The 49,229-nt window shown below is 64.2% G+C and carries 47 protein-coding genes, 2 tRNA genes and 1 pseudogene; 21 read left to right on the top strand and 29 right to left on the bottom strand.

The features are described 5' to 3' along the window. Window positions 1-201, top strand: a pseudogene (locus XM53_RS23355) (gamma-glutamyl kinase); the annotation flags it as partial. Window positions 202-360: 159 nt separating this feature from the next. Here XM53_RS23355 and XM53_RS00235 read toward each other — a convergent pair. The 3 genes from XM53_RS00235 to guaB all read right to left on the bottom strand — a co-directional run bounded on the left by XM53_RS00235 (window position 361) and on the right by guaB (window position 5,444). Further along, on the bottom strand, window positions 361-2,667 hold the full coding sequence (locus tag XM53_RS00235) for a hybrid sensor histidine kinase/response regulator (protein ID WP_057789171.1): 2,307 nt from the start codon (window positions 2,665-2,667) through the stop codon (window positions 361-363). A 119-nt stretch (window positions 2,668-2,786) separates the two neighbouring features. After that, a complete protein-coding gene (locus tag XM53_RS00230) occupies window positions 2,787-3,950 on the bottom strand; it encodes an RsmB/NOP family class I SAM-dependent RNA methyltransferase (RefSeq protein ID WP_057789170.1) in 1,164 nt (387 codons plus the stop codon). 45 nt (window positions 3,951-3,995) lie between these two features. Next, on the bottom strand, window positions 3,996-5,444 hold the full coding sequence (guaB, locus tag XM53_RS00225; RefSeq protein ID WP_057789169.1) for an IMP dehydrogenase: 1,449 nt from the start codon (window positions 5,442-5,444) through the stop codon (window positions 3,996-3,998). Between the two features lie 240 nt (window positions 5,445-5,684). Between guaB and speB the strand changes: the two genes are divergently transcribed. Together speB and XM53_RS00215 are read left to right on the top strand one after the other, a co-directional pair. Beyond that, the gene (speB, locus tag XM53_RS00220; protein ID WP_057789168.1) at window positions 5,685-6,638 is read left to right on the top strand and encodes an agmatinase; all 954 of its coding nucleotides are present in this window, start codon (window positions 5,685-5,687) and stop codon (window positions 6,636-6,638) included. Window positions 6,639-6,882: 244 nt separating this feature from the next. Then, window positions 6,883-8,253, top strand: a complete 1,371-nt coding sequence (locus XM53_RS00215) for an ammonium transporter family protein (protein ID WP_057789167.1) — start codon at window positions 6,883-6,885, stop codon at window positions 8,251-8,253. Window positions 8,254-8,530: 277 nt separating this feature from the next. Here the strand turns inward: XM53_RS00215 and XM53_RS00210 are convergent, their stop codons facing one another. From XM53_RS00210 to rpmH, 4 genes are read right to left on the bottom strand one after another with little or no spacing between them, the layout of a single operon-like run. Next, window positions 8,531-9,409 carry a sulfotransferase domain-containing protein gene (locus tag XM53_RS00210; RefSeq protein WP_057789166.1) on the bottom strand — a complete coding sequence of 293 codons (879 nt, stop codon included), beginning with the start codon at window positions 9,407-9,409 and terminating at the stop codon, window positions 8,531-8,533. Then, complete coding sequence (gene yidD / locus XM53_RS00205; protein ID WP_057789165.1) at window positions 9,396-9,644, bottom strand: membrane protein insertion efficiency factor YidD; 249 nt, start codon at window positions 9,642-9,644, stop codon at window positions 9,396-9,398. The genes XM53_RS00210 and yidD overlap by 14 nt, the downstream gene beginning before the upstream one ends. Continuing rightward, window positions 9,641-10,033, bottom strand: a complete 393-nt coding sequence (rnpA, locus tag XM53_RS00200) for a ribonuclease P protein component (protein WP_057789164.1) — start codon at window positions 10,031-10,033, stop codon at window positions 9,641-9,643. The genes yidD and rnpA overlap by 4 nt, the downstream gene beginning before the upstream one ends. A 24-nt stretch (window positions 10,034-10,057) precedes the next feature. Beyond that, the gene (rpmH, locus tag XM53_RS00195) at window positions 10,058-10,192 is read right to left on the bottom strand and encodes a 50S ribosomal protein L34 (protein ID WP_005980833.1); all 135 of its coding nucleotides are present in this window, start codon (window positions 10,190-10,192) and stop codon (window positions 10,058-10,060) included. Between the two features lie 286 nt (window positions 10,193-10,478). Between rpmH and XM53_RS00190 the strand changes: the two genes are divergently transcribed. From XM53_RS00190 to XM53_RS00155, 8 genes are all read left to right on the top strand, one after another. After that, window positions 10,479-11,210 (top strand): TVP38/TMEM64 family protein, encoded by a 732-nt coding sequence (locus XM53_RS00190; protein WP_057789163.1) that lies wholly within the window; start codon window positions 10,479-10,481, stop codon window positions 11,208-11,210. A gap of 3 nt (window positions 11,211-11,213) precedes the next feature. Beyond that, window positions 11,214-12,632 carry a dihydrolipoyl dehydrogenase family protein gene (locus XM53_RS00185; RefSeq protein ID WP_057789162.1) on the top strand — a complete coding sequence of 473 codons (1,419 nt, stop codon included), beginning with the start codon at window positions 11,214-11,216 and terminating at the stop codon, window positions 12,630-12,632. Between the two features lie 25 nt (window positions 12,633-12,657). Then, on the top strand, window positions 12,658-14,052 hold the full coding sequence (locus XM53_RS00180) for a sensor histidine kinase (RefSeq protein WP_057789161.1): 1,395 nt from the start codon (window positions 12,658-12,660) through the stop codon (window positions 14,050-14,052). Window positions 14,053-14,125: 73 nt separating this feature from the next. Then, window positions 14,126-14,202 (top strand) — tRNA-Arg (locus XM53_RS00175). A 146-nt stretch (window positions 14,203-14,348) separates the two neighbouring features. Continuing rightward, window positions 14,349-14,807 carry a (2Fe-2S)-binding protein gene (locus tag XM53_RS00170; RefSeq protein WP_057789160.1) on the top strand — a complete coding sequence of 153 codons (459 nt, stop codon included), beginning with the start codon at window positions 14,349-14,351 and terminating at the stop codon, window positions 14,805-14,807. 1 nt (window position 14,808) lies between these two features. Continuing rightward, the gene (locus XM53_RS00165) at window positions 14,809-17,052 is read left to right on the top strand and encodes a xanthine dehydrogenase family protein molybdopterin-binding subunit (protein WP_057789159.1); all 2,244 of its coding nucleotides are present in this window, start codon (window positions 14,809-14,811) and stop codon (window positions 17,050-17,052) included. Window positions 17,053-17,115: 63 nt separating this feature from the next. Next, window positions 17,116-18,168, top strand: a complete 1,053-nt coding sequence (locus XM53_RS00160) for an AbrB family transcriptional regulator (protein WP_057789158.1) — start codon at window positions 17,116-17,118, stop codon at window positions 18,166-18,168. 58 nt (window positions 18,169-18,226) lie between these two features. After that, entirely contained in the window at window positions 18,227-18,982 is a 756-nt protein-coding gene (locus tag XM53_RS00155) for an SDR family NAD(P)-dependent oxidoreductase (RefSeq protein ID WP_057789157.1), read from the top strand. A 4-nt stretch (window positions 18,983-18,986) separates the two neighbouring features. Here the strand turns inward: XM53_RS00155 and XM53_RS00150 are convergent, their stop codons facing one another. Genes XM53_RS00150 through XM53_RS00140 form a run of 3 tightly spaced genes read right to left on the bottom strand, consistent with a single transcriptional unit; the run spans window position 18,987 to window position 22,394 of the window. Then, window positions 18,987-20,465: a carboxypeptidase M32 gene (locus tag XM53_RS00150; protein ID WP_057789156.1), complete on the bottom strand. Its 1,479-nt coding sequence runs from the start codon at window positions 20,463-20,465 to the stop codon at window positions 18,987-18,989. Beyond that, complete coding sequence (gene ctaA, locus XM53_RS00145) at window positions 20,462-21,601, bottom strand: heme A synthase (RefSeq protein ID WP_057789155.1); 1,140 nt, start codon at window positions 21,599-21,601, stop codon at window positions 20,462-20,464. The genes XM53_RS00150 and ctaA overlap by 4 nt, the downstream gene beginning before the upstream one ends. Window positions 21,602-21,650: 49 nt before the next feature. Beyond that, entirely contained in the window at window positions 21,651-22,394 is a 744-nt protein-coding gene (locus XM53_RS00140; RefSeq protein WP_057789154.1) for an RNA methyltransferase, read from the bottom strand. A gap of 127 nt (window positions 22,395-22,521) precedes the next feature. Here XM53_RS00140 and XM53_RS00135 point away from each other — a divergent pair, with 127 nt between their 5' ends. Further along, a complete protein-coding gene (locus XM53_RS00135; RefSeq protein WP_057789153.1) occupies window positions 22,522-23,142 on the top strand; it encodes a thiamine phosphate synthase in 621 nt (206 codons plus the stop codon). 20 nt (window positions 23,143-23,162) lie between these two features. On the opposite strand, the gene XM53_RS00130 is transcribed toward XM53_RS00135, so the two are convergent. The 3 genes from XM53_RS00130 to XM53_RS00120 form a co-directional block, all read right to left on the bottom strand. Further along, window positions 23,163-23,996 (bottom strand): lysophospholipid acyltransferase family protein, encoded by an 834-nt coding sequence (locus tag XM53_RS00130; RefSeq protein ID WP_057789152.1) that lies wholly within the window; start codon window positions 23,994-23,996, stop codon window positions 23,163-23,165. Next, entirely contained in the window at window positions 23,993-24,760 is a 768-nt protein-coding gene (locus XM53_RS00125; protein WP_057789151.1) for a GNAT family N-acetyltransferase, read from the bottom strand. The genes XM53_RS00130 and XM53_RS00125 overlap by 4 nt, the downstream gene beginning before the upstream one ends. 148 nt (window positions 24,761-24,908) lie before the next feature. Further along, on the bottom strand, window positions 24,909-25,091 hold the full coding sequence (locus XM53_RS00120; protein ID WP_057789150.1) for a DUF3553 domain-containing protein: 183 nt from the start codon (window positions 25,089-25,091) through the stop codon (window positions 24,909-24,911). Window positions 25,092-25,119: 28 nt separating this feature from the next. On the opposite strand from XM53_RS00120, the gene XM53_RS00115 reads away from it, so the two are divergent. After that, window positions 25,120-25,728 carry a histidine phosphotransferase family protein gene (locus XM53_RS00115; RefSeq protein ID WP_057789149.1) on the top strand — a complete coding sequence of 203 codons (609 nt, stop codon included), beginning with the start codon at window positions 25,120-25,122 and terminating at the stop codon, window positions 25,726-25,728. Here the strand turns inward: XM53_RS00115 and XM53_RS00110 are convergent. The 10 genes from XM53_RS00110 to XM53_RS00065 form a co-directional block, all read right to left on the bottom strand. After that, window positions 25,715-26,980 carry a glutamate-5-semialdehyde dehydrogenase gene (locus tag XM53_RS00110; protein WP_057789148.1) on the bottom strand — a complete coding sequence of 422 codons (1,266 nt, stop codon included), beginning with the start codon at window positions 26,978-26,980 and terminating at the stop codon, window positions 25,715-25,717. The two genes, XM53_RS00115 and XM53_RS00110, sit on opposite strands and share 14 nt — an antisense overlap. A gap of 40 nt (window positions 26,981-27,020) precedes the next feature. Continuing rightward, the gene (gene proB, locus XM53_RS00105; RefSeq protein WP_057789147.1) at window positions 27,021-28,127 is read right to left on the bottom strand and encodes a glutamate 5-kinase; all 1,107 of its coding nucleotides are present in this window, start codon (window positions 28,125-28,127) and stop codon (window positions 27,021-27,023) included. After that, the gene (obgE, locus tag XM53_RS00100) at window positions 28,115-29,152 is read right to left on the bottom strand and encodes a GTPase ObgE (protein WP_057789146.1); all 1,038 of its coding nucleotides are present in this window, start codon (window positions 29,150-29,152) and stop codon (window positions 28,115-28,117) included. The genes proB and obgE overlap by 13 nt, the downstream gene beginning before the upstream one ends. 50 nt (window positions 29,153-29,202) lie before the next feature. Further along, window positions 29,203-29,706, bottom strand: coding sequence for a GNAT family N-acetyltransferase (locus tag XM53_RS00095; RefSeq protein WP_057789145.1), 504 nt, complete (start codon window positions 29,704-29,706; stop codon window positions 29,203-29,205). Continuing rightward, window positions 29,699-30,244 carry a GNAT family N-acetyltransferase gene (locus tag XM53_RS00090; protein WP_057789144.1) on the bottom strand — a complete coding sequence of 182 codons (546 nt, stop codon included), beginning with the start codon at window positions 30,242-30,244 and terminating at the stop codon, window positions 29,699-29,701. The genes XM53_RS00095 and XM53_RS00090 overlap by 8 nt, the downstream gene beginning before the upstream one ends. Then, window positions 30,241-30,846 (bottom strand): LysE family translocator, encoded by a 606-nt coding sequence (locus XM53_RS00085; protein ID WP_057789143.1) that lies wholly within the window; start codon window positions 30,844-30,846, stop codon window positions 30,241-30,243. The genes XM53_RS00090 and XM53_RS00085 overlap by 4 nt, the downstream gene beginning before the upstream one ends. 75 nt (window positions 30,847-30,921) lie before the next feature. Continuing rightward, window positions 30,922-31,191: a 50S ribosomal protein L27 gene (rpmA, locus tag XM53_RS00080; RefSeq protein ID WP_057789142.1), complete on the bottom strand. Its 270-nt coding sequence runs from the start codon at window positions 31,189-31,191 to the stop codon at window positions 30,922-30,924. A gap of 11 nt (window positions 31,192-31,202) precedes the next feature. Further along, window positions 31,203-31,940, bottom strand: coding sequence for a 50S ribosomal protein L21 (locus XM53_RS00075; RefSeq protein ID WP_057789141.1), 738 nt, complete (start codon window positions 31,938-31,940; stop codon window positions 31,203-31,205). Window positions 31,941-32,161: 221 nt separating this feature from the next. Beyond that, window positions 32,162-32,992: a DUF2059 domain-containing protein gene (locus tag XM53_RS00070; RefSeq protein ID WP_057789140.1), complete on the bottom strand. Its 831-nt coding sequence runs from the start codon at window positions 32,990-32,992 to the stop codon at window positions 32,162-32,164. 6 nt (window positions 32,993-32,998) lie between these two features. Then, window positions 32,999-33,841, bottom strand: coding sequence for a DUF2059 domain-containing protein (locus XM53_RS00065; RefSeq protein WP_236544386.1), 843 nt, complete (start codon window positions 33,839-33,841; stop codon window positions 32,999-33,001). A gap of 115 nt (window positions 33,842-33,956) precedes the next feature. Here XM53_RS00065 and XM53_RS00060 point away from each other — a divergent pair. Further along, a tRNA-Ser gene (locus XM53_RS00060) sits at window positions 33,957-34,046 on the top strand. A 56-nt stretch (window positions 34,047-34,102) separates the two neighbouring features. Here the strand turns inward: XM53_RS00060 and XM53_RS00055 are convergent. After that, window positions 34,103-35,086, bottom strand: coding sequence for a LysR family transcriptional regulator (locus XM53_RS00055; RefSeq protein WP_236544385.1), 984 nt, complete (start codon window positions 35,084-35,086; stop codon window positions 34,103-34,105). A 115-nt stretch (window positions 35,087-35,201) separates the two neighbouring features. Here XM53_RS00055 and XM53_RS00050 point away from each other — a divergent pair, with 115 nt between their 5' ends. The 3 genes from XM53_RS00050 (at window position 35,202) to XM53_RS00040 (ending at window position 39,786) form a co-directional block, all read left to right on the top strand. Further along, window positions 35,202-36,212, top strand: coding sequence for a TAXI family TRAP transporter solute-binding subunit (locus tag XM53_RS00050; RefSeq protein ID WP_057789139.1), 1,011 nt, complete (start codon window positions 35,202-35,204; stop codon window positions 36,210-36,212). A gap of 99 nt (window positions 36,213-36,311) precedes the next feature. Beyond that, window positions 36,312-38,525: a TRAP transporter permease gene (locus XM53_RS00045; protein ID WP_057789138.1), complete on the top strand. Its 2,214-nt coding sequence runs from the start codon at window positions 36,312-36,314 to the stop codon at window positions 38,523-38,525. A gap of 4 nt (window positions 38,526-38,529) precedes the next feature. Then, window positions 38,530-39,786 (top strand): NAD(P)/FAD-dependent oxidoreductase, encoded by a 1,257-nt coding sequence (locus XM53_RS00040; protein WP_057789137.1) that lies wholly within the window; start codon window positions 38,530-38,532, stop codon window positions 39,784-39,786. Here XM53_RS00040 and XM53_RS23995 read toward each other — a convergent pair whose 3' ends face one another. Both XM53_RS23995 and XM53_RS00030 read right to left on the bottom strand, forming a co-directional pair. After that, complete coding sequence (locus XM53_RS23995; protein ID WP_057789136.1) at window positions 39,787-40,014, bottom strand: proline racemase family protein; 228 nt, start codon at window positions 40,012-40,014, stop codon at window positions 39,787-39,789. It abuts the gene before it with no gap. A gap of 242 nt (window positions 40,015-40,256) precedes the next feature. Next, window positions 40,257-42,296, bottom strand: coding sequence for an NADH:flavin oxidoreductase (locus tag XM53_RS00030; RefSeq protein WP_057789135.1), 2,040 nt, complete (start codon window positions 42,294-42,296; stop codon window positions 40,257-40,259). 428 nt (window positions 42,297-42,724) lie between these two features. On the opposite strand from XM53_RS00030, the gene XM53_RS00025 reads away from it, so the two are divergent. Next, window positions 42,725-43,087 carry a cupin domain-containing protein gene (locus XM53_RS00025; RefSeq protein ID WP_082630646.1) on the top strand — a complete coding sequence of 121 codons (363 nt, stop codon included), beginning with the start codon at window positions 42,725-42,727 and terminating at the stop codon, window positions 43,085-43,087. A 14-nt stretch (window positions 43,088-43,101) separates the two neighbouring features. On the opposite strand, the gene XM53_RS00020 is transcribed toward XM53_RS00025, so the two are convergent. Together XM53_RS00020 and XM53_RS00015 are read right to left on the bottom strand one after the other, a co-directional pair. Next, entirely contained in the window at window positions 43,102-46,191 is a 3,090-nt protein-coding gene (locus XM53_RS00020) for an efflux RND transporter permease subunit (protein WP_057789134.1), read from the bottom strand. Beyond that, window positions 46,188-47,279, bottom strand: coding sequence for an efflux RND transporter periplasmic adaptor subunit (locus tag XM53_RS00015; RefSeq protein ID WP_057789133.1), 1,092 nt, complete (start codon window positions 47,277-47,279; stop codon window positions 46,188-46,190). The genes XM53_RS00020 and XM53_RS00015 overlap by 4 nt, the downstream gene beginning before the upstream one ends. A gap of 309 nt (window positions 47,280-47,588) precedes the next feature. Here XM53_RS00015 and XM53_RS00010 point away from each other — a divergent pair, with 309 nt between their 5' ends. From XM53_RS00010 to XM53_RS22900, 3 genes are all read left to right on the top strand, one after another. Beyond that, entirely contained in the window at window positions 47,589-48,194 is a 606-nt protein-coding gene (locus tag XM53_RS00010) for a response regulator transcription factor (RefSeq protein WP_057789132.1), read from the top strand. A 101-nt stretch (window positions 48,195-48,295) separates the two neighbouring features. Beyond that, entirely contained in the window at window positions 48,296-48,658 is a 363-nt protein-coding gene (locus XM53_RS00005; protein ID WP_057789131.1) for a hypothetical protein, read from the top strand. Next, on the top strand, window positions 48,655-48,915 hold the full coding sequence (locus tag XM53_RS22900; protein WP_144435395.1) for a hypothetical protein: 261 nt from the start codon (window positions 48,655-48,657) through the stop codon (window positions 48,913-48,915). Before XM53_RS00005 ends, XM53_RS22900 begins: the two co-directional genes overlap by 4 nt. Window positions 48,916-48,924: 9 nt before the next feature. Here XM53_RS22900 and XM53_RS23660 read toward each other — a convergent pair. Continuing rightward, window positions 48,925-49,229: hypothetical protein (locus XM53_RS23660; protein WP_236544384.1), on the bottom strand; the 305-nt coding region annotated here is incomplete at its 5' end.

The raw sequence follows: 49,229 nt of genomic DNA, 5'->3' as shown, positions 1-49,229 counted from the left end.
CGGTTCCTGTCCAACCGCCTCGAGATCGAGATCGAGACCCGTCGCATGAACAGCTCACCCGCCATGGCCCTGGCGCTCGATCCAGATGTCGAACAGCGCTATCGCCGCAAATTCGCCGTAGAGTACCAGCTGTACGACGGAATCGCAGAAGATGGCGCCTTCACGCCCTTGCCCAATGGCGTTCTGCCGCCGCATCACTGATATCAAACGCGCGCCTTGCGGCTCTGCCCGATGTGGGCGGACACTCCATAAAAACAGTTGCGATCTCGAACTTCCGCCTCGTGGACCGCTTGCAGTCTGCGGCGCGACACATGGAGGAAAAGGTTCGGCGTCACCGGTCGGTCGGACACCCGCCGACCGCTAGCCGTCGCGGCTCAGTTGGTTCTGCACAGTCTCGGTCAGCTCGGTCAGCGAAAACGGCTTTGGCAGGAATGTCGAGTTGGGGATGCGCGACTGGATTTCACCGAACGCTTCCTCGGCATACCCCGACATGAAGACCACCTGGGTCTTCGGGCGTTTTTCCAGCGCCTGCAAGACCCAAGCCGGGCCGTCGATACCCGGCATCACCACGTCCGACACGAAAACATCCACTTCCAGCGTCGCGTCTTCCAGCAATTCCAGCGCCGCCTCGGCCGAATCGGCTTCCAGTACGGTCATGCCGCGCAGTTGCAGGGCCCGGCTGGCAAAGGCCCGGACCGGCGCCTCGTCCTCGACCAAAAGCACGACGCCATCGGTCTTGGACGCAAATTGCGCCGGGGGGGCGGTTTCGGCCTCCTGCGGTCCGGCGCTTTCATAGGCGGGCAGAAGGACCTGAAAGACCGTGCCCTCGCCCGGCTGGCTGTCGGCGAAGATGAAGCCACCGGTTTGCTTGACGATGCCATACGCCGTCGAAAGCCCAAGCCCTGTGCCTTCGCCCGTGCGCTTGGTGGTGAAAAACGGCTCGAAGACCTTCTGGATCTTGTCCGGGGCAATGCCCGCCCCTTCGTCGCTCACGCTGACCCGGACATAGCGCCCCGGCGCCACCACGGCGCGGTCGCGGCGCAGGGGCTCGTCGAAGGTGACGTTCTCGGTGGCGATGCGGATGTCGCCGCCTTCGGGCATCGCGTCGCGGGCGTTCACCACAAGGTTCATCAGCACCTGTTCCAGCTGCCGCTTGTCGGCGCGGATCGACCACAGCGTCGGGTCGTGGCTGAGCGACAGGATCACCCGCTCGCCCACCAGCCGGTTGAGCAGATGCGTGAGATCCGACAACATGTCGCGCAGGTCCATCACCTCGGGGCGCAGGGTCTGCTTGCGCGAATAGGCCAGAAGCTGACCGACCAGCGCCGCGGCCCGGTTGGCGTTCTGGTTGATCTGAATAAGGTCGCCATAATCCGGGTCGCCCTGGTCGTGGCGCAGCAGCAAAAGGTCGCAGTGCCCCGCGATGGCCGTCAGCAGGTTGTTGAAATCATGCGCCACGCCACCGGCAAGCTGTCTGATCGCCTGCATCTTCTGGCTTTGCACGAATTGCCCTTCCAGGGTTTTCAGTTTGGTCGCGTCGTTCAGCACGGCGATCAGCACCGTCTCGCCCGCCTCCGTCGCGCGGTTCAGCGTGACCTGAACGAAGGTCTCGCGGTCGTCGCGCCGGACACGCAGAAATTCCGACTGCACCCCGCCGCGCCCCTTGGCCGCGTCCTCCAGCCAATCCGGGATCGACCGGCCCAGCCCCTCCATCAACTCCGAAAGCGTCTTGCCGCAGCACCCCTCCACGCCCAGAAGGTCGCGCGCCGGACGGTTCGAAATCTGCACCTCGCCGGTGCGCGCCAGTTTCAGCAGCGGCACCGGCAATTCGTCGAAGAACGCCCAGCCGTCGGGCTGACGCTCGGTGGGGGCCACGCCGGGCAGCAGGAACACCTCGCGCCGGCCGGCAACGCCTTCAAGCTCGACCACGAGACAGGGCTTCAGCCCCTCGGACGTGGTGATGTCGTTGATCTGGCCCGAGCGCAGCGGCAGCCTGGGAAAGATCCGGTCCAGCGAGCGCACCCGTTCGCCCACCAGCTGCCGCGCGGCGGTGTTCATGAACAGGACGGCCCCGCCCCGTCCCACGGTCAGCATCGGCAGCGGCACCGGATCGGCCTCGCGCAAGGGGCGGTCGGCGGATTTCTCGATCCGCCAAACATACCGGTCGGCGGCGGCGCGATGCACGCTTATGCGCAGGTGGCCTGCACGGGTGACCACGTCTTCATGTGCCGATCCGCGCACCTGTGCCCGGCTTTCCAGGCGATAGAGGATCGGCCCCGGGTTGGCGACCGCGTGTTTCAGCGCGCCGGCCAGGGTCGTCGCCTCGTCGGCGGAAAAGGCGGTCATCGCGGCGCGGTTGGCAAACTGGATATCGCCGTTGCGCCCGGTCAGGATGGCGGGCGTCGCATCCTCTGCCAGGAAATCCGAGGCGGCATCGACCAGCGCCTTGCGAAACCGCGCCTCGGCCGCGTTCACGATGCCGATCCACAGCGCCGACATCACCAGGATGGCCGCGGTAAAGACGCTGGCGATCTGCAATGTCGGGTCAGGCAGGAACACCGCCGCGGCACCGAACACGAGGCCGGCCGCCAGCACCGCCCCGGCGCGTGGCTTGATCCGGGCCGCGGCATCACGCAACGGCAAAACGGTTCCGGTAGTGAATGCCAACCGGCAGCTCCCAACGATAAGGTCCTGACCGACGGTCTAGACGGCAGGGCTTAAAGTTAGATTAACGCTGAAACGGCGAACACGTCTAGGTTGCTTTCGGTGTGACGGAGGCAGCGCTTTCAGCCCTTGCGTAGCGTGGCCAGGTAGAACCCGTCGCCGGTGTCCGAGACCGGCCAGCGGCGGGTGTCCTCGCGCGTCCAGCCCGGATGCGCCGCCTGGAAACCCTCGATCTGCGCCGCGTTTTCTTCGGCCAGCACCGAGCAGGTGGTGTAGACCAGCAGGCCTTTTGGGCGAACAAAGGCCTGCGCCTGCTCAAGAATCTCCCGCTGCGTGTAGCACAGCGCGTGCAGCCGTTCCGGGGTCAGCGCCCACTTGGCCTCGGGCGCGCGCCGCCAGGTGCCGCTGCCCGAACAGGGCACATCACACAGCACGAGGTCGAAGGGCGCCGCGGACGCCACGGCCTCCGCGTCGAGCAGCGTCACCTCTGCCCCCGCCCGGGCCGCCCGGGCCGGCAGATCACGCATCCGGTCGGGTGCGGCGTCATGGGCGAACCACGTGCCTTCGTGCCAGGCGGCCAGCGCCAGCACCTTGCCGCCGCCCCCGGCGCAGAAATCCAGCACGCGCGCCCCATCGGGCACCGGCAAGGCAGCCATCGCCGCTTGACTGCTGGCGTCCTGCAACTCCACATGCCCCTCGCGGAATGCGTCTGATTGCGCCACGCGCCGTGCGCCTTCGGTGACGTGAAGCGCGCCGTCCACCTGAGCCACGGGAATAGTCGCAACGCCGTCTTTCAACAGTATTTCAATCACTTGAGAAAGAGGCTTCATGCGGGGATTGTGACGCAGGCAGACCGGCGCGCGATGCCGCAACGCCTGCGCCGCGGCGTCGGCCTGCGCACCGAGAGCAGTCTCGAATCGCTCCCAAAGCCAATCCGGCAGATCGCGCGCCTCCTCCGGCGTGGGGGCTCTGCCTGCCGCGCGTTCGTCTGCTGTCAGGGGCGTGGGCGCGTGGCCCTCTCCGGTGAATATCGCCTCGGGGTCTGCGCCCTCGGCACGCAGATGCCCCAGCAACAGCGCCCGGCCGGTCTCGCCGCCGCCAAGCGCGGCACAGCTGCGCCGGGTGCGCAGCACCGAGAATACATGGTCGCGGACCGCCGCACGATCCTTGGATCCGGCATAGCGCGCGCCGCGCGCCCACCGCGTAAGCGCCTGTTCGGCGGCCAGCCAGCCGGTCATGGCGTCCAGCACCTCGATGGCGGCCTGCACACGCGCGGCGGGGGTCATGGCGCGACCTTAACTGTGTCGCGCAACGCGTTGTTTTGAAACGGATTAGCCAATCCGGTAATTGGGGCTTTCCCGGGTGATCTGCACGTCATGCACATGGCTTTCCTTCAGGCCCGCGCCGGTGATCTTCACGAATTCGCAATTGTTGCGCATCTCTTCGACCGTGGCGCAGCCGGTATAGCCCATGGCCGCGCGCAGGCCGCCGACCAGCTGATGCAGCACCGTGCCGGCGCCGCCCTTGTAGGGCACTTGCCCCTCGACACCTTCGGGCACCAGCTTGTCGCTGGCCGCGTCCTTCTGGAAGTACCGGTCGGCCGAGCCGCGGGCCATGGCCGCGAGGCTGCCCATCCCGCGATAGGCCTTGAAGCTGCGCCCCTGGTAAAGGATCACCTCGCCGGGGCTTTCGTCCGTGCCGGCCAGCATACTGCCCACCATGGCACAGGACGCGCCCGCCGCGATCGCCTTTGCGAAATCGCCCGAGAACTTGATGCCGCCATCGGCGATGATGGGTGTGTCACCCGCCGCCGCGGCGCAATCCATGATCGCAGTCAGCTGGGGCATCCCCACCCCCGCCACCATCCGCGTGGTGCAGATGCTGCCCGGTCCGATCCCGACCTTGACCGCATCCGCGCCCGCGCCGATCAGCGCGCGGGTCGCCTCGGCGGTGGCGACGTTGCCGGCCACGATCTGCACTTCGTTCGACAAGGTCTTGGCGCGCTCCACCGCCTTGGCCACGCCTTCGGAATGGCCATGGGCGGTGTCGATCACCACCATGTCCACGCCGGCATCCACCAGCGCCTGGGTCCGCTCGAAGCCCGCGTCGCCCACGGTCGAGGCCGCGGCCACCCGCAAACGGCCCAGCCCGTCCTTGCAGGCCGTGGGGTTCAGCACCGCCTGTTCGGTATCCTTCAGCGTCAGAAGGCCGGTCAGCTTGCCCTCGCCATTGGTCACCAGCAGCTTTTCGATCCGCCGCGCCTTCATCAGGCTCTTGGCCTCCTCGCGGTCGGCGGGCTCGGTCAGGATGGCCAGGTTGTCGCTCGTCATCATCACGTGCACCGGCGTGTCGTCGCTGGTGGCAAAGCGCATGTCGCGGTTGGTGACGATGCCCACCACCCGGCCTTTTTCGTCCACCACGGGAAAGCCGGTGAAATTGTAGCGCTCGATCAGCTCTTTCGCGTCCGCGAGCGTCTGGTCGGGGCGCAGCGTGACGGGGTTGTAGACGATCCCGCTTTCAAAGCGTTTGACGCGCCGCACTTCGCGGGCCTGCTGCTCGACCGTCAGGTTGCGGTGGATGACGCCGATCCCGCCCGACTGGGCCATGCAGATCGCCATCCGCCCCTCTGTCACGGTGTCCATCGCGGAACTCAACAGAGGGATGTTGAGGTCGATCGACCGGGTCACGCGGGTGCGGGTGTCGGCGGTGTTGGGCAGCACGCTCGACTTCGCGGGAACCAGCAGGACATCATCGAAAGTGAGGGCCTCACGAATCTCCATGGCGCATCTCCTTGGGGTGTCTCGTTTGGCGGTTCCCTATTGCACGGGTCGGACGGAATGGAAAGGCCCGATTGGCGGGTGTGCGCAGATGACAGGGGGCCGCCCCACTGCGAGATCCCGGATCACGTCCGGGATGCCGCCCGTCACAGCCCCGTAGGGTGGGTGAAAACCCACGCGCCGCCGCTCTTGCCAATACGTCCCGCGCCAAGCTAGCGTCGCCTCAACCAAAGGATACCGCCCATGAGCAAACACGGATATGAAAGCGGCCGGCTCGACCTGCCCTTCGTCGGCATCTCCACCTTCGGCAAGCGGCCCTACGTCTCGGACTGGACAAAGATCGACGCCGACGTCGCCATCCTCGGCGCGCCGTTCGACGCGGGCACGCAATGGCGCTCGGGCGCCCGCTTCGGTCCACGCGGCGTGCGCGAGGCCTCGACGCTCTTTTCCTTCGGCCATGCCGGCGCCTATGACCACGAGGACGACGCCACCTACCTGCCCGGCTCGGTCAGCATCGTCGATATCGGCGACGCCGACATCGTGCACACCGACACGCTGAAATCCCACGCCAATATCGAGGCGGGCGTGCGCGCCATCCTCGCCGCGGGCGCCCTGCCCGTCACGATTGGCGGTGATCATTCAATCAACATCCCCTGCATCAACGCCTTTGACGATCAGGGCGACATCCACATCCTGCAGATCGATGCCCATCTCGATTTCGTCGACGAGCGCCACGGCGTCCGGTTCGGCCACGGCAACCCGATGCGCCGCGCTGCCGAAAAGGAATACGTGACCGGCCTGACCCAGCTGGGCATCCGCAATGTCAGCTCGACCGCCAAGGAAGGCTATGACGACGCCCGGGCGCGCGGCTCGGACATCCTGTCGGTGCGGCAGGTGCGCGACCTTGGGCCCTGGGCCACGGCAAACCGCATCCCCGATGGCGCGCGCGTCTACATCACCATCGACATCGACGCCTTCTGTCCCTCGATCGCACCCGGCACCGGCACGCCCAGCCACGGCGGTTTCCTCTATTACGACGTGCTGGAAATCCTGCAAGAGGTCGCCCGACGCCACGATATCGTGGGCATCGACCTGGTCGAGGTCGCCCCCGATTACGATCCCGCCGGCTCCACCTCGATCCTGGCCGCGCAGGTGCTTCTGAACCTGCTGGGCTTCATTTTCCACGCCCGCGGCTGATTTCCAAAAATTGGAATATATTTGGTCCTCTTTGTGGGAGAGGTCTGACGCAATTCTGCGCCTAATCTTATTTTCGCGCCCTTTTATCCTTCACATACGCTAATTTTCGCGTAACATTTAATCAAAATAAATAACTCAATAGGATGCCAGTTTCGTTTCGGTACAGTTTTGGTTCGCCGTTGCGCGTCATCACCTGTCCGGCCCGGACGAACACAGAAACCCAACAGCGGAGGACACACCCAAAATGGATCTCGCAGCCATTCAGGCCGACCAGGTCACCCTCAATTCCCTTGTCCAGAACCTTGTCTATCTTTCAGGCACCGTCGGCGCGATCACCGTCGTCGTCGGTCTCTTGATGATCGACGCAGGCACCACCCGGCGCAAAAGCCTGTTCAATTCGACCATTGAAAAGGTCATGGGCTTCTTTCTGGGCTTTACCACCTATTTCGCGATCGGCTTCGGCTTCTGGGCGGCGCAGTATTACATCATGGAAGGCGCGACCATGGGCGACTCCTTGCGCGACTGGTGGCTTTTCGGCGGGATGCTGAACGCCAACGCCTCCACCACCGATCCGGCGACCTTTCCGGGGCTGAACACCTTCCAGATCTTCGTCTTCTTCCTCGCGGTATTCGCCGGGATCGTGAACATCCTCTTCCACTTCGCGGTGTCCGAACGGATCAAGGCCTCGGCCTATTACGTGCTCTGCGTCGTGGCCGCCGTGGCCTCCTCGATCCTCAGCTTCTACACCTGGGGCTCGGTCGGCCCTCTGACCAACGCGGGCTTTCACGACTTTTTCGGCGTGGGCTTCGTCTATCTCTTTCCCACCGGCATGGCGCTGGCGCTGGTGCCGATGCTGGGCCAGCGTCCCGGCATGTTCAATCCGCACCCCATGGTCTCGGGCTACCACGCGCCCAGCATCGGGTTGGCGGCGGTGGGTCTGCTGACCATCTTCGCGGGCCTGCCGATGGTCATCGTCTCGTGTCTCTTCTTCTTCGACCCCGAGGCGCTGGCGGTCAGCGTCACCATGGCCGACACCAGCGTCGGCCTTGCCGTGAACAACTATGCCATGGCCTGGGCCGGCGGCGCGGTGACGGGCGGCATCCTCGCCTATGCCACGCGCAAATACGCCTACCTGCTGCTGGGGCCCCTTGCGGGCTACGTGGCGGGAGCCTGCGGCTTCGACGTCTACCAGCCGGGCGAGATGTTCCTGGTGGCCCTGGGCGCGCCGGTCATCTCCTACATCGTCTATGAATTCACGCTGAAGCGCGAATTCGACGAGCACAAGCTGCTGCCGCTTTTCCTCGGCGCGGGCAGCTACGGCCTGATCATGGTCGGCATCCTCGAGGCCGGCACGCCGCGCGGCGGCTACTTCGGGTTCGAGGAAGGCGAGTATGCCTTCCAGCATGGCCAGATCGGTCTGACCATGCAGCTCATCGGCATCGTGGTCTGTCTTGGCGCGGGTCTGGTGACCGGCCTCGTGACCGCGCTGATCCTGAAAGTGACGATCGGGTTGCGCAACACCGACGACGAGATGGCCGCCGGTCTCGACGGTCTGCGCTGGGGGCTGGAGCCTGACGTGCCCACCCGCGAGGACACGCCCATCGCCAAGGGCTGACATCTGATATCACTCACGGTGTCGCGGCGGCGGGGATCACCCTGTCGCCGCGATGCGTTTCCGCGCCCGTCCCGCGGGACACCCCGTAGGGTGGGTTTCCAACCCACCCAGCCACCCCGTCAAACACCCGTTACCGCCGCACGCCCCGTTAATTCGGCCCCCGCGCGTGCCGCACCGTCGCGATACAGACACAAATACCGACGTGATACAGACGCCGAATTCGACCGATCGCCTTTGTTAATCGCCCTGAGTTCGCGCCCGGAGCCTCAAGGCGCCGTTAATCTTCCAGCGCCGCCAGCACGTCGTCATAGCTCTCCAGCCCATGTGCCGCGCCCATCGTTTCGCGCCATTTCTGGGCGTAAGCGTTGCGCATCTCCGCGCTGATCTGCGCTTGCCCCGCCCCGGCCTGCCCGCTGGCCACCTTGCTGGCCTCGCCGCCCGGCGGCAGACCACAGGCCGCATCGCGGGCCTGTCGCACAAGATGGTCGTCGAACTTCCGCCCATGCGCCTTCATGAAAACCAGCGTCGCCTGAGCCTCCGCCACGGCGCGTGTCCGCTCATCGGATATTCCCATGAAATCCGCCACTTGCGCGACACTCTTCGCCAAGTCGCGCTTCATGTGCTCATAGGCCAGCAGCAGCACGTCGTCGCGGTCGCGCACGCCCCACCAGGACGACGCATGGCTCCAGTAATCCTCGCGGCCCATCCGATCCAGATAGTACTCCGCGAAGTTTTCCAGAGAAATCGCCCCGCGCTCGAACATCCAGCCGTCGAAAAACCGGTAAAGCGACACCATCGCATCCACCGGATTGCGCAGCACCACGATGTACCGCCCGCCTTCGGGAATCACCCCCCAAGGCAGATGGCTCTTGAAAAGCTTCGGACGGTACGGTTGCGGGGCGTTAACGTCCCGGCCCATATCGTGGGCCAGTTCCAGCCACGGCACAGCCTCGGTAATTTCGTCGAACGCCATGTCCCCGCCGGAGCGCAGGCCATGCGCGATCTGAGTGATCCAGGTGGTGCCGCACTTGCTGTAGGGCGAAATGAAGATGTCGGTGCGATCCGGGCGATAGGCCAGCCCCGTCTCGACGCCATGCTCGGTGGCGAACCGCGCCAGCGCCGCGTTCATCTGCGCCAGTGTCTCAGGACGCTTCATCGCGCGCCTCTCCATTGCCCGGCACCGGGTCATAGCCGCAGCCGCCCCAAGGGTTGCACCGCGCGATCCGGCGCGCCGCCAGCCACCCGCCCTTGAGGCCGCCATGCGTACGCAAGGCGTCCAGCGCGTATTGACTGCATGTCGGCTGATACCGGCAATTGAACCCCACCCAGGGGCTGAAGATCAGCCGGTACGCCTTGACCGGCAGGGCCAGTACATGCGCCAGCGGGCTCATTTATGCACCGAGGCCAGCGCCCGGCGCAGATCCTCGCACAGCCCCTGGAAATCACGCTCCACCGTGGCCCCGGCGCGCCCGATCAGCACATAGTCGTGGCCGGGTTTTCCCTTGTTTGTCAGTACCTTGCGGGCTACCTCGCGCAAGCGCCGCTTGGCCCGGTTGCGGGTGACGGCGTTGCCCACCTTCTTGGAACAGGTATACCCCACCCGGATCGTGTCGCAGTCGTCCCGCCGATCCCGCATTTGCAGCACCAGGCCCTTCATCGCCTGCCTGCGCCCCTTGGCGGCGGCCAGGAAATCGGGGCGTTTCTTGAGGATGTCCACGCAAACGGAAACCGCCGGGGGCATGTTCCCCGTGTCATCCACGAGGGCCTCCGGCGGTGTCATGTCCGTACAGGTCCTGGCTGGCGCTTACGCGCTCAGCGACTTGCGGCCACGCGCACGACGCGCGTTCAGGATCTTGCGGCCGGCCTTGGTGGCCATGCGCGCGCGGAAACCGTGGCGCCGCTTGCGGACCAGGTTCGAGGGTTGATACGTGCGTTTCATCGCTCGGCTCTCCGGTGTTCTTGGCCTCGCTCAGGAATCGCGAAAGCCGGAATTCGTATTGAAGCCCGGTCTATAGGGGCGCGCGAAGCCCAAGTCAAACATCCGATTGGCTTTTGCAACAAAAACCCTGCCCGCACGGTTGGCTTTGTTACAAACCGGGCCCGAACCCGACATAAAGGCTCCAAACCCATCACCGCGCATCACCCCCGCGTGAAGCGTCTGGCGCGGCATCCGATAATGGCTCATCTATGAGGAACACGCGATCGCACCGGACCCGAACCCCCTCATGGACACTGCCGACGACACCAAGCGTCCTGCCTATATTCGCCACGCGCCCCTGGCCGTGATCCTGATCGCCGCCGTGGTGGGATACTTCACGCTGCGCGACTACCTGACGTTCGACACGCTGGCCAACAATCGTGAGGCTTTGCTGGCGTTCCGCGACGAAAACTACGTTCTACTGGCGGGCATCTTCGTGGCGGTCTACGTGGCCATCGTCGCCTTCTCGCTGCCCGGGGCTGCGGTGGCCTCGGTCACCGGCGGTTTTCTTTTCGGGCTTGCCCTGGGCACTGCGTTCAACGTCACGGCGGCGGTCATCGGGGCCTCGGCCATCTTCCTCGCCGCGCGCTGGGGTTTGGGGAGAACGCTCGCGGCCAGGATGGACGCCTCGGAAGGAACATTGAAGAAGTTCAAGACCGGCCTGCACGAGCATGAAATCAATGTGCTTTTGCTGATGCGCCTTGTGCCGGTCGTGCCGTTCTTCGTGGCCAACCTGCTGCCTGCACTGGTCGGCGTGCGCTTCGTCAATTTCCTCTGGACCACCGCGGTGGGCATCATCCCCGGGGCCATCGTGTTCACATGGATCGGCGTCGGCCTGGGAGAGGTGTTCGACCGCGGCGAACGTCCCGATCTCTCTCTGCTTTGGGAGCCGCAGGTGATCGGCCCGATCCTCGGACTGTGCGTGCTGGCAGCCCTCCCCATCGTGATCAAGACCGTGCGCGGCAAGAAGGACATCTAGGCCATGGCCGATATCAAGACTGACATCCTCGTCATCGGGGCCGGTTCCGGCGGTCTTTCCGTCGCCTCGGGCGCCGCTCAGATGGGCGCCGACGTGGTCCTGCTGGAAGGTCACGAGATGGGCGGCGACTGCCTCAATTTCGGCTGCGTGCCGTCCAAGGCGCTGATTGCCTCGGCCAAGGCCGCCTATGGCCAGGCCCATGCCGCCCCTTACGGTGTCGACAACGTGGCGCCCAGCGTGGACTACGCCGCCGCCAAGGACCACGTGCACGACGTGATCGCCACCATCGCCCCGCATGACAGTCAGGAGCGGTTCGAGGGACTGGGCGTCAAGGTCATCCGCGACTACGGCCAGTTCATCTCGCCCACTGAGGTCAAGGCCGGGGAAACGACCATCCGCGCCCGAAGGATCGTCATCGCCACAGGCTCCTCGCCCTTCGTGCCGCCCATTCCGGGGCTCGAGGACGTGCCGTTCGAGACCAACGAGACGCTCTTCGACCTGCGCGAAAAGCCCGAGCACCTGCTGGTTATCGGCGGCGGGCCCATCGGCATGGAAATGGCGCAGGCGCATCTGCGGCTCGGCTGCAAGGTCACGGTGATCGAAGGCGACAAGGCGCTTGGCAAGGACGATCCAGAAGCGGCGGCGGTCGTGCTGGATCACCTGCGCAATGAAGGGCTTGAAATCATAGAGGGCGCGGCCGCGGCGCAGGTGCGCGGCGAGGCCGGCGCGATCGAGGTGGAAACCAAGGACGGCCGGGTTTTCAAAGGATCGCACCTTCTGATGGCCGTGGGCCGCAAGCCCAATATCGACCGTCTGAATCTGGACGCGGCAGGCATCAAGACCACCAAGGCGGGCATAACGGTCGATGCCGCGCTCAAGACTAGCAATTCGAAGGTCTACGCCATCGGCGACGTCGCTGGCGGCCTGCAATTCACCCATGTCGCGGGGTTTCACGCGGGTATCGTCATCCGCTCCGCCGTGCTGGGCCTGCCTGCCAAGGCCAGCACTGCACACCTGCCCTGGACCACCTATACCGACCCGGAACTGGCGCAGGTCGGCCTGACCGAGGCGCAGGCGCGCAAGGAACATGGCGCGAAGCTGGAGGTCGCGCGGGCCGAGTATGACGGCAACGACCGGGCCATCGCCGCACGTAAAACCACGGGCTTCGTCAAGGTCATGGTGGTCGGCGGCCGGCCCGTTGGGGCCACCATCGTCGGCGCACAGGCGGGCGAGCTGATCCATACATGGGCTTTGGCCCTCGCCAACAACTTGAAAATGAAGCATATCAGCGCCATGGTTGCGCCTTACCCCACGTTGGGGGAAATCAACAAGCGTGCGGCGGGGGCCTATTTCACGCCGCGGCTGTTCGAAAGCGATGGCGTCAAGCGGGTCGTGCGGCTGGTCCAGCGCTGGCTGCCATAAGGGACAAGGCGGCGGAACGGGAAAGATGCGGTTTCTGAAATCACTCTCGGGACGGTTCCTGATCCTGACCGTGGTGTTCGTCATGCTGGCCGAGGTCCTGATCTTTTTCCCGTCCATCGCCCGGTTCCGCGAAGATTTTCTGATGGACCGGCTGGAGCGGGCGCAGATCGCGTCGCTGGCGCTTCTGGCCAACGAGCAGATTTCCAACGAGCTGCAAGAAGAATTGCTGCAAAACGCCGGTGTCTTCAACGTGGTGCTACGCCGGGACGAGGCGCGGCAGCTGATGCTGTCGGCCCCGATGCCCTCGCCCATCGTGGATACGTTCGACCTGCGCGATGCCACGCCCCTTGAACTGATCGGGGATGCCGTCATCCGGCTGGCCACGCCGGAACCCGAGATGATCCGCGTGATCGGCGACCCGTCCCAGATGGGCGGACTTCTGATCGAGGTCACGTTGCTGACGGATGACCTGCGCGCCGCAATGCTGGACTACGGCCTGCGCATCCTGTTCCTGTCGGCGATGATCTCGGTCGTGACGGCCGCCCTGCTGTATTTTGCCGTGCGCGGCTTTCTGGTACGGCCCATCGCCAGTGTCGCACGGCACATGACCCGATACGCCGAGGCGCCCGAGGATGCCAACCGGGTGATAACGCCTCGCTCCACCACCACCGAGATCCGGCAGGCCGAAGAGGCGTTGCTGTCCTTGCAGACCCAGCTGACCTCGTCCCTGCGCCAGCGCGAGCGGCTGGCCCAATTGGGCGGCGCGGTGGCCAAGGTCAGCCATGATTTGCGCAATATCCTGACCTCGGCCCAGCTGTTCACCGACCGGATCGAGATGAGCGAGGACCCGGCGGTCAAACGCATGGCGCCCAAGCTGGTCAATTCCATCGCCCGCGCGGTGCACCTGTGCGAATCGACCCTGGCCTATGGCAAGGCCGAGGAGCAGCCGCCGACACTTGGCCGGTTCGCGCTGATCGACGTGGTGTCGGACGTGATCGAGAGCGAGCGCCTGGCAGTGGGTGACGCCGATGTCAGCTTTGCCGAGGATATCCCGATGGGCCTTGTGGTGCGGGCGGATCACGAACAGCTCTACCGTGTCATCGCCAACCTCGTGCGCAACGCCCGGCAGGCCATCGTCAACAGCGGCAAACCCGGCGAGATCGCCATTTCGGGCCAAGAGACCGCCGATGCGTGGATCATCCGTGTGTCCGATACCGGGCCGGGCCTGCCGGCCAAGGCGCGCGACCACCTATTCCAGCCGTTTCAGGGCGGGGCCACGAAGGGGGGCACAGGCCTGGGCCTGTCGATTGCGGCCGAACTGATCCGTGGCCATGGCGGTACGCTGACGCTCGAGAGCACGGACGGCACGGGCACGATATTCTGTGTCACCCTGCCTCGTGGCGGGCTGAGTCTGGGCTGAGGGAATTTCCTCGGAAAATCCCATGGCACCCCCTTGCATCGGCCGGCGCATCGGTCTAGATGCTCGATCTCACGGACCGATAGCTCAGCTGGATAGAGTACCTGACTACGAATCAGGGGGTCGGGGGTTCGAATCCTCCTCGGTCCGCCACTTCCCCGAATTTCCGGAAAGGCAGACACCGCCCGTGGCGGTTGAGCCGAACGTTTCTCCGCGCACGGCTCACGTGGCGTTTTCCTCGACAATTGAACCGCGCGGTTTATCGTCTCGCAAAAGGCGAAAAAGTGGCGGGAGGCCCCATGCAGCTGACGATCGACGGCACGGACCACGATATCGAGGTCGAGGACGCGATGCCCCTTTTGTGGGTGCTGCGCGACATTCTGGGCAAAAGTGGCGTCAAGTACGGCTGTGGGATCGCGCAATGCGGCGCTTGTACCGTGCATATCGACGGCCAGGCGGTCCGTTCCTGCCAGGTTGCTGCGGGCGACGTGTGGGGCCCGGTGACCACCATCCACGGTCTGGGCACACCCGAGGCGCGTCATGCGGTGCAAGTGGCGTGGATCGAGACGCAAGTGGCGCAATGCGGCTATTGCCAGTCCGGGCAGATCATGCAGGCCGCGACGTTGCTCTCGGAAACGCCTGATCCTTCGGACGAGGATATCGACGACGCCATGTCGGGCAACCTCTGCCGGTGCGGCACTTATCCGCGCATCCGGGCGGCCGTAAAAGCCGCCGCCGCCAAGTTGAAGGAGGCGTGACATGAGCCGGGTCGGAAAAATCGCGCGCCGCAGTTTCCTGGTGGGCGCCGTTGCCGCAGCAGGCGGCGTGGCCTTTGGCGTCTGGCGTTACAAGACACCTTACCGCAATCCGCTTCTGAGCGGGCTCAACGACGGCGAGGCGGCGCTGACCCCCTATGTGCTGATCCGCCCCGATGGCATTACCTTGATCACGCCGCGCGCCGACAAAGGCCAGGGCGCCTACCAGGTGCAGGCGATGCTGCTGGCCGAGGAACTGGACGTGACGCTGGATCAGATCGCGGTCGATCCCGGGCCGCCGGACGTGGCCTATTGGAACCGGGCGCTCGCCGACGAGGCGGCGGCCTTCCTCGCCCCCGGTGGCGGTTTGGGGGAGCAGGTCGCGGGCTCGATCGTGTCGGCGGGCGCCAAGTTCCTGGGGTTGCAGATCACCGGCGGCTCGACGACCACGCCGGATGGGTTCGACAAGCTGCGTTCGGCGGGGGCTTCGGCCCGCGAAACGCTAAAGGCCGCCGCCGCTGCACAGATGGGTGTTGCCGCAAGCGAGCTGACCACACGCGACGGCGCGGTGATCCTGCCGGACGGGACCGCCCTGCCCTATACCGAGTTGGTCGGTGCCGCGGCAGAGGTCGACCCGGTAACGGATGTCGACCTGCGGCCCGCGTCCGAGTGGCGGCTGATCGGCAAGCCCACGCCGCGCCTCGACATGGTGGCGAAATCCACCGGTACTCAGAATTACGGGATCGACGTGAACCTGCCCGGAATGGTGCACGCGACCGTGCTTTTGAACCCTGCCCTTGGCGGGGCGCTTGGAAGCTATGACACTGCCGAGGCCTTCAAGATTCGCGGCGTGCAGTCGGTGGTCGAAATCACCGGTGGCCTTGGCATCGTGGCCGACAACACCTGGCGGGCGATGGAAGGGGCCAAGGCCATCGTGGCAAGCTGGCCCGATGGGCCGCTGCCCCCGACGATGGACGCACATTGGCAGGCGCTTTTGGACAGTTTCACCGAAGACGCGCAGGACAGCCGCAAACGCGACGACGGCGACGTGGATACGGCCCTTGGCGAGGCCGACGTCATCGAGGCCGAGTATCGCGCGCCGTATCTCGCCCATGCTCCGCTGGAGCCGGTCAACGCCACGGTGCGGGTGGATGAGGATGCCGTCGAGATCTGGACCGGCACGCAGATCCCGCGCAACGTGCTGACCAACGTGTCGCGCATCACCGGCGTGCCGGAGGACAACATCACCCTGCATAATCAGATGATCGGCGGCAGTTTCGGGCACCGGCTGGAGGATATGGTGGTGCGCCACGCGGCCGAGATCGCGATGCAGATGAAAGGCACGCCAGTCAAGCTGACCTATTCCCGCGAAGAAGACATGACCCACGACTTTCCGCGCCAGATCGCCATGGCGCGGATGCGCGGCACCGTGCGTGAGGGCCGTGTCGAAGCCTATGACCTTGGCATCGCCATGCCGTCGGTCATCGTCTCGCAAATGGGCCGCCAGGGGCTGAGCGTGCCTGGCCCCGACAGCCAGATCGTGGCCGGCGCCTTTGAGCAGCCTTTTGCCGTGCCGCACCACCGGGTGACCGGCTATCGTGCGCCGCCGCTGGCACTGATCTCGTCCTGGCGCTCGGTCGGGGCGTCGACCAACGGGTTTTTCTACAATGCCGGGCTGGACGAATTGATTCACGCCGCCGGGGCCGACCCGATGGAAGAACGCCTTCGGCTCTGCGACGACCCGTTGGCCCGGGGCGTGCTGGAGGCCGTGGCCGAGATGAGCGACTGGTCCGGCCCGAAACCGGCCGAGGGCGTGGGGCGCGGTGTCGCCTTCACCAAGTCCTTCGGCGTGCCCTGTGCCGAGGTGATCGAGGTCGAGACGACCCAAGCCGGACTGAAGCTGACGCGGGCCTGGGTCGCGGCGGAGGTCGGCACGGTGGTCGATCCGCTGAATTTCGAGAACCAGGTGGCGGGCGGCGTGATATTCGGACTGGGCCATGCGATGAATTGCGAATTGACCTATGCCGACGGCCGCGCCGAGCAGACCAATTTCGACGCCTTCCAGGGCCTGCGACTTTACCAGGCCCCCCTGATCGAGGTACGCGGGCTGGAAAATGGCGACACCGTGCTGGGCGTGGGCGAGCCGCCGGTGCCGCCCGCCGCCCCTGCCCTTGCCGCGGCCATTTTTGCCGCCACCGGCACACGTCTGCGCGAGATGCCGTTCTCGAAATTCGTGGAGTTTGCGTAAGATAAGCCGCGACTTACGCGACGCCGCCTTGCCGTTCCCGGCGCGGGGTGGTTCAAGGGGCGCATGGGATCCATTCTGACCACACTTGTGCTGCTGGCCCTGGCCTGCGCGGCGGCGTTCGGCGCGCAAGCCGCGTCGATGCCGCTTCCGTTCATGATCGGGCCGCTGATCGCGTCGGGCATCGTGGCAACGACCGTATCGGACCGTTTACCGGATGGTTACCGTTTCCCGCCCATGTTGCGCCTGGTCTTCATCTCGGTCATCGGCCTGATGATCGGCGCGCAGGTCACGCCCGAGCTTTTCGGACAGGCCTCGCGCTTTGCGGTCAGTTTTACGGCGCTGACGCTGTTCGTCATCGTCGCCCACGCCTATGGCTACAGCGTCTTGCGGTTCATCGGCGGATATGACCGGCCAACCGCGTTCTACGGCGCGGCGCCCGGCGGGTTGTTCGAATCGATCGCCTTGGGCGAAGAGGCCGGAGCCGACCCGGCCCGGCTGACCCTGCAACAGTTCCTGCGGATCATCGCGGTGGTCACGCTTTTGCCCATCGGGCTGTCGCTTTGGGTCGGCCATCCGGTCGGCAGTTCGGCGGGCGTCACGCTGGGCCGGGGCGACGTGCCCTGGTCGGCCTTTCCCTTGATCGCCTGCGCCGGTGCGGCGGGGCTTGGCCTTGGGCATGTGCTGCGCCTGCCGGCCAAGCAACTGACCGGGCCCCTTTCTGTGGCCGCGCTCCTGTCGCTGACCGGGATTTACCATGTCGACGTGCCGCAATGGCTGATCAACGTGGCGCAGATTGTCGTCGGAACGGCGCTTGGTATGCGGTTCGCCGGGCTGTCGGGGGGCCTGGTGCTGCGCGGTGTCGGACTGACCGTGCTGTGCGTCGGCGGGATGATGGGACTGGCCATTGTTTTCGCGCTGGCGCTGATGCAGGTGCTGGAGCAGCCCTTTGACGTGCTTCTGATCAGCTTCGCCCCGGGCGGCGTGACCGAGATGTCGCTGGTGGCGCTGAGCCTGTCGGCCAATCCGGCCTTCGTAACCTTGCACCACATTTTTCGCATTCTGATCACCGTGGTCGGCCTGGGCGTCAGTTCCAAATTGGTGCGGCGCAGGCTTTGACAGAATAGGACTTCTGGATTATCTGAACATCTGTTCATTTCAAACCTCCGGAGGCTTCATGCAAATCTCAGACACCGCCGCGATCATCACCGGGGGCGCCTCTGGCCTGGGGGAAGCCACGGCACGGCACTTTCGCGCGCATGGTGCCAAGGTCACCCTGCTGGACCGGGATGCCGAGCGCGGCGCCGCCGTGGCCGCCGAGATCGGGGCTGGATTTGCGGAAACGGATGTCACTGATGAAGCCTCCGTCAAGGCCGCTATTGCCTCGGCGAAAGACGCCATGGGCAAGATCACCGCCGCCGTGAATTGCGCCGGCATCGCCACGGGCGAAAAGACGCTGGGGCGCGACGGGCCGCACAGCCTTGACGGGTTCCGCCGCAGCATCGACATCAACCTTGTCGGCACGTTCAACGTGGCCCGTTTGGCGGCCGAGCAAATCGCTCAGAACGCCGCCGCGCCGGATGGCACGCGCGGGGTGATCATCAACACCGCGTCCATCGCCGCCTTCGAAGGGCAAAAGGGCCAGACCGCCTATGCCGCGTCGAAGGGCGGCATCGTAGGGCTGTCGGTGCCCATGGCCAGGGATCTGAGCCGGGAGGGCATCCGCGTGATGGCCATCGCGCCGGGGATATTCGCCACGCCCATGCTCAAGGGCCTGCCGCAGGACGTGCAAGACGAGCTGGCGCGGGACGTGACGTTCCCCAAGCGGCTGGGCGACCCGGACGAGTACGCCGCGCTGGCGCGATTCATCGTGGAATGCGACTATCTCAACGGCGAGGTGATCCGCTTGGACGGCGCGCTAAGGATGCAGTAACGCGTCAGGCGCCGCTGAGCGCGCCGAACTTGGTTTCCAGATAGGACATCAGCGGCGCCGCGGTGGGTGCGGTGCCGCAGGCCAGGGTGATGACCTCTTTCGGTTCGTGGCGCCCGCCGTGGCGTTGCACATGCTCGCGCAGCCAACCCGTGGCTGCAGATAACTCGCCCCTCGACAGTTGATCGTCCAGATCCGGCAGCTCCCTGCGCAGGGCCTCGTGCAGGCATCCGGCATAGACATTGCCAAGGCTGTAGGTCGGGAAATAGCCGAACAAGCCCACGGACCAGTGCACATCCTGAAGCACGCCGTTCGCGGGGCGGTTGACGTCATAGCCGAAATCCGCCCGGAACCGATCGTTCCAGGCCGCTTCGAGATCACCCACCTGAAGATCGTTGGCGAACAGCGCCCGTTCCAGATCGAACCGAAGCATGATGTGCAGGTTGTACTGCACCTCGTCGGCCTCGGTGCGGATATAGCCCCGGTGCACGCGGTTCACGAGCGCATAGAAGGTGTCTTCGTCCGCCACGCCGAAATCGCCGAACAGGTCACGCATCCGACCATAGAGATAGCCGCAAAAGGCGCGGCTGCGGCCAAGCTGATTCTCGTAGATCCGGCTTTGGCTTTCATGCACGCCCATCGACACCCCCTGCCCCGCCGGGGTCAGAAGGAATTTCGGGTCGATGCCCTGTTCATAGCAGGCATGACCGACCTCGTGGATTGTCGAATAGAGGCAGTTGAACGGATCATCCTCGGCGGTGCGGGTGGTGATGCGCACGTCTTCGCCCGAACCGCTGGAGAACGGGTGGACCGCCCGGTCGATGCGACCCCGGGTCAGGTCATAGCCGAAGGTTTCGGCCAGTTCCCCGCCAAGCGCCATCTGCGTGTCCGCATCGAACCTGGCCGAAAGCGGCGTCACCTGAGGGGCGTTCAGGGCGCGCTCGCGCAGAGCCACCAGCCCGGGGCGCATCTCGCCGAACATCGCGGCGAATTCGGCGGCCTTGCCGTTCGGCTCGAAATCGTCGACCAGCGCATCGTAAAGGTCGCCCCCGCCTGCCAGCGCCGCGGCCTCTTCCCGCTTGAGCTTGACCACCTCGGCCAGCGTGGGAAGGAAAGCGGCGACATCGTCAGCGGCACGCGCGCCAGCCCATATGCCTTGCGAGCGGCTGGTCAGTCGGGCCAGTGCGGAGGCCAGATCGGCCGGCACTTTGACCGATCGTTCATAGCTGCGGCGGATAAGGCGAAGTTGCGCGGCGCCATCGGCGTCGGGCGGGTCGGCCTGCTCCAGCCACTCACCGATCTGCGGGTTGGTACGCCGGGCATGCAGCACGCTTTCCATCGCGCCGCTTTCCTCGGCCCGCTGCCCGGCGGAGCCGCGGGGCATCACGGTTTCCTGATCCCAGCTCAGCCGCCCGGCGATGCGGGCGAGCGCCTGGGTTTCCCGCTCATAGGCCATGAGCGCGTCGAATGCGGTGGGCAGGCTCATCCGCGCACCGACCGTATGACGGGATATTGGCTGAGAAAGCGGGCACGCAGGATCAGGACCCAAAGGATCACTGCCAGTACCTGGTGCGCGATGGCAAGTTGCCAGGGCGCGACGTAAAGCACGGTCATGATCCCAAGTACCACTTGCAGGCAAAGCGCGAGGAACGCGAAATTGAACGCGCCCCGGGTCAGCGCATGGGCAGAGCGGCGACCTTTCAGCCAGACGACGATGCCAAAGATCAGCAGAAGATAGCCGGTCATGCGGTGGATGAACTGAACCATGCCGGGGTTTTCGAAGAAGTTCCTGAGACCCAGCTCCGGCATCCAGAAATCCACGGGCAGAAAGCCCCCCGCCATGAGCGGCCAATCGGTAAATGTGCGGCCTGCGTCGATGCCCGCGACAAGTGCGCCGATCAGGATTTGCAGGAAGGCGAAGTGCAGCCAGCCGGTGGACAGACCGAAAAGCTTGCGCTCGCGGCTGCGCCTGGCCTGCATCAGCTCACGTTCTTCGCGCCTAAGGCACATGACGTACCACGCGATGAAGCCCAGGATCACGAAGGCAAGCCCAAGATGTATAGCCAGCCTGTAGCTGGCCACGTCCAGCATCTGCCCCGAAAGGCCGGAGCGTACCATCCAGTAGCCGATCGCGCCCTGAAGCCCGCCAAGACCGCCCAGCAACAGCAGGCGGCCTGTCCAACCGGGTGGAATCTTGCGCGACACCAGGAAGGCCAGAAAGCCCAAGGCCCAGACCAGGCCGATCACGCGGCCCAGCTGGCGATGGCCCCATTCCCACCAGTAGATCACCTTGAACTCGGCAAGGCTCATGCCCTTGTTCTGCAACTGGTACTCGGGAATGGCGCGGTACTTCTCGAACTCCGACTCCCATGTGGCCGCGTCCATCGGCGGCAGCGCGCCGCTCACCGGCTTCCACTCTGTGATCGACAGTCCGCTGTCGGTCAGACGCGTCAGGCCGCCCACGGCGATCATCACGACCACCAGCGCGAAGAGAAGCATCAGCCACACCCGCACGGCGCCACGCGCGCCACGGCGGCCTGCGTCGATCATCCCGCCTTGCGGTGTCTGCCGCGGTGTGTCCGTTTCGGACACTTCCTGGAAAATGCTGCGCTTTTCGCTCATGTTCCGCCCTCTGACTTTGGCGTGACGTTAATCCGCGCCGCGCGGCGCTTCAACCGCGCTCCTTCCAGCGCACCATTTGCCGCAGCACGCCGTGCAGCGTTTGCACGTCGGCCCGCGTCAGGGGCATCCGGCTCCACATGTTGCGCAGGTTGATCTTCATACCGGACGCCTTGGCCTCTGGAAAGAAAAAGCCTGCATCTTCAAGGCGTTCTTCGTAATGCGAAGACAGCGCTTCGATCTCGTTCTGGTTGGCCCATTCGGTGCCGGCCATGTCGACGCGCGCGGCCTCGACCGCCTGAGACGCGCGGCGCCACTCGTAGCCGCACAAGAGCACGCATTGGGCGAGGTTCAGGCTTGGGAAGTCGGGGTTCACCGGCACGCTGATGATGGCGTTGGCGCGGGCCACATCCTCATTTTCCAGCCCGGCCCGTTCGGGCCCGAACAGCACAGACACTCTTTCGCCTCGCGCAAGGCGCCTGGCGGCCTCTGCCATGGCCTCTTCCGGGCTGAACACGGGCTTGGTCAGGCCCCGCACGCGGGCGGTCGTGGCCATAACGAAACTATCCTCCTCGACCGCCGACGGCAGATCGGGCACCAGGCGCGCGTCGTCCAGCAACCGGCCTGCGCCGCTGGCCATGGCCACGGCTTTGGGGTTGGGCCAGCCGTCGCGCGGAGCCACGACGACCATCCGGTCGAGGCCAAAATTCCACATCGCGCGCGCGGCGGCGCCGATGTTTTCGCCCATCTGCGGGCGTACGAGCACAAAGCGCGGCTGTCTGTTTTCGCTTGGCATCCTGTTCCTCCGACGTGCCCGCCATAATCCAGCCTGCCCTTGCGGGAAAGCGCAAAAGACGGCGTTCGCGTCCCGTAGACGCGTTCGCAAATCCCGGTTATAGGGGCAAAAACAGGACGACAAGACCATGGCAGAGCCCGAGCAGCCGCAAATCTATCTGATCACCCCGCCCGAGATCGAACTGGCGCGGTTTCCCTCCATGCTGGACCGCGTCCTGCGCGACCACGAGATTGCCTGCGTGCGGCTGGCGCTGTCGACACATGACGAGACCGCGTTGTGCCGGGCCGCCGACACCTGCCGCGAGGTCGCGCATGGGCACGACGTGGCCATCGTGATCGACACGCATTTCGTGCTGGCCGAGCGTCTGGGGCTGGACGGCGTGCATCTGACGGACGGGTCGCGCACCGTGCGCAAGGCGCGCAAGGAACTGGGGCCGGATGCCATCGTCGGCGCGTTTTGCGGCACCTCGCGCCACGATGGAATGAGCGCTGGCGAAGCCGGCGCCGATTACGTCAGCTTCGGTCCCGCCGGCGTCTCGGCCCTTGGCGACGGGTCGCAGGCCGAGGCCGAGCTTTTCGAGTGGTGGTCACAGGTGATCGAGGTGCCTGTGGTCGCCGAGGGCGCGCTGGACGCCTCCACGGTGGCGCAGCTGAGCACCATGACCGATTTCTTCGGGATCGGTGACGAGATCTGGCGCTCGGACGACCCCAGCGCCGCCTTGGGCGAACTGGTCGCAGCCATGCGCTGAGCGGCGTCAGGGCTACGGCCTCAGCCCGGCAACGCGGCTTCGGGGGGCATCGCGCTACGCACTTTCGCCTCCAAGGCGCGGGCCAGGGCCTTGCGGTCGGGATAGTCGCTGACGCTGATCGGTTCGTGATAGATCACGCGCACCCCGCCCTGGGGAAACCGCGACAGAACCTGCAACATGTGCGGTCCAAGATCCATGTCGCCCCACCAGCCGTAAAAGCGCGGCTCCTCCACCCCGTCGGGCGCGACGTAGACGACCGTGACGGGCTGAATCCGCAGACCCGCTTCCAAATCGGTGAACGCGGCAAAGAGGCTCGACTTGAACGGCAGCACGCGCATCCCGTCGGTCGAGGTGCCTTCGGGGAAGAACAAAAGCTTTCGCCCGGCATCAAGCTCGGCCTTCAATTGATTGCGCTGTGCATCGGCCTGCCGGGGGTCGCGGCTGATGAAGACTGTGCCGACGAGCCGCGCGAGAAAACCGATGCCGGGCCAACCGGCCACCTCGGCCTTGGACACGAAGGTGATCGCCTGCCCTGCCCCCAGGGCAAAGATATCCATCCACGAGGCATGATTGGCCACCACTGCGCCATGGCTCTGCATGGGTCGTCCTTCGCGCCGATAGCGCAGTCCGATCACGTGCAGCCCGGCCCAGATGGCCCAGCGTTGCAAGCGCGCGGTCCACGGGCGGTGCCGGTCAAAGAAGAAAGGTTCTGCAAGGCGCAGGACCAGCACTGCGATGACACCTGGCACGATGATTGCCAACAAGAGCGCCACGCGCAGCACCAGTATCAGCCAACCTGTCCCCTTGACGTGGGCCAGTTTCGCAGGACGCTGAGACTCCCACGTGCTGCTCACAGGTCGGCCCCCTTGGCATAAATTGTCTTTTGACGCGCGTTCAGTTGCGCGGTGTCCATCACGAGGCAGACATCGGTCGTGTTGAACGTATGGTCAATAAAGGCCCCATCCCCGACGAACCCGCCAAGCCGCAGGTAGGCCTTGATCAGGGCGGGCACCTGCAACATGGCCGCGCGCCGGTCGATCTGGTGTTCAGGCACAAGGTCGAGCGGTTGGTAATGGGCGGGCACGGTGCGGACACGCAGAGGTTCTGGTGCCAGGTGGCGGTGGTGAAGCAGCGACATGGGCTGCGCCAGGGCATCGGTATCGGTTCCGTGAAAGCTGGCGACGCCGAACAGGATCTCGATGCCGTGTTCGGCCACATAGCGCGCCAGACCGTTCCACAGGTGATACATGGCGGCGCCACCGCGATAGCCCTCGGCAAGGCACGACCGGCCCAGCTCCATGATGCGCCGGCCCGAGGATTTGAGGACGGAAAGATCGTACTCGTCCTCGGAATAGAACTGACCGGCCTCGGCGGCCTGATCGTCGCGCAAGACCCGGTAGACACCGACAATCTCGCCGCCGCGGGACTCGTCGGCCAGAAGCAGGTGGTCGAAATAGGGATCGAACCGGTCACGTTCCAGCCGCGCATCGTGGTCGACGAGCGGGCCGTCACCGCCCAGTTCCGCGACGAAGACCTCGTAGCGCAGGCGTTGTGCCGCGTGCAGGTCTTCTTCGGTCCGGGCAAGTCTTGCGGTGAACTGCACGTCGCGCGAATACATCAAAGGGTCCGTTCAGGTTGGCTGCGCGGGTTTTAAAGCCTTTCTGTCCCGTGCTGCAACCTCTTGCAGTCCTGTGGCGCGTCTTTGCCCGCAGCCAAAACGAGACTTGCGAGCGAACCTGCGCGTGTTAACGTTTTGGTAACGTTGCTTATGGTTCAGTCACCGGTATCAATTCAACGCGGGAGCCGTCGATCACCACTTTTCCGACATCCTGAAAATTCACCGTGATCTTACCACCGATGTTGGACTGGACCTGCCCTGTGCCCCAGTCGGGCTGATCGGGGTGGACCACGAGCATACCGGGCTCGAGAATGCTGTTCATGTCGGACATCGGCGGGCTCCACGGGAAAGGAAACGATTTGGCAAACGATACCAACGCCATCGCGGCTTTGATAGGTTCTCGTATCTGTCATGACCTGATCAGCCCGATCGGCGCGGTCAGCAACGGGATCGAATTGCTGGAATTGTCGGACAGTGCAGGCTCGCCAGAATTGTCGCTGGTCGCGGACAGTGTGGCCCATGCCAATGCCCGGATTCGTTTCTTTCGCCTGGCCTTCGGCGTGGCCAGCAAGGAGCAGGAAACCGGCGCCGAGGAGGTCAACGCGATCCTCAGAGACCTACATGCCGACGACCGGACCGAGATTGAACCATTTCCCGCCGGACACTACCCCCGAACCGAGGTGCGCGCGGTCATGCTGGCGCTGCTGTGTGCGGAACAGGCGGTGCCGTATGGTGGTAGTATCACCATGGCTCGCTTCGATGACGGCTGGATTGTTCGCGCCACTGGCAAGCGGATGAATGCGGACCCCACGCTTTGGGACATGCTGAACGGCACGCCGGGCAGCGCCCTGCCGGCGCCGGCGCACGTGCAATTCGTGATCCTGCCCGCCGCGGCGTGGGACGCGCGGCTGGATTGTTCGGCGGTTTTGTCGGACGCCGCGGCGGAAGTCAGGCTCAGGCGCGGATAGCGCCGTCGCCGTCCACCAGGTATTTGAAACTGGTCAACTGCCGGGCACCCACGGGGCCGCGGGCGTGCATCTTGCCGGTGGCGATCCCGATCTCGGCGCCCATGCCGAACTCTCCGCCATCGGCAAACTGGGTCGAAGCGTTGCGCATCAGGATCGCGCTGTCCAGCTCGGCAAAGAAACGCTCCGCGGTGGCGTCATCCTCTGTGATGATGCAGTCGGTGTGCTGTGATCCGTGTTGCCGGATATGCTCGATGGCGTCCGACACGTCGTTCACCTGTTTCGCGGCCATGACCATCGCCAGGAACTCGAATCCCCAGTCGCCCTCTGCGGCAGGAACCGTTCCCGGCACCGCTTGCAGGGCCGTGTCGGCACGGACCTCGACTCCCTTTTCCACCAAGGCGCGGATCACGCCCTGCCCGATCGTGTCGGTGGCGTCCTTGTGAATCAGCAGGCATTCCGCCGCGCCACAGATGCCGGTGCGGCGGGTCTTGGCATTCATCACGACGCGCAGCGCCTTTTCCGGGTCCGCGTGCTTGTCGATGTAGATATGCACGATGCCTTCAAGATGCGCGAAGACGGGCACCCTCGCCTCGCGCTGGACAAGGCCCACAAGCCCCTTGCCGCCGCGCGGTACGATCACGTCGATCGTGGCGGTCATGGTCAGCATTTCCTGCACCGCCGCGCGGTCGCGGGTCGGGACAAGCTGGATCGCATCCTCGGGCAGCCCGGCCTCGGCCAGGCCCGCGGCAAGGCAGCGATGGATGGCACCGGAGGAATGAAAGCTTTCCGAGCCGCCGCGCAGGATCACCGCGTTGCCGGATTTCAGGCAAAGCGCGCCCGCATCCGCCGTGACGTTGGGACGGCTTTCATAGATCACCCCGATCACGCCGAGCGGTGTGCGTACCCGGCGAATGTGCAGGCCGTTCGGGCGGTCCCATTCGTCGATCACCTCGCCTACAGGGTCGTCCTGGGCCGCAATGGCGCGCAGTCCGTCACACATACCACGGATCCGATCCTCGTCCAGCATCAGGCGGTCCATCATCGCATCCGACAGCCCCTTTTCGCGACCGAATTCAAGGTCCTTGGCGTTCGCATCGAGGATTTCGGCGCGTCTCTCCCACACTGCGTCGGCCGCCGCGGTCAATGCGCGGGTCTTGGCCTCGGGCGCGGCGGTTGCAAGCACGGTGGCTGCGGACTTGGCGCGCTGGCCGATCTCGGCCATCAGGGCGGGAATGTTTTCGAGATCTTTCATGGGGCACCTGTGCGTTCAGCCGAACCTAGCAGTCGTTCGGTCATATGGCCATATCGTCGCGATGGATCAACGGACCGCGCGCGGGATAACCCAGCACGTCCTCGATCTGATTGGAACGCAGGCGCTTGATCCGTGCCGCATCCGAGGCGTCGTAGCGGGTGAGCCCCTGGCCCAGGATGCCTCCTGTCTCATCGGCAACCTCGACCGCGTCGCCGCGCTCGAACCGGCCCGACACCTGCGCCACGCCGGCCACCAACAGGCTGGAACCCGCCCGCAGCGCCTTGACCGCGCCCGCATCGACGACGATCCGGCCCTTGGGTTTCATCGCGGCAATCCACTGCTTGCGTTTCTGTTGCGGGTCGCCCTGAGCGGTGAACCAGGTGGCCGGGGCGCCCTCTTCCAAAGCACGGACCGGGTGCAGCACCGACCCTTCGGTAATCGCCATGTCGCAGCCGGCGGCGGTGGCCGTGCGCGCGGCCAGCAGCTTGGTCTTCATGCCGCCTTTCGACAGGCCCGAGCCTGCGGCGCCCGCCATGGCCTCGATTTCGGGGGTAATCTCCGAGATAACGTCGAAGCGTTTGGCGGTCGGGTCGGTCTGGGGATTGGCTGAATAAAAGCCGTCCACGTCGCTGAGCAGGATAAGCTGATCAGCACCGGCGGTCACAGCGATCTGTGCGGCCAGCCTGTCATTGTCGCCATAGCGGATCTCGTCGGTGGCGACAGTGTCGTTCTCGTTCACGATGGGGATCGCGCCCAGTGACAGAAGCTGCTCCATGGTCGCGCGGGAATTCAGATAGCGGCGGCGATCGGTGCTGTCTTCCAGCGTGACGAGAACTTGTGCGGCGATGATGTCATGCGTCGCCAGCACTTCGGTGTAAGCCGTGGCAAGCTGGATCTGGCCCACGGCGGCGGCGGCTTGCGATTGTTCCAGGGACAAGTCGGCGGAGGGCAGTTTCAGCACGCCACGCCCCAGCGCGATGGAACCCGAGGACACAAGGATGACATCCGTGCCGCGTGCGCGCAGACGCGCCACGTCCTCGGCCAGCGCCACCAGCCAGTCGCGGCGCAACAGGCCGGTCTTGCGGTCGACCAGAAGCGCCGATCCGATCTTGATCACAAGGCGCCTGGCGTCGGTTACGGCTGCCACGGTGCGTCCTCGTCCGCGTCGGGTCGCTGGCGCAGGCGCCCTTCGTCGATATGCGCGCGCAGGGCGCGCAGCACTTCGGTCACACCTTCGCGCGACACGCCGGACATCAGCAGGACGGGCGTGCCCGCCACCGCCTCAAGCTCTTCGCGCAAGAATATGCGCTCTTCCTCGTCCAGCGTGTCGATCTTGTTCAGCACGGTCACGCGGGGCTTGTCCGACAGCCCGACGCCGTAGGCGTCAAGCTCACGAATGATCGTCTGATAATCCTCGATCAAGGTGCCCGATGAGCCATCCACGAGGTGTAGAAGCACCGCGCACCGCTCGATATGGCCCAGAAACAGATCGCCCAGGCCCCGCCCCTCGGAGGCGCCGTCGATCAGGCCGGGAATGTCGGCCACGACGAACTCGGTATTGTCAACGCCAACGACGCCGAGGTTGGGATGCAGCGTGGTGAATGGATAGTCGGCGACCTTGGGCCGCGCATTCGACGTGGCGGCAAGAAAGGTCGACTTGCCCGCGTTCGGCAGCCCGACAAGCCCCACGTCGGCAATCAGCTTCAGCCGTAGCCAGATCGTGCGCTCGACGCCCTCCTGCCCCGGGTTCGAGCGGCGCGGGGCCTGGTTGGTCGAGGTCTTGAAGCGCAGGTTGCCCCATCCGCCGTTGCCGCCCTTGGCTAGGCACACGCGTTCGCCCACTTCGGTCAGGTCGGCGATCACCGTTTCCTGGTCCTCGTCCAGGATCTCGGTTCCCACGGGCACGCGCAGCACGATGTCGTCGCCATCCGCGCCGGTGCGCTGCTTGCCCATGCCGGGCGTGCCATTTTCAGCAAAGAAATGCTGCTGGTAGCGAAAGTCGATCAGCGTGTTCAGCCCATCCACCGCCTCGGCCCAGACCGAACCGCCACCCCCGCCATCGCCGCCGTCCGGGCCTCCGTACTCAATATACTTCTCGCGCCGGAAGCTGATGCATCCGTTTCCGCCGCTGCCAGAGCGAATGTAAACCTTGGCGAGATCGAGGAACTTCATAGGGACGCCTTATTGTTCAGGCCTTGCGATAGTGCGAAACGGCGTGCGGCTCAAGCCTTGGGTCGTTCCAACACGTAGTTGATGATCGGAAAGATGCCGCCGCGCGCGGCGCTTGGCCCCTCGCAGGGCCCGACCACGCGGAAGCCGAGCTTTTCCAACACCCGGCCCGAGGCGGGATTGTCGGAGAAGACGCAGGCCGACAGTTTCGGCCAGTCATGACGTTCAAACGCGAGGTCCACGGCCGCGCGACCGATTTCAGTGGCAAATCCCTTGCCCCAGTGGGTCGGCGCCAGCATGTAGCCCATGCCGCCCTTGCCGACTCCCATAAGGCCGATGACTTCATCATCGACTGTGACGACACCGGCGTGACCTTCGTACTCGGGGTTGGGCAAACAGCGTTTGGTCGTGAAGTCAAGGTCAGGCGGCCACGGCCACGTCTCGGTCTGGCGCACGACATCGAAGTCCGAGGCAATGGCGTGCAGGGCAGCGACATCCGCCTCGGTCCCCTCCCGCCACACCAGGCGTTCGGTTCGAGCCAAGATGCCATCAGCCATTGTCCGACGCCCGGCTGTACGTCCACGTCGGCACGTTGGCCTTGCGCGCGACAGAAAAGCTCTCGGCGTCGCCGAGATAGCGAAAGCCGCTGTTCGTCAGCACCCGGGCCGAGGCGGCGTTGTCCTGAAAGACGCTGGCAAAGACCGTCCGCGCGTTCTGCGGGTTGGCCGACAGGATCGCTTTGACCGCCGCCGAGGCGATGCCGCTGTTCCAGTAGGCAGGTGCGACCCAATAGCCGATCTCGGACTGGTCGCGGTCCATCCGTTCCAGCCCGATCAGGCCCATGACCTCGCCGCCACCGATGCGCGTGCCGTCCATGACCCAGACATCCTCGGGATGCTCTGGGTCCATGACGCGCGAAATAAAGGCCTCGGCCGTGCCCGGCGGAAGCGGATGCGGAATGGACGTGGTGAACCGGGCCACCCGCTCGTCGCCGGCATAGAGCGAAATCAGGCCCGCGTCGGACTCGCGGATGGGGCGCAGGTCGAACCGTTCGGTTTCCAGAAGGGTGTCGGTGGTGATTGTCTCAAGCTTCATGTGCTGTCTCCTCCGAAAAGCACGAACAGGACGGATGCAACGGTCAGCGCGGCCAGGGCGCGCATCAGGTGCGGCTCGGCCGGCGTTCCCGCCACGGTGCGCGCGATCCGGTCTCCTCCAAGTGTCCAGATCGGGTGCAGCAACAATTGCAGGCTTAAAAGACAGATGGATATGGTCAGCGTGGCCTGCAAGGCGGGCGTGCCCGCATCGACGAAATTGGTAAAGCCGGCGACAATCATCGCCCAGGCCTTGGGGTTGAGCGGGTGCACGATCAGTCCGGCCAGAAAACCGGGTGCGGTCGCCTGCGCGTCAGCCGGACCGAGGCGCAGATGGGCGACCTTCCACGCGAGCCAGCAGATATAGGCCGCAGACACCCATTTCAGAATGTCGAACACGTAAGGCGCGCGGTCGGCCAGTTCCATCAGGCCGAACCCCACGGGCCAGATCACAAACTGCTTTCCAATCACCACCCCGGCAACAAAGGGCAGCGCCGCGCGAAAGCCAAAGCGCGCGCCTGTCGCCAGAAGCGCCATGTTGGCGGGCCCGGGCGTGCCGACTTGCGACGCGCCAAAGACGAGGAAGGATGTGACGGCCACGCTCATGACGTGCCTCCGAAATGAAAAAAGGGGACCGGCGCTGTGCCGATCCCCCTGAATATCATGCCTTGAAGGTTCGGCTTACTCGGCGGCCTCCGCCACCGGGAGAACCGAAATAAAGGTACGGCCCTTGAGGCCCTTGCGGAACTGAACAGAGCCTTCGACGGTCGCAAAGAGGGTGTGATCCTTACCCTGCCCCACGCCGTCACCCGGCCAGAACTTGTTGCCGCGCTGACGCACCAGGATATTGCCCGGAATCACGGCCTCGCCGCCGTATTTCTTGACGCCAAGACGACGACCGATCGAGTCGCGACCGTTTCTGGATGAACCGCCTGCTTTCTTGTGTGCCATCTCGTCTCTCCTTAGCCTTTGGCCAGTTCTTTGGCCTGTTCGACCCAGCCTTCACGCTCGATGCGGCCTTTGAAGGACAGTTTCTCGTCCATCTCGGCGATGTCATCGGCGGTCCATGCCGCGATCTGGGCAAACGTGGTCACGCCTGCCTCGTGCAGTTTCTTTTCAAGCGCCGGGCCAACGCCGGACAGCTCCTTCAAATCGTCGCCACCTTCGGCCTTCGCGGCTTTCTTCGGGGCGGCCTTCTTTTCCTCGGCCTTCTTCTCGGCTTTGGGTTCGGCTTTCTTGGCGACGCTCTTTTCCTTGGCTTCGTCGTTTTTCACGCGCTTGGCCATCTCGGCTTGCTCGGCCTTGTTGTCGGCGTAACGGGTCTTGCCCATGCCGGCGGCCAGTGCGCTTGCGCCAACGGCGGCCTTCACGCCCGACTTGTCGGCGCCCTTCTCGAGGATCTCGGTCACGCGCAGAAGCGTCAGTTGCTGACGGTGGCCGCGGGTCCGCTGCGAGCCGTGCTTACGGCGACGCTTGACGAAGTTGATGACCTTGTCACCCTTGATCTGGTCCACCACCTCGGCCTGCACGGCCGCGCCGTCGACCAGCGGAGCACCGATGACCGGCGAGTCGCCGCCCAGCATCAGGATCTCGTTGAACTGAACTTTTTCACCGGCGTCGGCAGCAAGTTTTTCCACCCGGAGCATATCGCCCGACTGAACCTTGTACTGTTTGCCACCGGTCTTCAGAACCGCAAACATGTGTCTTTCCTTTTCTCATCCGCGTTCTGTGGCCCCGGGATCAACCGGCGTTTGGTGCCTCGAACGGCGCGCCCTTCGGGCGTCAAAAAAACAAATCCCGCACGAGTCGCCCCGTCGGGATGGCCGCTTATCCTCGGGGTGCCCTTCAAAGTCAAGCCTTGCGCCCTGCAAAAGCCGGGATTTTTCAATCAGCCCTCACGGTTTCGCCCCGCTTGGTCCGATCAAAGCTCTTCGCTGCGCATCTGTTCCGCCACGGCCTGGCCCAGCAGGTACGAAATCTCGTCGTACATCCGGTCATAGGCGTTGAAGACGGCGGTATTGAGGACCCGCCCCTCGGGTGTGCGGTATAGCTCGGCATAGGCTTCGAGTTCGTCCGCGTCCAGCGGGCGATAAGCCATCATCAGAAATGAGCCGAGCCAGGCCTCGGATTCCGCGCGAATGTCCGGTTCCTGCGCCCAGACATCCGCCAGCATGTCGGACTCGCCCAGGTCGATCGCGCCGCCATCGGCCAGCCCGCGATAGAACATGAGGTTGGCGTTCATCGCGCCCATGACGTTGTATTCTACAAGATCGCTGTCGGCGATGATCGTCTCCACCTGCTGGTAAAGCTCGGTTTCGTCTCCGCGCGCCATCTCGAACGCGTCCATCGCCGCCATTTCGGTTTCCTCGTCAAGAAAGGCTTCACGGGCCGATATCTCCAGTTCGACGATCTCTGCCCCAAGCTCGCTTTCGAAAAAATCGACCAGCGGGCCCACTGCCTCTCCTTCGAGGGCAGTTTCAAATCCTTGCGTGATCACCGCTTCCATCTTCTCGGCATCATAGATGCGCGAGACGGTCCGCTCCCAGTCGTCGTTCGGTATATCGGGCAGCATTTCCGCGCCGATCTCTGCGCCATAGCGCAGGCCTTCCTTGCGCATAACCTCGACGGTGTCGCCGATCCGCATCAACTCGATCAGCCGCTCGCGGTCGCTGTCCTGCGCGGCGGCGGCACCCGATATCAGAAGCGCGGCCGAGAGTGCGCCGACAGACGCAAGGGTTTTTACAGTTTGCATCTCAGTTCAAAGCTCCTGCCCGGGGTGCATTTCGGCCATACGCGAGGCCAGTTCCTCGAAACGATTGGCCATGATTTCAAATTGGACCGCGTTCATCAGCTGATAGACCGTCTGCATGTCCGGATGTTCGAGCGCCGCGAGATATTCTTTCAGTTCCTCGTCGGTGAAGTCTTGGTACGTATAGGCGGCATTGGCCAGCGCGCCGGCCTTCATGCTCATACGCATTTCGTCTTCGCCCGCCTTCATCGCCGCGCGCAAGGCACCTTCGTCCAGCTGGCGGTCCAGAATCCCGGCATTGGACGCGGCCATCAGAAAGCGCACCTGAATTTCCTGCACGGCACGCACCGAGTTGCCGTCGGAATCCACGGCCTCGTTGAGGGCTTGCAGGGTTTCGATACGTTCATCCCCCTGCTCGACGCCCTCGGCCACCAGCGCGCGGCCTTCCTGCTGCTTGGCCTCGTCGTCCTCGACCATGTGCGAGGCGTTCTCGGCTTCCACAAGACGTTGGCCCAGCGGCGAAGCGTAGAACTCGGCGGCATGGGTGAGGTGCTCGTCGCTCAGCGTTTCGGACAGGATATCGAGCGCCATCGTCTGCATCTTGTCGGTGTCAAAGACATCTTCCGACACGCGAGACCAGTCCGAACCGAAATCGCTGGTCTGCATTCCCAGCATTGCGGGCGCATCCCCGGCGGCAAGCGCGATACTGTCAAGCGCCACGCCAAAGCCGGTCACTTCAAGAAACGCGTCCAGCCGGTCTCGATCGGCGGCACGGAGCTGAAACGCGTCCATGAGCGCGATTGCAAAAATGGCCATGAAAACAAGGGGGCGGATTGGGCGCGTCTGGGTCACGATACCTCCTGACGTGGCGATGTTTTCCTCAACGTAGGCAAAATCCGTGGCGAAACAAGGCAAACCCCTTGTCAGCCCCTTCAAAGGCGATTAAACGCACCCTCCAGACCCCCGCGGAGAGGTGCCGGAGTGGTCGAACGGGGCGGTCTCGAAAACCGTTGACCCTTCACGGGGTCCCAGGGTTCGAATCCCTGTCTCTCCGCCACTTGTTCCCGCGAAGGCGCGTTTCCGACCCCGGCAGCGCATTGACGTTCTGTCCGTTCAAACCGAAGCTTGGCCACTGCACGGCGTTACTATGTTATCAAGATATGCCTGCCATCGACAGGCAAATTCCTGCGCCAAGCGGGACGGTGGGCGTTGATGCGGCGTGATGAGCGCATAGCCGAACGGCACCTCAGGCTCAAAACGAACGAATTTGATTGTGCCTTCATTGCCGTTTTGGCGGCGGTACGTCTCGGCACTGAGCGGGTCGATGATCGCGCAGATCTGCCCGGCTTCGACAAAATGTAGAAGTGGCAGAAAATACTGCGCGTCAACGCACAGGTTGAATGCCGCGCCGACGGCATCGAATGCGGCCTGTGTGTCTGCAACAGTCGCGTGTCCGGGTTGGAGCGCTCCCATGGGGTGCCCATCCAGATCGGACGCCGTGATGACATCGTTCTCGGCCAGCGGATGTGCCTCCGGCACCGCGCACAGGCATTTGCATGTGGTCGTCACCGATTGAAACAGCTCATCGGAAAGCGATTTCGACATGGTCTCTCTGGCACCAAGGTCGCAAAAGCCGATGTCAAAGCTTTGCGCCGCGATCAGGTTCAATATCTGCGGTGAACTGCGGGTCGCGAGAGTGACCCTGATGTCGGGCGCGGACCCTGAAAATTTACTTACGAAGGCCGGCAAAAGATATGCCGAGGGCCCCGGCATCGCCACGATGCGCAGCGTGCCACGAACGCGGTCTCGCATACCTTCGAGATTGGCGCGTGTCGCGGAAAGCTTGTTCAGGATATCGGTGGCCTCGGACAGCAGGTACCGCGCTTCGGGCACGGGAATAAGCCGACGCCCCTCGCGGTGGAAAAGTTCCATACCAAGACTCTCTTCAAGAGCCTTGAGCGCCGCGCTGACCGCCGGTTGCGTTCTGTGCAGGTTTCTGGCCGCGGCGCTCATCGAACCGGTGTTCATGATCTCGCGAAAGACCGCCAGTTGCTGGAAATTCATGCGCTTTCCGCCCATAAAGAAAATTTTGATCAATTAACATATTTCAAATTTGAATTTATTCACAGGTTCGTTTTTCATCAACGTGTCATTCTCACAAACCAGTGGGCAGGCGTCTTGTCTGACCCTCGACAAAACAGGGAGCTATCTGATGACATTTTTGGCTAGATTGACCGGCGTTACGCTGGCCACGGTCATGTCGGCCGGCTTGGCCGCGGCGCAGGATCCGACGTTTTTCCGGATCGGCACCGGCAGCGCCGGCGGCACATATTTTCCCATCGGCGGGACCATCGCCAACGGGATCTCTTCACCGCCGGGATCGCGGCCCTGCGACGAAGGCGGTCAATGCGGCGTGCCCGGGCTGATCGCCATCGCCCAGTCGACGACCGCATCCGTGTTCAACAATACCGCCGTTCAGAACGGTGAGCTTGAGGCCGGCATGGCGGCGGCGGACGTGACCCGGTCGATGTATCTGGGCGAAGGCACGTTCGACGGCAAACCGCACGAGAAGCTGCGCATCGTTGCGAACCTCTTTCCCGAGGATCTGCACCTGGTCCTGCCCGAAGGCCAGTCGATCGAGTCGCTTGCCGATCTGGAAGGCAAACGCGTAGGAATTGCCCAGGCCGGATCGGGCACGCAGGTCGCTGTTCTTCAGATGCTGGAGGCGTGGGGCATCACCCGAGACAACATCGACGAGGCCGAGCTGAACAACAGCCAGTCGGCGGAACGGCTGGCGGACGGACAGCTTGACGCCTATTTCTACGCTGCGGGCTGGCCGGTGTCCGCGATGGTGCAGCTGGCCACGACCAAGGGCATGGAGCTGCACAGCTTCAGCGATGAAGATCTGGCGAAGATCAACGAGATCATTCCCGCCTACATTCCGTCCAAGATCCCGGCCGATGTGTACGAAGGCATCGACTACGAGGTGAAGACGCCGGCGGTGTCTGCGCTGCTGGTGGTTTCGTCCGACCTCAGCGAAGAGCTGGTCTATGGCATCACCAAGGCGCTGTGGAACGACAACACGCGCAACCTGCTGGACAACGGCCATGCCAAGGGCAAGCAGATCACGCCGGACACCGCGCTGGACGGGATCAGCGCGCTTGGTGTGCCGCTGCATCCGGGTGCCGAGAAGTTCTACAAGGAAGCGGGTCTGCTGGAGTAACCGACGGGCACCTCACATCCGCACATGCCGGGCGGCGGTCTCGACACAGCCGCCGCCCGAACTTTCTAAACGTTCCATTTCAGCGTGAAGGGGCAAGCCATGTCGACCAGTGGCGAGCAGGACACGGACCAGCGATCCGCCGAGGAACTGGCCGATATCGAAAAGAAATTCGATGAGGGTGCCGCGACGCGCACCGTGTCTCCGGGCTTCGGACAGTTCCTCCGCTACGTCGCTTTGGCGTTCGCGACCTATCACTACCTGACGGCAGGCTTCGCCCTTCCGCCGGATTTCTGGCACATGGGGTGGCACCTTTCTGGCCTCTTCATCCTGACCTACGCGCTCTTTCCCATCTTTGCGACCAGCACGGCCTATGACTATTCCAATGGGCCGTTTCGGATCGGCGGCGTGCCCATTTTCGACATTCTTCTGATGATCCTCGGGACCGCCTCGGCGCTCTATCTCGGTCTGGCCTGGCGGGGCATTCCGGCCTTGGGTATCGAAGAACAAACTTTTCGCATGGGCAACCCCAACACCTATGACATGGTGTTCGGGTGCATCCTTATCGTGCTCGTGCTGGATATCGCGCGCCGCACGCTGGGATGGATCCTGCCGCTGATCATCTGCGTCTTCATCTCTTACGCGCTGTTCGGGCCGATGTTTCCGGGGCTTCTTCAGCACCCCGGCGTCAACTTCAAGACCTTCGTCAGTTCGATGTACTTCCCGCAGGAAGGCATTTTCGGTGTCACTCTGTGGGTCGTGTCGACGATCGTGTTTCACTTCGTCCTGTTTGGCGTGATCGCGCAGCGTACGGGGCTGGGCCAGCTTTTCATCGACAGCGCCACGATCCTGGCGGGGCGCTACACCGGCGGGCCGGCCAAGGTCTCGGTCGTGTCCTCGGCCTTCTTTGGCACGATCTCGGGCTCTTCGGTGGCCAACACCGTGTCCACCGGCGCGCTGACCATCCCCAACATGAAGCGCCTGGGCTATCCCGGTCACTTCGCCGGCGGGGTCGAGGCTGCGGCTTCGGCAGGCGGTCAGATCACGCCGCCCATCATGGGTGCGGCGGCCTTCATCATGGCCGAGTTCCTGGAAGTGCCCTACACCACCATCGTAATCGCCGCGATTTTTCCGGCACTTCTGCACTATGTCGGCGTTTTCGCCGTGGTCCACCTGATGGCACGGCGCCTGGGCTTGCAAGGGCTGAGCAAGGACAAGCTGCCGAAATTCAAGGCGGTCTGGAGCCATGGCTGGGCAAACGTGATCCCGCTGATCGGGCTTCTGATGGTGCTGTTTGCTGGATACACGCCCTACATGTCCGCGTTCTGCGGCATCTCGCTGTCCATCGTTGCGGGTATGTCGCGGATCCGGCAGCCACTGACATTGATCTATGCCGCGGCCTTTATCGCCTTTGTCGTTTGGAAATACCTTGGCGGCGGTTTCGAGCTGAACATGAGCATCATGCTGATCCTGGGGGCCGTGATTGCCACGTTGAACCCGCAGCCCCGCACCACCATCGGCGAGATGGCCGACACGTTCGAGACCGGCGTGAAATATGCCTTGGCCGTCGGGGCCGCGGCGGCGGCGGTCGGTATCGTGATCGGTGTGATCAACACCACGGGTGTGGGCTTCCGCATCGGTTTCATGGTGACGCAGGCGGCGTCGAACCTGGGCAGCGACCTGCATTGGCTCTTCTCTGTCGGCAGCTGGGAACTCTTCTCGGTCCAGGATCTGACGCTCTTCATCAGTCTGGTCTTCATCGCGCTGGCCTGTATCCTGATGGGCGCGGGCGTGCCGACCACGGCGCTTTACATCATGCTGGTGTCGGTGGCGCAGCCCGCGCTGGCGCAGCTGGGCATTCCGCCCATCGCCAGCCATATGTTCGTGCTCTATTACGGCGTCGTGGCCGAGATCACGCCACCGGTCTGTACCTCGGCCTATGCCGCCGCGGCGATTGCCGGCTCGAACCCGTTCCGCACCGGCATATCGGCCTTCACGCTGGGGCTGGGCAAGGTCGTCGCACCGATGGCTTTCGTCTATGCGCCGGTGCTGCTGTTCGTGTCGACCGCAGGTTTCGATTTCTGGCAATTCACCTACACGGCCGCCAGCTGCATCTTCGGCGTGATCTGCCTGTCGGCTGCAGTGGTGGGCTATTGGCTGGCGCCGATGGGGGCGATCTTCAGGTGGCTGATGGCCTTGGCGGGGCTTGTCTTCATCGCGCCATCGCTCCAGGCCGATCTCGTGGCGCTGATCATTGCTGCGCCTGCGCTGATCAGCCAAGTGCTCCAGCGCAACCGTTCCGTACAGGCCGCGTGAACCGATGGAACCGGATGTCACAATTCTCGGGGCCGGGATCGTCGGTATCTGCACGGGGCTGAGCCTGGCCGAGCAAGGGGTGCGCGTGCGGCTGATCGACCGGGACGCGCCGGGTCAGGCAACGTCTTTCGGCAACGCCGGGGTCATCTCGCCTTGGTCGGTCGTGCCGCAATCAATGCCGGGATTGTGGAAGAAGGTCCCGGGCTGGCTGCTTGACCCTTTGGGCCCGGTCACGGTCCGTCCCGGGTATTTGCCGCGCTTCGCCAGCTGGGGCCTTCGGTTCCTTGCGCAAGGCCGCGAGGCGCGTGTGCGCGAGGTCTCGGCGGCGATGGAAATTCTCAACAGCGACTGTGTCACCCTCTATCGCCATCATCTTTACGGCACGGGTCACGAGGACTTGATCCGCGACAGCTTTTACGTTCACGCGTTCCGCAACGGCGCGGATGCCCGACTGGACGCGCTGGACAACGTCCTGCGGCAGGAGGCCGGTGCCGAGCTGGAACGCATCGACGGTACGGACCTGAGAGACGTGGAACCGGCGCTGTCTTCGGATTTCCAGGCCGCGATCCTGATCAAGGGGCAGGCGCGAGCCGTTTCACCGGGGCGCCTTGGCAAGGTCCTGTGCGATAAGCTGCGCACAATGGGCGGCGAGGTCGTGCGCGCCAATATACGCGGCCTGCGCCCGGTCGAGACAGGCGGCTGGTCCTGCACCACGGATATCGGAGAGTTCACCAGCCCCAAACTGATCGTGGCGATGGGGGTGTGGTCGGCGAAACTGCTGGAGTCCTTGGGCGTTCGCATCCCCCTGCAATCGGAACGCGGTTACCACGTCTCGTTCACGGCACCGGGGGTCGAGTTGAACAACTCCGTCATGGATGTCGACAGAAAATTCGTGGCCTCCAGCATGGAAGACGGGCTGCGCGTCGCCGGGACTGCCGAGTTCGCCGGCCTTGACGCTCCGGTCAGCCAGAAGCGGCTCGATGGGCTGATAAGACTGGCACGGGATATGGCACCAGACCTCGACGTGGGCGCCTGCACAACCTGGTCCGGCCAGCGCCCGAGTTTGCCCGACAGCCTGCCGTGCCTGGGGGAAGTGGACGGTTTCCCTGGCCTGATCACGGCGTTCGGTCATGGGCATTGCGGGCTGATGATGGCGCCCAAGACCGGCCGGATCGTGGCCGACATTGCGGTGGGCAAGCCGGTGAACCACGACCTGAGCCCCTTCAGCGCAGATCGGTTTCGCGGAAAGGTCCGGGCGTAATCAGGCGGTCCATTTACGTGCCGAGATATCGGGGTTGGTTGCCGGCATGGACCCGATCAACGACCGTGCGGTCAGGCGATCGCCTCGCCCCGCGCGGCCGTGCGCCTGAAGCACCGCCATTCGCGCTAATAGCGCCGTGCCGGTTGGCGCGCGGTCCATCTTGCCCGGCCGGATCGCAACGGCGGCAGTGGTTCCCAGCCCGCCCGGCGCTTCGAGCATGAGCCGCATTTAAGGCTCCTGCATCTGCTTCGGAATGTTTTGGCGGCACCAGCAGGTCTATGTGACGAACGATCTCGCTGCACGGCTCATTGAGGACAAAACTTCGCTAGCCGCCGTCGCGGGGCGATCCAGCGGCTTTTCCTGCCGCAGCGTGCCGCTGGGCCGGGGACGGAACACTGCCGACGAGGACATCCCCGACCTCGCCCTCGGTATGAGCCGAGACCACATGGATCGTCCGGACCGAGCGCGTGTCAGAGCGCCTTGCACAGGCGCAGCGCGTCGTAGATCGCAGCGTGGGTGTTGCGCGATGCCACTGCGTCACCGATACGATAGAGGCGATACGCGCCGTCGGCGTTGCGCGTCACCTCCTGAGGCCGACCCTCGATCAGCGCGTCATAGTCGACCTCGCCCAGGTTGGACGAGCCGGGCCGAAGATCGAAATAAAGGTCGTCGAGCGGTAAGGTGCCATGGTTCATGACCACCTGATCCACCTGACGGTGCCGGGTGACGCCGCCGTAATCGCTGTCGATAGTCGCCCGAAGCGCATTGCCTTCGCGCTCTACCGCGGCCAGCTTCCAGGTCACCGTGAAGGTCACGTCGCGCTTTTGAAGTTCTCGCATGGCGGGCGTCAGGGACATGCCCATGACCTCGGGCGCAAAGCTGCGGTCGCGGGTCATGATCTCGACCCGTGCGCCGGTGACGGCGATCTTTTCGGCGGCCTGAAGGGCTGCAAAATCGCCCGCCTCGTCATAGATCAGCACATTCGTTCCCGGCTGAGCATCACCCGACAGGATATCCCAGCTCGACACCACAAGATCCTCGCCACCGCCCGGAACCTCGACCTGCGGCAGGCCCCCAGTGGCCACGATAATCACGTCAGGATCATCTGCCAGAACCGTCCGGTCGTCGGCGAATGTGTTGAAGTGAAAGGTCACGCCCATGCGCGTACATTCCTCAAAACGCCATTGGATCAGCTGGATCATCTCCTTGCGGCGGTCGGTCTGTGCAGTCAGGCGCACCTGTCCCCCGGGGTCTTTCGCGGCCTCGTAAACGATCACCTCATGGCCGCGGGCCGCCGAAACGCGCGCAGCCTCCAGCCCCGCAGGCCCGGCGCCGATGATGACCACGCGGCGGCGGGTTTCGGCCCGCGGTATCTCGTGCGGCTGCTCGGTCTCGCGCCCGGTGGCCGGGTTGTGCAGGCAAAGCGCCATGCCCCCCTGGTAGATCCTGTCTAGGCAGTAATTGGCCCCTACACACGGGCGGATGCGGTCCTCTTCGCCGCGCATGATCTTGGCGACGATATGCGGCTCGGCGATATGCGCGCGGGTCATGCCTACCATGTCCAGCTTGCCCGAAGAGATGGCGTGGCGGGCTGTCGCCACGTCCTGGATCTTGGCGGCGTGAAACGTCGGGATCTGCGCCGCGGCCCGGATCTCTCCGGCGAAATCCAGGTGCGGGTTGGATCGCATCCCCTGCACGGGGATCACGTCGGTCAGCGCGGCGTCGGTGGCCACATGGCCCCGGATCACGTTCAGGAAATCGACCATCCCGCAGCTTTTCAGACGCTTGGTAATCTCGATGCCGTCTTCCTGGGTGATGCCGCCGGGCTTATCCTCGTCCGCGACATAACGGATGCCGACGATGAAGCCGTCGCCCAGACGGTCGCGGATCGCCGTCAGCACCTCCATCGTGAAGCGCAGGCGGCTGTCATGGTCGCCCGCTCCGAAAGGACCGTCAAGCTGGTTGAGTTGCGGCGACCAGAACGCGTCCATCAGGTGGCCATAGGCCTCGAGCTCGATCCCGTCGAGTCCGGCGGCCTGCATCCGTTCTGCGGCATCGGCGTAATCCTCGATGATGCGGGCGATGTCCCAGTCTTCCAACTTTTTCGGATAGGCCCGGTGCGCCGGCTCGCGCGTGTGTCCCGGCGCAAGGCTGGGCAGCCAGTCGCCCCGGTCCCAGCGGGTGCGCCAGCCGAGATGGGTCAACTGGATCATCACCGCGCAGCCATGTTCGTGGCAGTCGTCCGTCAGCGCCTTCATGTGCGGCACGACCTCATCGCGGTAGGCCAGAATGTTGTTGAAGGCGGGCGGGCTGTCGCGCGACACCACCGCCGATACTGCGGTCATCGTCAGGGCAACGCCGCCCCGCGCCCGTTCCGCGTGATAGGCCCGGTAGCGGTCCGTTGGCAGGCCGTTTTCGGGATAGGCCGGTTCATGGCTGGTGATCATCAGCCGGTTCTTCAAGGTCAGATGCTTGAGCTGGAACGGCTGAAGAAGAGGGTCGCTTGTCACGGGCTGGCTCCTGTGCAGACAGGCCGACACTCGACACCGTGTTCACTTATGTCAATAACGAGTCGATTTCTGTACACGTTGCTTGAGCGACGGCTGGGCGCTTCACAACGATGGCACTCTGATCGAGCCGCAGCTTGATTTCGCGATCCGAAGTTGGGCGCATCAGTCGGACGCGGTGAGGTCTCGCGTGGACACTGCCGACGACGCGCGGCTACACGCATGATGCGGGTGCCCGGTTGCGTTAAGGCATTCTGCGGCAGGGATCCGGCGGCAAACGAGTTTGACCGCTTCCATGCTCGGCTTGGCGTTGCCCCGGCAACAGTCAGACCTGACCCGACGAAGGGCGGAGCGCCTTCAGCGCAAGATGATTTGCCGCAGGGCGACGAACTGGATTAGTCTCGTTGCTGAGGAACAGAAAGGACACGACCATGAAGCCGATAAAGCCGAGCGACCGAAGGATCGCGAACATCCGGGATGCCGACGCGTTTGTGCCGTACGATCCCGTTACCGAACCGGGCACTGCCATGCTCAAGCTCAACCGCGACATGCCGCGCGACGTGGGCTTTTACATCTACAAGATGGAGCCGGGCGCACGGTCGACCCCGCACCGCCATGGCGGGGCGGAGGAATTCGTGATGCTGGAGGGCGAGTTGATCGACAATGACGGCACAGTCTATCGCCAGGGCGATGTCGTGTGGCTGGCACCGGGCACCGAGCATGTCTCGCACACCGAGACAGGGTGCCTGATCGCAGTTTTCGCGGAAGACATGGAAAACCCGCCAGCGGGATAGGGCAACACAGACGCCTACATCGCCGCGCGGGTCTCCGAAAGCTCGCGGTCGAGACGCTTTTCCAGCGTCCCCTGGGGCCGTGTGAACCGCGCCAGCAGGTCGTAAAGCACGGGCGTCACGACCAGCATCAGGACCGCCGACAACGACAGGCCCGCGACGATCACCGTGCCGATGGCCTGACGGCTTTCGGCACCGGCGCCGGTGGCCATGACTAGGGGCAAGGCGCCAAGGATGGTCGAGATCACCGTCATGACGATGGGGCGCAGGCGCAGGGTGGCGGCGCGAATGACCGCCTCGCGTGTTTCAAGCCCGTCATTGCGCAGCTGGTTGGCGAACTCGACAATCAAGATGCCGTTCTTGGCCACAAGCCCCACCAGCAGGATAATCCCGATCTGGCTGTAGACATTCAGCGTGAGCCCCCCAAGCGCCATTGCATATATCGCCCCGGCCAGCCCTGCCGGGACGGTCAGCATGATGGTGACCGGATGCACGAAGCTTTCGAATTGGGCCGCCAGCACCAGGAACACGATCAGCAATGACAGGGCCAAGACAAAGCCGACGCCGGCCGACGTGTCCTTGAAGGTGCGCGACTGACCCTCATATCCCAACTTGGCCTCGACCGGCAGGATGTCCCGCGCCGCCGTCTCGATCGTGTCAAGCACGGTGCCCAGCTGTGCGCCGGGTTCCAGAGCCCCCGAAAGCTGAACCGACGGAAGGCGGTCAAAGCGACGCAGACTGGGCGCGGCGGCATTCTCTCGAAGCTGGACCAGGGCGCCAAGCGGGACCAGTGTTTCACCGTCACCCGCCCGCACGAAGATATTGTCGATATCCGACGGCGTGTCGCGGTCCGTTTCGTTTGCCTGAAGGATCACCGGATACTCGCGCCCCCGGCTGACAAAGCCGGTCACCTCGCGCGAGGCCAGCAGCGTTTGCAACGTACCCGCAATCGTTTCCACCGAAATCCCAAGATCATCGGCCCGCGCCCTGTCGATCGTGATATCCAGCTGCGGCAGGTTCTGGTCAAAGTCGATCTCTGGGTTGACCAGCCCCGGAATTGTTTCGGCCTGGGCTTGCAGCAATTCGGCCCATTCCTTGACGCTTTCGAAATCCGGGCCGCCCACGACCACCCGAACCGGGGTGGAGTTGCCGCGAAGCCCAAGACCCGCAGGCGTCACCGGAAAGCCGCGTGCGATGGTCACGTCCCCCATCTTGGGGGCGATCTGATCGACCACCTCCGAGACGGTCATGTCGCGTTCGTCCCACGGGGCAAGGCGAAAGACCACAAAGGACCGCCACGCCCGGTTGCCCCAGCCGGTAAAGGTGAACACCGTCTCGATCACGCCGGACTGGCGCAACGGCTCAAGAATCTCTTCGACCTGACGCGCCGCGATGTCCGAATGTTCCACCGTGCTGCCCTGCGGGGCCGTCAACGGCACGAACCCCACGCCGCGATCCTCCCGCGGGGCCAATTCGCGCGGCAGCCCATCATAAAAGAGCGCGGCGCCGCCCGTCACCGTCAGCGCGACGGCAAGCACCACCAGCGGGGCCTGTACTGCGCGCTTCAACAAGGCCTCGTATTTGCGTTGCGCCCAGCCCAAGCTTTCGGCGTCGTCGCCGGACACACCGTCGCGCTGGCGCAAAACCTTCGAGGCAAGCGCAGGACAAGCGGTCAGGGCAACGAAGGTCGATATCGCCACCGTGCCCGCCATGACCCAGCCGAACTCGACGAACAACCGACCGACCTGTCCCGGCATGAATGACAGCGGCACGAAGACCGCCATCAGGGTCAGCGATGTGGCGATGACGGCAAAGGTCACCTGACGCGCCCCGCGATAGCTGGCCGCAAGCGGGCTTTCCCCCATCTCGATCCGGCGCTGGATATTTTCCAGCACCACGATGGCGTCGTCGACCACAAGACCGATCGCCAGCAGAAGTGCCAGCAATGTCAGGGTGTTCAGCGAGAAGCCCCAGGCCGAGATCAGGATAAAGCAGCCCACCAGCGACACAGGGATGGCCACGAAGGGTATCAGCGTGGCGCGCGGACTGCGCAGGAAGACGAGGATGACAAGGACGACCAGCGCCAGAGAGATGCTGAGCGCGATCAGTACCTCGCGGATCGAGGCGCCGACGAACAGGGCATCGTCCGAGCCGACGATCAGGGTCATGCCCTGGGGCAGCGTGGGCGTGATTGCCGCGATCTCGGCGCGCACGGCCTGGGAAATGGCCAGGGTGTTCGACTTGCTCTGGCGCAGCACTGCGATACCCACCGCGTCCGTCCCGTCGGTGCGCACGATGGTGCTGTCATCGGCCACGCCCGGCTCCACCCGCGCGACATCGCCGAGGCGCACGGGAAAGCCTGCCACGCGGTCCAGCACCACGTCGCGGAAATCCTCGATGCTGCTCAGGCGGGAATTCAGCCGCACGGTCAGTTGCCGATCCTGCGATTTGACCTCTCCGGCGGGCAGTTCGAGGTTGTTGCGCCGCAGCGCCGCCTCTACATCGGCCACCGTCAGCTTGCGGGCGGCCAGCGCACGCCGATCCAGCCAGATGCGCACCGCGAAAGGCCGCTCACCATAGATATTCAGGTCGGCCACTCCGTCCACGGTGGCAATGCGGTCGGCGATGAAACGGTCGATGTAATCGGTGATCTCGGCGGTGGTCATCCGGTCCGAGGTCACCGCCAGCCGCATGACCGGATCGGCGTCGGCATCGGATTTGACCACCCTTGGCTCATCCGCCTCCTCGGGCAATTGCCCGGTAACTCGGCCGACGGCATTGCGCACGTCGTTGGCGGCATTGTCCAGATCGCGCGAGGTTTCAAATTCCAGCGTGATCCGGCTGCGGCCCTGCCGAGATTCGGAACTGATCGAGCGCAGGCCGGTGATCGCCGCGACCGCGCCCTCAAGCGTTTCGGTGATATCGGTGTCGATCACCTCGGGCGCCGCGCCGCGATACTCGGTCGTGATCGTCACGACGGCATTGTCCACGTCGGGCAACTCGCGCACCGGGATATCCTGCACCGCCGCAAGGCCGAAGACCAGGATCAAGAGACTGGCCACCGCCGCCAGAACCGGCCGGCGCACCGCAATGTCCGAAAGCGTCACGTATCGCCCTCCGACTCGTCAGAGGCAGGTTCGGTCGACTTCACCGTCACTTCGGCCCCGTCGCGCAGTCGGCCAAGCCCGCGGACGGCCACCTCCTCGCCCGGTTCAAGCCCGGCGAGCACGGCTACCTTGCCGCCCTGTCGCGACCCCGTCTGCACAAGTTTTCGTGTGGCCGTGCCATCGGCAACTGCGAACACATAGGTTTCGGCAGCCTGGAACACGATAGCCTCTTCCGGCACCACCAGCGCGTCGTCCTCGGAGAGCGTCAGCGTCAAAGACATGAACATGCCCGCCGGCAAGAGCCCTTGGGGATTGGGGATCAGGGCACGTGCCCGGAACGCCCGCGACACCGGGTCGATCCGGCTGTCCACGGCGTCGATCTGCCCTTCGAAGACCCGATCCTCGAAGGCCACGCTCTGCGCTTCGACCGGCATACCGCGGCGGACTTTTGCAAACAGGGTCTCGGGCAACGAGAATTCCAGCTCCACCTGGCTAAGGTCATCAAGCCGCGCGATCATGTCATCGCTCGTCACGCGCGCGCCACGGTCCACCTCCGGTAACCCCAGCACGCCGGCAAAAGGCGCGAGTATCGTTCGCTGATCCAGCCTTTGCTGGGCGCGGTCCAACTGCGCTTCGGCCTCCGCCAACCGCGCGACCGCTTCCTCTTGGGTGGCCTGGCTCACCGCGTTGGTGCTGCGCAATTGTTCGATGCGCTCCAGGACTTGGCGGCGCTCGACCAGCCGCGCCTTGGCTTCGGCCAAATCGGCGCGCTCTATCGCATCGTCCAGCCGGACCAGGACGGCGCCCTCTTCGACCCGGGCACCCGGCGTGATTGCCAGTTCCACGATGCGGCCGTCCGTCTCGGGCACGATCTGCACCGAATTGACGGCACGTGTCGTGCCAACGGCCTCGACGTTCTGGTAAATGCGCTCGGTTTCGGCCTGCGCCGTCTCGATGGTGACGGGGCCGGACCCGCGGGCCTCTGCCGCCTCGGCCGGAGGGGCAAGATAGGTTTCATACCCCCAATAACCGCCATAGCCGATCAGGCCGAGAAGGCAGATCAGCAATAACTGTTTGAATACAGACATTCGGCGGCTCCATCTTCCCGTTCCGCGGTGACGTCACCGCATCGGGCAGGTTGCCGTAGGTTAGTTTAACCGCCCCGAATAGCAAGCGCGCGCGCCCGTCCGAAGCGGTACGCCGAACCAAGCTTGGCGCTGCCGGCCTTCACATGTCCGTGAGCGTCCGGCGCCGGGATCCGGGCGGGTGCGGCGTATCCGGTCATGGTAAACGATGGCGCGGCGCTTTCGGGTCGTGTAGAGAGGCTGTCGATCGTCGCTGCCCGGTCCGAAAGCACGGCGCGAACGCAACACCAATCGAGGGGCAGCGCTCGGCACATGAAAAGGATATTGCTGGCCGACGACCACGCCCTCGTCCTTGAGACGATCGCGTATTTCCTGACCCGGCAGGCCGGGTTCCAGGTGGAAAAGGCCGGATCGCTGACCGAGGCTTTGCAAGTCAACGCAGAGAAAGGGCCGTTCCATCTGATCCTGCTGGACTACACGATGCCCGGGATGGATGCGCTGGCCGGGCTGACACGGATGCGGGCGCAATCGGGATGTCCGGTGGCGATCCTGTCTGGCACCGCGCCCCCGGATATCGCGCGTCGGGCACTTCGGGCCGGTGCGGCGGGCTTTCTGCCCAAAACGCTCGACCCGGACCAGCTGGTTTCGGCCATAAATCAGATGCTTGCCGGCGAGACCTATCTTCCTCAGCATTTCGGGAACGAAGCCCCGGCAGGAGCAACTGCGACCCATCTGACCCAGCGCGAGCAAATGGTTCTGCGCGGGGTCGCGGACGGCAAGCTGAACCGAGAGATCGCGCGCGAGCTGGACATACAGGAGGTGACCGTGAAGCTGCACGTCAAGACCCTGTCACGCAAGCTTGGCGCTCGCAACCGCACCCACGCCGCGATGCTGGCCCGTGACAGGGGGCTCCTATGACGCGCAACCCAAGCGCGTTGCGGCCTGTCGAAATACAGCTACTGTTCCCGTCCGCGACACGTTAGCGATCATTAAGTATTGGTATTTTATTCGAAAGCGCGATGCGCAACAAACTTTGGGACTCGTTCGAAAGCCTTTTGGCGGAACGCATTCTGGTCGATGGCCTTTCTGTGCGCAAAGCCGTTCCCGAGATATGTCGTGCCTTTCCCGAAGACCCCGTCGGCTACCTGATCCTGGCATTGGTTTCGGCCGCGAACGTGTTCGAAACCGGCGAGCTGTCGACAGGCATCAAGGATCCTGCCCGCGCCCACGAGCTTTACCAGGCCGCCGCCATGGTGGCCTCGGACGTCGCGTTTTTCGAGGTCACCGGACAAAGCCTGCCGTATTCCGGGCATCTGATGGACCATTGGACACGGAGCGGAGAAAGGTTCTTTCTCTTTGCAAGCACCGCGGACGGCGCATGACGGCGGACATAGCAACAATGATTGAAATGATCACTCCGCAGGTTCAGGCAACGCGGCGCATCAAGGGATGGATAGAACAGGTAGATGGCGGAGCGGACGCGACCTGCATCCAACGTTCTCCGCGTTCCGACCCATTTAAAAGTAAGATACTCGGAAGAGTGCCATCTGATACAATCGTAACTGTCATCGAGCTTTCCAAACGGGCACGTCGTTTATGGCGTATTTCGTTGAAAAAATCTTCCTTGATCGATTGTTAAGTCGCGGATTTAACTTTTTCTATAGGAAGAGGTTGGCGATAATGAGACCGAGGTGACCTGCTCCACGATGGTCCCGCGTTCATAGCGATAGCCCGCATTTCTGTTGTTCAATCTACCTGTCATTGGTTTGGGCAAGCGCGTCGGACGCGGCGCCCTCAAATCCTTAAAGCGTCCGCCGCGCTTTTGAGAGAGATTGTCAAAACGGTTCTTAAGAGTAACGCTTTGTATGGCAGAAACGAAATTCGCATAAAGTTCTGCCTGAGTGCCGCAACATGCCGGAAAACGCCGCACTGCTACAGGCTTTGAAGCAACCC

This window comes from Roseovarius atlanticus, assembly GCF_001441615.1.
Lineage (GTDB): Bacteria > Pseudomonadota > Alphaproteobacteria > Rhodobacterales > Rhodobacteraceae > Roseovarius > Roseovarius atlanticus.
This window is presented reverse-complemented; position numbering and strand designations above follow the sequence as displayed.

Bases quoted from the DNA above. Each gene is read 5' to 3' on its own strand.
- XM53_RS00230 (WP_057789170.1), bottom strand. From the start codon at position 3,950: ATGACCCCCGCCGCGCGTGTGCAGGCCGCCATCGAGGTGCTGGACGCC.
- guaB (WP_057789169.1), bottom strand. From the start codon at position 5,444: ATGGAGATTCGTGAGGCCCTCACTTTCGATGATGTCCTGCTGGTTCCC.
- speB (WP_057789168.1), top strand. From the start codon at position 5,685: ATGAGCAAACACGGATATGAAAGCGGCCGGCTCGACCTGCCCTTCGTC.
- XM53_RS00215 (WP_057789167.1), top strand. From the start codon at position 6,883: ATGGATCTCGCAGCCATTCAGGCCGACCAGGTCACCCTCAATTCCCTT.
- XM53_RS00210 (WP_057789166.1), bottom strand. From the start codon at position 9,409: ATGAAGCGTCCTGAGACACTGGCGCAGATGAACGCGGCGCTGGCGCGG.
- yidD (WP_057789165.1), bottom strand. From the start codon at position 9,644: ATGAGCCCGCTGGCGCATGTACTGGCCCTGCCGGTCAAGGCGTACCGG.
- rnpA (WP_057789164.1), bottom strand. From the start codon at position 10,033: ATGACACCGCCGGAGGCCCTCGTGGATGACACGGGGAACATGCCCCCG.
- rpmH (WP_005980833.1), bottom strand. From the start codon at position 10,192: ATGAAACGCACGTATCAACCCTCGAACCTGGTCCGCAAGCGGCGCCAC.
- XM53_RS00190 (WP_057789163.1), top strand. From the start codon at position 10,479: ATGGACACTGCCGACGACACCAAGCGTCCTGCCTATATTCGCCACGCG.
- XM53_RS00185 (WP_057789162.1), top strand. From the start codon at position 11,214: ATGGCCGATATCAAGACTGACATCCTCGTCATCGGGGCCGGTTCCGGC.
- XM53_RS00180 (WP_057789161.1), top strand. From the start codon at position 12,658: ATGCGGTTTCTGAAATCACTCTCGGGACGGTTCCTGATCCTGACCGTG.
- XM53_RS00170 (WP_057789160.1), top strand. From the start codon at position 14,349: ATGCAGCTGACGATCGACGGCACGGACCACGATATCGAGGTCGAGGAC.
- XM53_RS00165 (WP_057789159.1), top strand. From the start codon at position 14,809: ATGAGCCGGGTCGGAAAAATCGCGCGCCGCAGTTTCCTGGTGGGCGCC.
- XM53_RS00160 (WP_057789158.1), top strand. From the start codon at position 17,116: ATGGGATCCATTCTGACCACACTTGTGCTGCTGGCCCTGGCCTGCGCG.
- XM53_RS00155 (WP_057789157.1), top strand. From the start codon at position 18,227: ATGCAAATCTCAGACACCGCCGCGATCATCACCGGGGGCGCCTCTGGC.
- XM53_RS00150 (WP_057789156.1), bottom strand. From the start codon at position 20,465: ATGAGCCTGCCCACCGCATTCGACGCGCTCATGGCCTATGAGCGGGAA.
- ctaA (WP_057789155.1), bottom strand. From the start codon at position 21,601: ATGAGCGAAAAGCGCAGCATTTTCCAGGAAGTGTCCGAAACGGACACA.
- XM53_RS00140 (WP_057789154.1), bottom strand. From the start codon at position 22,394: ATGCCAAGCGAAAACAGACAGCCGCGCTTTGTGCTCGTACGCCCGCAG.
- XM53_RS00135 (WP_057789153.1), top strand. From the start codon at position 22,522: ATGGCAGAGCCCGAGCAGCCGCAAATCTATCTGATCACCCCGCCCGAG.
- XM53_RS00125 (WP_057789151.1), bottom strand. From the start codon at position 24,760: ATGTATTCGCGCGACGTGCAGTTCACCGCAAGACTTGCCCGGACCGAA.
- XM53_RS00120 (WP_057789150.1), bottom strand. From the start codon at position 25,091: ATGTCCGACATGAACAGCATTCTCGAGCCCGGTATGCTCGTGGTCCAC.
- XM53_RS00110 (WP_057789148.1), bottom strand. From the start codon at position 26,980: ATGAAAGATCTCGAAAACATTCCCGCCCTGATGGCCGAGATCGGCCAG.
- obgE (WP_057789146.1), bottom strand. From the start codon at position 29,152: ATGAAGTTCCTCGATCTCGCCAAGGTTTACATTCGCTCTGGCAGCGGC.
- XM53_RS00095 (WP_057789145.1), bottom strand. From the start codon at position 29,706: ATGGCTGATGGCATCTTGGCTCGAACCGAACGCCTGGTGTGGCGGGAG.
- XM53_RS00090 (WP_057789144.1), bottom strand. From the start codon at position 30,244: ATGAAGCTTGAGACAATCACCACCGACACCCTTCTGGAAACCGAACGG.
- XM53_RS00085 (WP_057789143.1), bottom strand. From the start codon at position 30,846: ATGAGCGTGGCCGTCACATCCTTCCTCGTCTTTGGCGCGTCGCAAGTC.
- rpmA (WP_057789142.1), bottom strand. From the start codon at position 31,191: ATGGCACACAAGAAAGCAGGCGGTTCATCCAGAAACGGTCGCGACTCG.
- XM53_RS00075 (WP_057789141.1), bottom strand. From the start codon at position 31,940: ATGTTTGCGGTTCTGAAGACCGGTGGCAAACAGTACAAGGTTCAGTCG.
- XM53_RS00070 (WP_057789140.1), bottom strand. From the start codon at position 32,992: ATGCAAACTGTAAAAACCCTTGCGTCTGTCGGCGCACTCTCGGCCGCG.
- XM53_RS00050 (WP_057789139.1), top strand. From the start codon at position 35,202: ATGACATTTTTGGCTAGATTGACCGGCGTTACGCTGGCCACGGTCATG.
- XM53_RS00045 (WP_057789138.1), top strand. From the start codon at position 36,312: ATGTCGACCAGTGGCGAGCAGGACACGGACCAGCGATCCGCCGAGGAA.
- XM53_RS00040 (WP_057789137.1), top strand. From the start codon at position 38,530: ATGGAACCGGATGTCACAATTCTCGGGGCCGGGATCGTCGGTATCTGC.
- XM53_RS23995 (WP_057789136.1), bottom strand. From the start codon at position 40,014: ATGCGGCTCATGCTCGAAGCGCCGGGCGGGCTGGGAACCACTGCCGCC.
- XM53_RS00025 (WP_082630646.1), top strand. From the start codon at position 42,725: ATGAAGCCGATAAAGCCGAGCGACCGAAGGATCGCGAACATCCGGGAT.
- XM53_RS00015 (WP_057789133.1), bottom strand. From the start codon at position 47,279: ATGTCTGTATTCAAACAGTTATTGCTGATCTGCCTTCTCGGCCTGATC.
- XM53_RS00010 (WP_057789132.1), top strand. From the start codon at position 47,589: ATGAAAAGGATATTGCTGGCCGACGACCACGCCCTCGTCCTTGAGACG.
- XM53_RS00005 (WP_057789131.1), top strand. From the start codon at position 48,296: ATGCGCAACAAACTTTGGGACTCGTTCGAAAGCCTTTTGGCGGAACGC.
- XM53_RS22900 (WP_144435395.1), top strand. From the start codon at position 48,655: ATGACGGCGGACATAGCAACAATGATTGAAATGATCACTCCGCAGGTT.